This is a genomic window from Cyanobium sp. Tous-M-B4, assembly GCF_024345395.1.
Taxonomy (GTDB): Bacteria; Cyanobacteriota; Cyanobacteriia; order PCC-6307; family Cyanobiaceae; genus Cyanobium_A.
Map to the genome: position 1 here is coordinate 1 of NZ_JAGQBA010000003.1, position 51,245 is coordinate 51,245.

A 51,245-nucleotide genomic window follows, 5' to 3' on the forward strand; every position below is an offset into this window, starting at 1 on the left:
CTACTGCCACCCCCGTGGCACTGACCGCACCTGCAATCGGTTGATAGTCAACAGCCCAGCTACGGCTGGGAAATAACGGAATCCCAAAAGCTCCCTCTCACCAGGGGGCTTTTTTATTGGCTGGGTGCCCTACCTCGATCTATCACCAGCCACGATGGGACAAGCTCTTACTCTCGCCGTGCTTTTGAATCCCTTCTGCTTGTTCACTACAGCCCAGGTATGGGCTCTTAAAGGCACCGTGCTGTTGCTGCTCACCCTGCTGATCAAGGCCAGAATTCAAATAGTGGCTGGTTCGGCGCTCGGGATCTTCCTGCTGCTGCTCCAGACCCTGGTGTTTCTGGCAGTCGGCGGGGGGCTACTCCTGGCGGGCGGTGGCGCTGCGTTTGTCGCCACACAGCGACGTCGGTCCGCACAAGCCTGATCGCCATCCATAGCGGTTTAAGTCTCCCCGGCGACGGAGCCGGTGATGCAGCAGTTGCTCGCGGCTGAGGATGGCGTGGTGCGCACAGCCACGGCGGCCCTGGCCCAACTGAACGCGCCGGTAGGGTGACGCCATTAATGGTGTGTTTATGGGCTGGAGCCAACTCACGGTGATCAACACCGCCAAGGCGCTCACGATCGTGCTGCTGCTGGCGCTGGCGGCCGTGATCGGGGTGCAGGACATGCGCCAGGTGCTCTATCTCAGCCTGCACATCAGCTACTGCCTCTGGTGGCTGCTGGAGCAGTGGCTGTTTCCCGAGCGAGCCCGCCAACTGTTCAACGAGCGCGTAGGGGTGGTGAGCTTTGGCTTCGCCCTGCTTTTCATAGGCGTGCTCTACAGCCTGCCGGGGCTGCTGGCCTTTCTCAATCCCGTGCCTATATCCCAGGCCGCCGTGGCCCTGGCACTGGTGCTATTCAGCTTCGGCAGCCTGATCAACGCCAGCGCCGATGCCCAGAAAACCACCGCCAAGGCGATGGGGGCTGGCCTGGTGAGCGATGGCATCTGGCGGCGCGTGCGCCATGTGAACTACCTGGGCGATCTGCTGCGCTACCTGAGCTTCGCGGTGGTGGCTGGCAACATCTGGGCCTACCTGGTGCCGGCTCTGGTGCTGCTGATCTACCTGCAGCGCATCGGCCAGAAGGAAAAGCAGATGGCAGCGAAATACCCGGAATTCAGCGTCTGGCAGCAGCGCAGCTCCCGGCTGCTGCCAGGCATCTGGTGAGCTCAGGGACCAGCAGACCCCGGCTCTCAGCAGACCTGCCCTGCGTGCCCGTAATGCCCTTGTGCTGTGGACGCAGCAGAGTTTCAGGACTCGTCTAGCAGGCTCAGCGCTTCCATCACCTGAAGGCGGATGCCGCCCAGCCGGGTCCAGGCCCGTACAGCATCCTTTCTGCTCTGGTAGGGGCGCCAGTCGTCCTCAGCGATACGGCGCTGGAAATGGGCTGCCACACGCAGGGCAACGGCGACATCGCTTCGCCTTGCCAATCGCAGCGTTGTACTCCCGATCACCACATCAGCAGGCATGGCGTTGGGGAGTAATCAGGAACTGGCCAGGCTCATTCTCTGCCCTTCCCAGCCCCTCTCGGGCCAGGATCGAGAAGCAGCCTCTGGTCCGTTCACCAGAACCTGCATCGCCACCGCAGTGATCAATAGACCCATCAGGCGCTGCAACACCTGCCGGATCAACCGCCAAGGCACTTCCAGGCAGTTGATCACCGCTACACGACTGACACGCCTCAGTAGGGAAGCGCTTACGGCGTCGACTTGGCCTACAAAATTGAGCCATCCCACCTCCAAGGTGGACAGGCTTATGTCGATGGCGGGGTGATGCCCAGAGCTTGGGCGCCAAAGTGCCGCGTCATGTCGGTCTGCAGATGCCAAGCCGTCAGCAACGTTTTGGCGATGCGCCTGAGCTCGTCCACGTCGTTGCAGGCATCGATGGCTCTTGCCTGGGTCTCAACAACGAACTGGCGACTGAGGTCACAATCCAGCATGGCCTTGATGCAATGTTTCGAAACGTTAAGCAGTGGCAATGCCAGGCGCGGCCGGTTTCCCGCATGATTCCAATTCCTGTGTCGCAGGCTTCACCCATGCCACCGGGCTACCAGAGGGCAGCAGCCGCCTGAGCTGGCGCGCCTATTGGCAACGTGGACGCCGGCAGATCAGAAAACAAATCCTGCGACTTGAGGATGGCAGACAAATTGAGTTGAGTCTCCAAAAGGCAGGCATGCCCACTATCCGGAAGCTGAACGATTGTGGTGTCTGGAAGAAAGCGTGCCAATCGCTTCGCTTCGCGTTGAGAAGGCAGGAGTCGATCCGCTTCTGAGGCCAGGATTAAAACAGGCTGACGTACGCGATCCAGGGGCAGATCCTCCAGGTGGAACTGACTAAGCAATGCCAATCTCCAGGCAGCGCTTTGAGGCCTCACAGCCTGCATGGCGGCCAGCAGCTGATGCCGCCTGGGCCTGCTGACCCGATGGGATGCAATCAGCAGATTGCACAAACTGAAGGTGGAGAGCTGGTAAATCGGTTCCGGCAGCAGCTGAGTCAAAGAGCTGCAGGCACCGATCCAGGGTTGACGCTGAGCTGAGGAGGCGGGATTGATCAGAATCAGTTGGTCACACAGCTTCGGAAAGCGTGTGATCAATCTCAACGCCAAACAACCACCAAATGATTCACCACAAACTGTGGTCTTTCGCCCAGGATGCCGTTGCTGCTCCATCTGGATCAGTGCGGCGACATGCTCAGTCAATTCTTCCCATCCTCTGAGGTCGTCTGGAGGAATAGACAAGCAGCGAATGTCAAAGCCAGTGCTGAGTCCAGCAACCTGTGGTTGCAGCAGCGCACCACTGCCGTCCATGCCCGGCAAAAAGACAAACAGCGGTCGTGATGCCGTTACAGGTGTACAAGCAAGGAGCCGCAAAGACTTCGGGGTAGCGATCATGATCAAGGAGTACTAATAAGCATCAGCGGGCCAACAATTCAGCGATCTGACTCCAACAGGCTTGGGTGAGCTCTCGAGCTGTAGTAGCTCCGCCGCTACCTCGATACCGAGATTTCCAACTCTCGTCGATCAGCAGAGGATGGCCAAAGAGAACATCAACATGCCGATAGAGGATTGCAGAATGCCAGCCATCGCCTTGAAACAGTGCTTCTGATGGATCAAAGCGCCGAAACAAGGCAAGCGGAGCAAGCTTTCCCCGTTTTTCCTCCCTTGAAGCAATAGCAATCGGCAGGATCGCAAGGCCATCCACCGGCACCCTCAGGGCTAAATGGGCAAAACCCCTGTAGAACGGGCTGAGCTGCTGAGGGGCGTTGACCTTCACCATCGGGTCCGCACCCTCAGGAAACACGCCCACTACCTGATTGGCTTGCAGAAACCCGGCCGACTGCCGGAAGAACGATGCCTGCCTTCTCTGATCTGCCTCGAGCGGAAAGGCGCCCATCAAGGCAATTGCCTGCTGCAGTAGCGGCACTTGACTCATGTAATAGTGACAGGCGAATCGCACAGGGCGGCCAATCGCCTTCATCAGCACGGGAGCATCAAGCAGGCTGCGATGGTTGCTGACAATAAGAAGTTTGCTTTTGGCAGGTATTCTCTCAAGATTGTGCAACGAAACTGATACTCCAGCGGCATCCAGCAGGCTGCGAGACAGTTGCAAAGGGATGGGTTGATTCATACTTGCTGCTTGCCACTCACGAAAATGTTGACCGAGTGTCTATACTGCAACTCCCCTTTTCAAGAACAATTCATATATCTGTACTGCAAATAGTCTTTAAATAAAAGCGCCCAGTGCGAGCCTCGATCCTGGCGGTTAGCCGCACAATTGTGTCGCTTGGATTTAAGCGCTGATGGGCGGGCGATCCAGTCGGAGCAACTGGAAACGCCCCTCCCCTCGACTTGTCGTCAGGCAGCCAGGGCCAGGGAGGATCGGCGCCTTGGTCCGAACGGCTCGGTCAACTCGTTCAGCGCCTGGAGCTGCAGATGTGGCTGCGGTGCGACCCGGCAGCCCAGCTGGATCTGCCCTTGATCGAGCAGGCGGCCAAGCCGCTGCATGGCTGCCTGCTCGGTCCTGGCGAAGTGCTCTTGCTGGCTCAGCAGCCAGTCGATCTCAGATTGGGTGATCACCCCGGAGCTCAGGCTCTCAAGGAACAGTTCGCCAGTGGTCATCGTTTTGTAACGAACTAGTTACATACTGGCTGCCTGGCGGAGCATCCGTGAGCCCTGGCGCTCCGAGCCGCCGCCCGGAAGCTCCGCCATTACAGGGCTGGGCTGGATGTCCGCGGCGCTTCACGTTCCTTAATGAAGCTTGCCATGATTTTTGAAAACGACCTCCCACCCCGTGTCCACGTACACCCTGCTCGAACTGTTCGGCGGCTTCATGGCCGCCTGTGTCGCCCTTTGGTTCATCTCGATGAACAGGTTCGTCGCGATTGACTTTCCCGCCTCTAGGTCTGCACCTCTGGCTGGGCTAGTAGCAGCAGTGGCGCCTGCCGTCCGCGCCTACCTGCAGCGCCCAGGCTTGCTGGCTTCCGTCGGTCTGCTGCTGCTGCGCCTGAGCATCGGCGGACTGATGATTCACCACGGCCAAGAAAAGCTCGCCGATCCCCAGCAGTTCGCCAACACCTATGTGGCCTCGCTGCACCTGCCCTTCCCGCTGTTCTTCGCGTACGCCGCCGGCTTCTCGGAGCTGATTGGCAGCTGGCTGGTGATCCTGGGCCTGCTTACGCCCGTGGGTGCCCTGGCCCTCAGCGGCACGATGACGGTGGCGGCCTATCAGCACATCTCCACAGCCGGCTTCAACATCTATGTGCTGGAGCTGGTGGTCCTCTATCTAGGCGGCAGCCTCGCCCTGCTGTTCAACGGCCCCGGTCGCTTCTCCTTTGATGCCGGCATCGTGCCGGCTGTGCTCGACGACCTCAGCGCGACCAATGACCTTGAGCCTGCTTTCTCCTCACTGGACGCTGGCGAGCTGCGCGCCATACCGGTAACCGTCAACTCCAACGCCCGCGGATGAGCGGGCGTGTTGCTTTGGCCTTCTTCCTCTGGACTGACCTCCCTCGATCAACAGGGACCGAATCGGTAGGGGGAAATTGATGCAAGCATCCTTGGCTTTTGCTGCCTCCCTGCCACGTTTGTTGGATCGGCACCCCAGCTACTGCCCTGACTCACGGCTATCGCCATGAACCCACCGCTGATCTTTGTGGTGGCCCCGGCACTACAGCTGCCTGACGCCACCACTTCTCATGAGGTTCAGCAGCAAGCGCAGGCCGCAGGGCCCTCCACTGGTTTCGCTCTGCGGATCTTCAACCGGGGCGCTGAGCATCCCGATCTGGAGCTGCTTCCACTCGATGGTCGTCTTACCGGAGAGCAACGCCGCAGCAGTGATGGCACTCAGTTGCTCTGCGCCGCCCTGGTGGTTCGGATCGAACCCCGGCACCACTGGCTTGGTGTGTACCAGGGCGATCCGGAGGACCCAACCTGCCTGCGGTGCCTCGATCGCGTGGCGCTCAGCGAGCTGAGCAACGCCACCTGCTGGTTTTACCCCACCCACGACGGCACCTTCCTGAGCTGGGAGCGTGGCCTGCACCTCACCTTGAAGCCGGGCTCGATCGTCGATTGTCCTGAGGAGCTGAGTTCTGCGCCCTACGACCGCAGCCTGATCTCCGTGCTCTGGAGCCTGCTGGGCTCCGACCCGATGGCGACCTGGGGACGGTTCAGGGTCGACAACCAGGCCGAGCACAGCCTTGTCGTGGAGGACTGTCTAACGGTCTTCCCAGCTCCGCCGTTAGCGGGCTGATGCTTCCGGGCCGCCCAGTGATGACGCCGCTCCACTTTTGTGGCTGTAATGACCAGTTTGGCCGCATTCGTGATGCCCAGAACTGAAAAAAGTGGAAGCAGATTCAGTTAGGAAGTACGCCAATGACAAACAGATCGATCAGCTCAGGCTGCTGTGTCGCCCTCACTTGCCTGAAATGGAATACCGACGGCGAACTTTCGGCTTTTGATCTTCAATTAGTCCTAGGCCGATTGGCGCGGGTAGATCAGCATTTCGCCGCTATCTGGGGGAACAATCTGGATCTCGAACCAAGTCCTTCGATCAGCTGAACGCCATTGTCAGGTGCGGATCAGCCCAAGCCGCATCGTCAGCAGAGGCAGGCTGGCCCACGCTGCAGTGATGGCTTTCGTGAGCCGGGCCTCCGTGGCCGTGAAGGATTGCACCGAGACCAGGCCGGACTGGTTGCGAGCCTTAAGGATTGCTTTAGGTTTTGGCCGTGCTGGAGCTGCCGGTGGTTCAATCCTTTTCGCTTCTCGCCGCCACCGGTCTGGCAGGGCTGGCCCTGGTGAGCCTCTGCATCGCCTTCCTCTTCTGAGCATCCTGTTTTTCTGAACCGCTGCGTGTCTGTGGCGGCGCGGTGCCGGCTGTGATCCGACATCCTTGGCCCTATTCCAGCTGACGTTGGTGCCCCTCGATCCCGCCACCCTCCAGCCCCTGCCGAGCACGCCAGCGCTGAGCGGAGTGCTCGAGACCCTTGCCTTCTTTCGCGATCCTGATTTCGCCCGCTCTCGCTTCGAGCGCTACGGCGATGTGTACGAAACCAGCCTGCTGGGGCAACGGACCGTATTCATTCGCGGTGGCCAGGCGATCGGCGACTTGTTTGCCCAGGGCGATGCGGTTCAGGGCTGGTGGCCCGACAGTGTGCGAGAGCTGCTGGGGCCCCTGTCGTTGGCGAACCGCAACGGCGCCGACCACAAAGCCCGCCGCCGGGTGGTGGGCCAGCTGTTCGCCTCTGCTGCCCTCAAGCGCTATAGCCCGACGATCGTGGCGCTGGTCAACGAGCTCAGCCAGGAGCTGCTCGCTTCAGACGCGCCGGTGGCCCTGGTGCCAAAGCTGCGGCGTTTTGCCTTCAGCGTGATTGCGAGCACGGTGCTGGGGCTAGACCCCATCGATCGCGAGGCCCTGTTCGTAGATTTTGAAACCTGGTGCCAGGGTCTCTTCTCACTTCCCCTGGCGTTGCCCGGCAGCCCCTACGCCCGTGCCCGCCAAGCCCGCCAACGTCTGCTTAAGCGTCTAGGCGCTGTGCTCAAGAAGGCGCAGTCCGCCATGGCATCTGGAGCACCCATCGCCGCCGGCGGCCTTGATCTGCTAGCCGGTGGCCTCGATCAAGCCGGTCTCCCCCTGGGCGACGACGACGTGGCGGAGCAGCTTCTACTGCTGCTGTTTGCCGGCTACGAAACCACCGCCTCCGCCCTGAGCTGCTTGCTTCTGACCCTGCTGCAACACCCAGCCGAGCTGGACTGGCTAAGGGAGGAACTCGACGTCTTGCCGTGGCCGCCGGAGGAGGGGGAGGCTGGGAGCGCCACCGACGCCCTCCGTGCCCCGCGGCTCGATGCGGTCGTGAAGGAGGTGATGCGGCTGACCCCGCCAGTGGGTGGTTTCTTCCGCCGCACCCTGAAGCCCATTGCCCTAGCGGGTGTACTGGTGCCAGCCGATCGGGTGGTGCAGGTGAGCATCGCCGCCAGCCAGCGCCATGGGGCCGATACGGAGGATCTGGCAATCTTCCGCCCGCAGCGGCATTTGGACGGTGACACCACGGTCACCTTGCTGCCTTATGGAGGTGGTGAGCGGGTGTGCCTGGGCAAGGCGCTTGCGGAGCTGGAAATCCGGCTGCTGGCGGTGGGGCTGCTCAAACAGGTGACCTTGGCGCTGGAGGCGGATCAGGACCTGACGCTCAGGGTCATCCCTAGCCCCTCGCCGGCAGATGGCCTGCTAGTTCGCGCTCGTTCCACAGCCAGCTAAGCCTCCAACTTCATCAGCACGGGGGCCTCGGATGGGAACCGTGCTGCTTCTCAAGCCCCTCTGCCGATTTTCCGCAGCCACGTCGGCGAGGACTGCAGGCCAGGCACTGCTGCGGGTCTCCGCTGTTCAGGTCAAAACTTGAGGGGTTGGGCTCACGGGATTGAGGCAAAGTGGCCAGCGGTTAACAATTCTTTGCACTAGGTTTACGGAAAGAGATTTCCACCCTTTGAACGACCTCCTGGCTGCTGTCTACCTGATCTTCTTTGCGCTCATCGCAGGTGGAGCTTTTGCCTTGATGAGTCAGAACCTACGTGGCTCCGCTTCTCTTGCATCCCAAAGAAGTGGCGCCAAGCCAAGGCGCCATCCCGAGGCTCCCGAGCCCGGTGACGAGGTCCTCTACGTCGACTTCAGCCGGGAGCGGCTGGAGGAGCTCTATCAACAGGCGTCGTAAGCCATCAGCTCACCACACGACTTCTCCAGCCCAGCCGCCACTACTGCGGAAGGGCTTGAGGAAATCAACTCGCAGTACCTCGCTGTGGAGCTGGTGATGGTGAATCACATCCACCGGCGCACGGCTCTTGTGATTCCTGTTGAGCTGTTTATGCAGCTTGAGCAGTTGCAGCCACTGGAAGGTCAGGTCTTGAGCCTGGTCAGAGAACATGAACTGTTTGCTGGATCCATTTGGGGCACCCGTCTGGGCAGCCATAACCCCCTCGCAGATTGACTGCGGGACACGTTGCAGCTCTTGTTCACCAGATAGGGGTGAACACAACAAACCCCGAAACGTTCGGCCTGCATTGCCTGGTTAGGAGAGCCAGCCACGCCCAGTGGCCAGGCGAGAGCATTCCTGTACCGCCTCGATGCAGCGGTGGGCGCGGTGCTTGGCATCGTCCTGCCCCTGGGCTCGCAGTACATATGCCTCCATCGCCTCCGGCGTTTCGATCAGAGCCAGCAGCAAGCAGGCGGCTCACCAGGACGTGCTCCCACAGCTGCTCCCCAGTGGAGCTGGGTGCAAACAGCTCCTGGCGCAGCACCTCCAACAACTGCGGCTTAGGGGCATCAAGCTGACCGGGCCACAGCCGGCGGCTGTTGAGCAGCCCTTCTGCTCTCCCCGCTGGGATCACGGCTGGACGATCCGGCGCGTGCTCCACGCTCCAGCTCAGGCCCGTGCCCGGCCCTCCCACCGTGGTGCGCGCACCACCACTCCGGGCGACGGGGATGTTGAACGAGGCACCTAGCCCGCCCACTGAGATCGAGCTAAGCCCACCCTTGCTGTAGCCGCAGGCCCGCGAAGCGGTAGTTGAAGCGCAGCGGGCCCATGCGGGTGGAGCGTCGAAAGCGGAAGCCCATGGCAATCAGCGGCTCTTGACGCAGTAGTTGCCAGATGAGTAGAACCCCAGCGGGCAGCTGCTCCCCGCTTTCTCGATGGCGCCGAGGGTGTTGCCGCTGGCGCTCGGCACGCAGTAGCCGCCAGAGCTGTAGTTGCCGAGCGGGCAACCGCCCACTTTCGGGAGGGGCTGCACCGGCTGCTGAGCCAGGGCCGATGCGCTGGCCACGGGGAGTGCAAGCGGCAGCCAGCGCAAGGGCGTTTGCATCGACACTCCTGCGTGCAACTCAGGTTGCCCTGCCAGCGCGGTCAGCCGCAACTTCGTGCATCGAATGCATTGACCTGGCGGGCATGCACTGACGAGACCGGCTCAGTCCGCCAGTCCTACTGACGCTCGGCGTAGCTGGCTGCCCATACGGCTGCTGCCATGCCCTCGGGCACGATCCGCTGGAAAGGCGGACTAGCCAGGATCTCGGGCACCGCTTCCCCCAGAAGTTCGGTGGAGCGGCTGTGGGGCAGGCGATGGCTGAGCTGCTGATGCATCCGCAGCAGATACCAGGCTGAGCCCTCCAACCCGGCATTGAATTTCACCCACATCTCCTGATCGCGGCGGGCATCGAGAACCATGTCGCGGGCATTGTGTGCCTTATCGGCGGCGGTCACCAACAGGGAGTCCTCGGGCTTGTGCGCCAGGGCGCCGAGGTAACGGGTCTTGCGCAGCAGCCACGGCTCCTTCTCGCCTGCTGGTGCCTCCTCGCTGGTGTCGGTGCAGTCGCGCACGATGTCGGCCACCGCCACGCCAAAGCGTTCGGCGATTGAGATGTGGCTTTGGCCAGCGTCTTCGATGGCGTCGTGCAGCAGGCCAGCGATCGCCTGATCCTCCGTGCCGCCGTCCTCCCACACCAGGCCACTGACGGCGATCTGGTGGGAGATGTAGGGCACGGCTTTGCCCTTGCGCCGCTGGTCGCGATGCAGTTCATCCGCCCAGGCCAGAGCGTCGCCATAGCGGGGGGTGATCGGCATGGGTTCCCAGCTGGGGCTTCAACGTAATCAGCGCTGGTCAAACACGCGTTCGAGTCGTTCGCGCTGCACCTCGATGTTGATCCGCTCCACCTGCGCCAGCGCCTGGGCCCGCACCTGAGGATCCAGCACCGGGCCAGCTGGAGGTGGGCTGATGGCCGGTGCCTGAGGGGCGGTGGCCTGAGGCCTGGGCTTGGCGCCACCACGAGAGAGGACTGCAGCCAGCACCAGCAGGGCCAGTAGCGGCAGCACCAGGGGCCAGAGCGCTACGCCCAGCGCCACACCGATCCCCAGCAGCAGCAGCAGACGGGACAGGGTCAACAGGGCAGATCTAGACAGCTCGCTCAGCATGGCCCGGGCAGAAGCAATCTGCTGCTTTGTTGACAGCAGCACTGCAACCGTATACGTTTGAGGGATGGCCGACCTCCCCGTTGCTGCTCCTGTCCCTTCTCCGGTCTACGGGCTGGAGGAACTGCTGGCCCTTGCCAGCGAGCGCCTTGGCGAGAAGGTCACGCCGCGCACCGTGCGTCTGTATGCCACTGAGGGGCTGATCGATCGCCCGGGCAAGGACGGCCGCCGCGCGGTTTACGGGCAGCGTCAGCTGCTGCAGCTGCTGCTGGTTCGCTCCCTCGCCCGGCGCGGCCTGAGCCTCACGGCCATTGCGCCGCTGCTGGCCGCTGGCAACAGCGAACTGGAGCGCCAGCTCACCCAGCTGGAAGAGCCGCCGGCCACCAATGCCGCCCTCGACTATCTCCAGGAGCTGCAAAGCGCGCCCCCCCTCCAGAGCTCTCCGGATCTGGATCTGCTGGAGATGCTTGGCGCTCCGATCTGTCAGTCGGCACCGTTCGAGGAGCCCAGCCGTCGCCTGACGCCGCGCGGTGGTGGCCGCACTACCAGCCGCTGGCATCGCCTCGCCCTGGCACCCGGTGTGGAGCTGCACCTCAGTGACAGCGCCTCGCTGCCGCCACCTGGCAGCCGCCGTGAGGCCTGGCTGCAGCGCCTGCTCGATCGCCTCCGCGACCACCTCGACGACCTCTCCTGAATCTCTACCCCCCTGAATCGTTAACCCGTAATTCCCATGCAACCCACGATCACCATCCGCCCCCTGCGGCCCGCTGTTGCGGGCGATGCGTCCACGACCCTCGATCTGTTGATCAGCATCGAGCCACCACAGCGGCCCCCAGATCTGCAGACGCCCCAGCGGCCGCCGCTAAATCTGGCGCTGGTGATCGATCGCTCCGGCTCCATGGCCGGCGAGAAGCTCAGCCATGCCCGCAAGGCCGCACGCAGCCTCGCCGCTGAACTCACCGCCCGCGACCGGCTCGCCATCGTCACCTTCGATGACGAGGTGCAGATCGTCGTTCCCTCCAGACCGGTTGATTCGGCTTTGCCGTTCCTGCAGGCGATCAACACGATCGAGGCCGGCAGCACCACCGCGCTCTTCGATGGCTGGCTGGCCGGTGCCCTGCAGGTGGCGGAACACCTCGATGCTGCGGCCCTTAACCGGGTGCTGCTGCTCTCCGATGGCCAGGCCAACGAAGGCCTCACGAAAGAATCCGCCGTTGCCGAGAAGGTGGCTGGCCTGAACCAGCGCGGCATCAGCACCAGCGCCTTTGGCCTGGGGGCTGGTTTCGATGAAGACCTCATGGGCGCCATCGCCGCAGCCGGTGACGGCACCTTGGCCCAGATCGAAAGCCCCGCCCAGCTGGCCGACCTCTACGCCAGCGAGCTGCAGGGTCTGGCAACCACGAGCGGCCGCCGGGTGAGCATCGGCATTCGCCCCCAGCACGGCGCCGAGTTGGTTGACGTGATCAACGACCTCAGCGTCACCAGCGCCGGCAATCTGCAGCTGCCCAACCTGCGTCAGGGCCAGACACTGCAGGTGGGTCTGCGTCTGCAGCTGCCCGCCTGGACGCCCAACCAGCCGATCACCGGCATCCGCCTCGCCTGGGACAGCCCCGGCATCGAGCGCCGCCAGGAGCTGCGCCAGCAGCTGATCCTGCCCGTGCTGAGCGCTGCTGAACTCAGTGAGCTGGAGGTGGATCTCGATGTAGCCGAACAGCTGGCCCTGCTGCAGGCCAGCCGCGACCGGCGCAGCGTCATCGAGGCTCTCGATCGTGGTGATCAAGGCGCCGCCTTAGCCAGCCTGCAGTCGATCGATATCGAGCTGGCCGCCATGCCCCAGAGCAGCAGCATCAGCCACGAGCGCCAGCGCCTTGCCGAACAACGCCACTTGCTCAGCAGCGACCGCAACCTCAGCCGCAAACGCTTACGCCAAGACGTGCTGCGCAGCAGCTTGAACGTCTGGGACGGCACTAACACCCAGCAGGACTGAACCGATGCAAGAACTGACCAACCGTCAGCTAAAGCTCGATCGCATTCCCGATCCCGATGGCGACCTGCGCAAGTGGGAGATGTTCGCTCACACGATTAATGGTTACGAGGTGGCAGGGAGCTTTTAACACTGCGCGGCTCTCTATAACGACAACAGCGCCACCACCCTCACTGAATTGCGCTGTGCGCTGTTTTTTGCGGCCCGCAAAGAACGTCACAGCGCCGGTGGCCCCTGTGATGAATCCCATGGGGCGCGAGGTCTGCTGCGCCGCATCCGCGAGAAGGTGGCCGCAGGGGAGCTGGAGTGAACCGATGCCAGAAGATCACGAGCGGATCTCGATGCAGGAGCAGCGCCGCATTCACACCCGAGCGCTAAGCGAATCGGGACCGCCGGCAGCGGGTGAAACCAAGCCGCAAGAGGAGTTCCGGCTGGAATGTGAGGCCGTAGGAGCCAATTCCGAGCATTCCGGGTCGATCCTGAACTGAACCCTGATCATTAATGAGGCACTCAGAAATACCCCAATAGAATTGTCGCTCTATAGATAGTAAGCAATATGTCGGGGTTCCAGACGCGCACAAGACTGGAACCTCAGATAGCCTCCGCCTCTTGTGGGATGTTCCTTAACCAGATCTGGCCCTGGATATTTCACCTTAAATATTCAACTCGAAGTCGGCACTAACACATGCAAACAAAAGGGGAGCCGATTGCTCAATTAATCTCTTTCGCCTCTGCAAGCGCCGCTTTCATGGGTAAAACGTACTGCTTATTATCGAAATCAAGCAGGGTCGTTTGTCGATCACCAAATTCATCACGATAGACAATCGTGAATACGTGAATGTGCTCAACTTTGGTAAAAAGCAGGCCTATGATACCAATACGGCCAGCGAGGTCCCAGTCGCGCTTACGCAGACTAGAATCAGAGTAATTCCAATGAACAATATCTCCGTAGTTTATTTTGACCGATCGCCCAGTTCTAACGAAGTTGACCTTCATAAACTTACGGTAAAAGCTTACATTGCAAATATCCTTCGAATTAATATCGCTAAGGCATTGGAGGTCGGTGAACTCTTCAGCGGCTCGCGCGGGAGCCTGCATGAAGTAGATACCGCCCGATGCAACACTGATGGCAGTTATTCCGGCGCAAGTTGCTACAGAAAGCTTTTGCAGGCATGAATGCATAATACGAGGATGAGCTTTCACATGAATCGAGAATGATTTTTCGGATATAGGGGGCGAGGAGCCCCCTCCTCGACATTGGACAGCTTAATTATTAATTACTGAGTTTTATCTTGCATAAATTCTACTATCTTGTCTATAGTATCATAGAAGGCAATTTTCGTAGCATCCATTGTACTGCCACCACTGAATACCTGCATGCCAGTAATACCGTCTAGTCGGTTGGCGCGATCTTTCGTCACTTCCCTGGATCGGCCAGAAAAGGTTTTAGAAGCAATTATATCTTCTTCGGCGGTGCTTATGATATCAACTTTGACATCAACTTCTGCATCGCTGTTGACCTCAGTCTTAACACTCGGCCCGCCTAAGCCAAATAGCATGCCAAAAGAAGGGGCAAATTTAGTACGAGCCTCGCTATTAGCCGATTGCTTAAGAATTACTGGGCGAAGAATATAGCGTGAGCCCAACTTTTTACCCGCAACAATAAGCTCATTCATATTTGAATCACTTGGAACGCCCTTGATGGCTTTTTCTACCTTGAACCAAGCAACAGTTGTAATTCCACCGTTGCGAACAGACTGATTTATGACTTCTGTAGCAAATTCAGCAAGTGCGGAGCCTTGTCCAGATTTATCCGAGACCGGCATCAGGATGACCTTTCGAGCCGTTGTGGATTTAATTCCCCTTAGGGTCTCGCCGGAAGCCGGTTTTGCAGAGACTGGCTTAGCTTTGGTCTGCTGAGCAAGAGCGCTGCCGGTTACGCTCAGCGCAAAGACAGCAGAGGCAAGGGCCAGGGAAACTTGGCGAAAGCGAACCATAAGGGTTTTGTTTAAATTAAATTTAGAAAACAGTAGGTCAGATCCCTGTCACAGGAGTGACGCTTACAGGATTGTCCCTGTCGCCAGTGATACTAGGATCCATGGTGCGAAGAAAACCGCGAAAGTCTTTACCGAAAGAATCAGCAGCTTTCATATTCACGAAGCGTATGAATGCAGTACGCTTTTTCCCCCTATCATCACGAAATTCGATGCCGAAGTCCACCGTACCGGCCTTTTTGGTAGCAAGAAAACCGAGTAGACCAATAGGACCAAACAGAATCGTCGTGGCTGCACCAATTAGGTGATTCGACTCTCGACCTGTATCGTCGTAGATCTTGGTGTCGACGTAATTTGTCTTGTCTATGCTCAGAAAGTCAGTAGGCAAGTTGGCTTCCAGCTGTTCCGGGCCAATGACGACGGTGCAGGGCTCATAGCGGGTGTAATAAGAGCAGATCGCGCGATGGGAGGATGCCCTAGCTACGGGAGCCAAGGCAGTAATCATGCAAAACAGCAGAGCGGTTACGGAGGAAAACCGCCGTGATTGGAGATCCAAGCCTGTAGCAATCCCCCAAAAGATTTAATATCAAATGTTTAGCATCTCTTAAGCCTTCTTGTAAAGCCCTGCGGCGGCAGTCTCTTCTTGTATCAATTGTGTCCGCATGGCCAAGCCATGGCCAGCCTGATGGAAGTGCAGCGGCACCTCGGCGGCACCCCGATGATCAACCCGAGCGGATCTCGATGGAAGAGCAGCGCCGCATTCACAACCGAGCGCTGAGCAAGTCAGGCCCTCCTGCAGCGTGTGAAACCAAGGAGCAGGAGGCCTACCGGCTGGAATGTGAGGCCAACATCTCCCGCGACCGCGCCACCGCCGAGCGCCTTGGCATCACCCTTGTCTACGAATTTCCCTTCGACTGACAACGACTGGGGTTAGATAAAAAAAGCCGTTCTTCGCAACAGCTTAGAGACAGGCAAGCAACTGCTCAATAGGGTGAATCCAGCTGCTTCCAAGACGAGTGAAAATGCAGAGTTGGGCGCTGAGCAGCTGGAATTTTGTCAAGCGGACGCCAACCCTGGTATTTGCTATGGCAGTGCTTGGACTCGGGCTCACCAGCGCCAGTGGCGTATTGGTGAGGGGCATCCGCACTGCCAACGACACCATCACAGTTACTGGAGCAAGCACCGAGCGAATTACATCCGACTACGTCGACTGGTCGGTGGAGGTCTCCCAGAGCGGGGCCAGCCAGCAAGCTTCTTACCAAGGGCTCCAGCCTGCAGTGGAACAAACCGTGGCCTTCCTCAAGGCCCAGGGCATCGAGGCCGATGAGATGGAGCTCGACTCGGTCAAATCGCAAAAAGAGGAAGTGCGCGATCCCCGCACCGGGGAGCTGCGCTCCACCACCTGGACCACCACCCAAGCGGTGCTGATCGGCAGCTGGAACGTCGCCAAGATCTACAAGATCTCTGGTCAGATTGGGCAGTTGATCGGCAAGGGCGTGCCTCTGACGATCAACGAGCCGGCCTACACCTACACCAAGCTTGCGGAGAAGCGGGTCGACATGCTCGCCAAGGCCACTAAGGACGCCCGGGCACGGGCGCGGGCCATAGCCTGGCAGGCCGGTGCTGGCATCGGTGCGATCACCAACGCCGACACCGGCTCGTTCCAGATTACCTCCCCCAACTCAACGGAGACCAGTGACAGCGGCTCCTACGACACCCGCACAATTGAGAAGGACATCACTGCTGTGATGGCAGTGACCTTCAGGGTTGAATGAACCTGGTAAAACTCACTCGCTATCTATGCATTGGTCAGGCTCACTCTCGAGGCCGAATGGGCGCCCGCAGGAGCTACAAATCCCCTTTTCAGTCCTGCCACGCCGGGTTTCTTCTTCATAGCCAGCTGCAATAATGCCAGCCGGTAGCGCAAAGATAGCAATCCCTAGTAGCTGAATTATACCGCCCAGGAATTTGCCAAACGGTGTAACTGGAGCCATGTCACCGTAGCCAACAGTTGTAAGCGCTGAAATCCCCCACCACATCGCCGCAGGAATACTTGTAAATACCTCTGGCTGGCTATCAGACTCAACGTAGTAAATAGCACTCGAAGCAAGCACGAGGATGACCACAACAGCTGCGAGTGCCACGCCAAGATCACCACGCCGTGCACCGATCACACGCTTCATGCGACCGATGGAATCCGAATAGCGGCCCAACTTCAGCACCCGTGAGAATCTCAGTAGTCGGAGAACTCGGAGTATCCGCAGATCTAAAGCAGAGGCAGGTACGGCGAGCGTGATGTAGAAAGGCAAAATGGCTAAAAAATCGACCACGCCAATGAAGCTGCTCACATAGCGCAGCCGGCCAACAAGCGGCTGCCGGTAACGTGGATCAGCCGTACAAGACCAAATCCTCGCTGCGTATTCGACGCTAAATACCGCTACCGAAAAGGCCTCAAATGCCCAAAAAGCCGTGCTGAAACGCAGCTGCAGGCTGTTGACAGTCTCCAGTATCACCGCAAGCACATTTAGAAGGATCAGCGCGAGCAGGAAAACGTCGACCCAATCCCAATCGGCCACCCCGCTTTGCGGGTCCTCGCTGACATCCAGGAGCTCCCAAACTCGCTGGCGGAGCTCTGAGCCAGTCATTTCCCTAATGCGCTTGAAACAAGCTGAACCATAAGGAGAGAAGAATGTGCCTGCAGCGGCGCCGCTGCAGAGTGCTGATACCTATCGTTTGGGGGGCCTTTGTGGCCACTTCCATTCCCCCTTGTCCTGCGGCAGCTTCATTGACTCCACCTGTTTCCCTGCCGTCCCTCGCCACCGCGCAGGTCGCCACGCCAGCAGCCACCTATCCCAGCAAAGCTGAGCTGCTTGCCTGCCTGCCATCTGAGCTAACCCAGATCAACCCGGTTAAAGCCTGGGGAAGTCTGGCCATGTCCCTGGGCCTATCTGTTTTGGCCTATGGCGTGGGAACCCTGATCCCCTTGCAGCTCAGCGCTGCGCCCCTCTGGCTGCTGTACGCCCTGGTCACAGGAACAGTGGCGGGAGGTTGCTGGGTAATTGCCCATGAGTGCGGTCACCGTGCCTTCCATCCCAACCCACGCGTCGAAGCTGTGGTGGGATTTGTGCTGCACAGCTTGCTGCTTGTGCCCTACTTCAGCTGGCAGCGCAGCCATGCGGTGCACCACGCCAACTGCAACCACCTCGAGGCTGGTGAAACCCATGTGCCGCCCCGCTCCGATTCCAGCGCTGGACGCTTCGTGGCCGGAGCAAAACGCCAGCTTGGCCAGGGCTTCTACGGCGTGGCCTCCCTGTTTACCCACTTGGTGCTGGGCTGGCCCCTTTATCTGATGTTTGGTGTTGCCGGCGGCGAGGAGTACGGCAGCCCCACCTCCCATTTCACTACGGCTGCACCCTTCCGCAACGGTGGGCGCCAGCTATTTCCCGACTCCTGCCGTCGCCTGATGGTGATCTCCAACCTCGGCCTGCTGGCGATGGTGGCGGCCCTGGTATGGGCCTCTATCCACTTCTCTCTGACGAGAGTGCTGCTGGTGTACGGGCTGCCCTATCTGGTTATCAACGCTTGGTTGGTTGGGTACACCTGGCTGCAGCACACCGATACCGATATTCCCCACTTCTCAACAAGCGACTGGAATTGGGCAAAAGGTGCTCTACAGACGGTTGATCGACCCTATGGCCCCCTGCTGAACCTGCTGCATCACGGCATCGGCTCAACCCATGTGTGCCATCACATCAACCCGAAAATTCCTCACTACAACGCTTGGCGGGCCAGCGCCTTGCTCAAGCAGCGTTTTCCCGAGCTAGTTCGCTACGACCCGACTCCTATTCATCGCGCCTTGTGGCGGGTTGCAACTCGCTGCACCGTAGTCAGCCAAACCGGAGTCAATGGTGGTTTCTACTACCATTCCATGCCAGCTAACTAGCTAGCTAGCTAGCTATTCCATGAAAAAAGCCCGGAGCATAAGCTTCGGGCTTTTATTTTTGGAAGCTGAATTTCTGGAGAATTAGCCAGAGGTTACCAGGAGCCAGATTATCAAGAAGCAAAGACAATCAAGATTTAGAAGCCAAGTCGCTGGGGCGACTCAACACATAGGTGGTCATCCCCGTAAGCACGACAACTAATGCGATTACAACGGCAATAGCAGTGGTGTAATCAGTGCCCATCGCGATCAGCCCAGGCCCAGTTGTGCTGCGATGCTTTGGCCCGTAAGCAGCTCGGTGCCAAGGCCAATCACGAAACCCATCATGGCTAGGCGGCCATTCCAGGTTTCGGCGAAGGCAACAAATCCAAAGCGGGGAGTGGATTCAGTCATTTGTGTTGAGGATTGTTTCAACAACTATAACTGACTGTAAAGACGCCGGCCTGCCCAGATGTTGAAAGCAAGAGAAGAGCTGCTGGCCCTGTTGCGTCATGGCGCCAGGGGAGAAGCCCAACGCCAGGGGCCGCGGGTACGGGAGCTGATCCTCGAGCTCGAGCGCACCTCACCGGTAGATCTCGCCGCCCCAGGTGCCCTCGAACTGCTGGAGGGGGTTTGGGAATTGCGCTGGAGCAGCAGCAGCCAGCCCTATCTCCAGGCTGTGCCATGGCTGGAAAACCTGCAAATACTGGCTCCATCGCGGGGGCGAGCCCTGAATCTGTTGAGGCCGCCAGGGCAGCTGGCCAGCCTGGGTGGCATTGCTGTAGAGGCCAGCATCCAGCTCGAATCAAGCCCGGGCGATAACAGCCCAACACCCCAGCAGCGCGTACAGGTGCGCTTCCAGCGGGGTGGCTGGCGCGGTCCCCGGCTTGGCAACTCACGCTTGCAGCTGCAACGTGCGGTGCAGCAAAGCTTTTCAGCCTGGCTCGACATCACCGTGCTCAGCCAAGAGCTGAGGCTGTGCCGTGGCAACGCAGGCACAATTTTTGCCCTGCTGCGCCGCCCCGATCTTGCCGTTGCAGACTTTTTTGACAAGCAATAAAAACGGTGCAAGACACCCCAAACCTGAGCAGCTCTCTTGTGCTGGCTGCAGATAATCCCTCAGCGCTAGCAAGGTTTTACGCCGATTTGCTCGCGGTAGAGCCCCTGCAGGGGTTTGGTGCCAGCCATTGGCGGGTGCCCTGGCCCGCCGGTGGCTTCCTGGAGATCTATGCCCCATCCCAAAGCCGGCCCCAAGCGAAGCAACCAGGCCGGCTAGCAACGTGCCTGCAGCGCAGCGTGCCTGCCGGCAACGACCACGAAGCTGCCATGGAGCTGCTGCAGGTCTGGCTGGCGAGCGCCATTGGGCTGGGCGCCTCGCTACTGGACGGTCCGCGCCAGGAGGCCTTCGGAGTGGAGGCCTGGCTGCTGGATCCGGAGGCAAACAGGCTGCTGCTGCTGGTGCAGAACCAGGTCAATTAGGGCGGGCGTAGGGACCAAAAGCAACGGCGCACTCAGCGCCGCAGCGGGCGCCCAGGCCTATTGCTGCGGCTGCGCTCCAACCAGCCGCCAGTCCCGCCAGCACCCCGGCTGCAAAGCTGTCGCCGCAGCCATAACTGTCGACCGGCGGTGCCACCAGAGCCTGGGCAGCGAAGCGCCCGCCGGGTTCGCTCCAGCCACCAGCAGCCCCTTCGGTGGCGATTCGCAGTCGCGGGGGGCGCGATAGAGCGCCAGCAGGCACCTGCTCACCAGGATCAAGGGCGCTGCCGATCAAGGCATCGCAGCTCACCCCGCTGGCCTCCAAGAGCGGCAAGCCAACCCGTGGCGTGGCGCCGAGCAGCCCGGCCCGGCGGCAGTGCTGCAGGGCTGCCGCGTCGGCCGCGGTCACAAAGACGCCATCGCAGCCAGCCAGATCAGCCCAGGGGAGTGGATCCCTAGCCAACGGGGCCAGTCGCTCGCCGATCACGGTGATGCTGCGGTCACCGGCCCGATCAACAAAGCTCACGCCCCGGCGGGTTGGGGCATCCCGCCAGGCCACCTCCAGATCAAGCCCCAGCTCAGTGAGCCGCTCCGCTGAGCGCTCGCCGGTGGCGTCCCGGCCCAGGGAGGTGAAAAACCGCACGCGCTTGCCACTGAGACGGGCCAGCTGCACCGCCACCACCGCCCCACCACCGGCGGGTTCCTCCAGAAAGGCAGTGGCCCGGTCGATCGAGCCAGCGACTGGCAGCTGCTCCACGGCCACAAAGCTCACCCACTCCACATGACCCACCACCGCCAGGTTGAGCGCAGCGAGGGCGGAATCCGGGGCCATGGCAACAGGGCAACCCCACCAGCATGGGCCGGCGTAGCCTTGCGCCCATATTTCTGTATCTGCCATGCATGCCGTGCCGCTGCACCTCGAAGCCGGCAGTGATGTGCGCCGCAGCCTGGAGCAGCTGGCCCTTGAGCACAACGCCGGCGGATTTGTGCTGAGTGTGGTGGGCAACCTCTCCCAAGCCGCCTTTGCCTGCCCCGGCAAAAGCGCACCCACAGTTTTGGCTGGTGAGCTCGAGATCATCACCCTGCAGGGCACGATCAGCCCGGATGGGGTGCACCTGCACTTGAGCTTCTCCGATGCCAGCTGCCAGGTGTGGGGCGGCCACCTCGAGCACGGCACCCTGGTGCTGCGCGGCGCCGACCTGCTGGTGGGCCTACTCAGCTCCGGCACGAGCGCAGCGCAGAGTGCAGCGCCTATTGCATCAGCCAGCAGCGAACCGCGAGTTGAAATCGCCGGCCGGCCGGATTGCCCCTTTTCGCGCCGGGCCCTGCGCATGCTGCGGACCCTGGGCATTGCCTTCGTGGAAATCGAACCCGACGAGACGGGACCGGTGCCCCAGCTCTACATCGATGGCGTTCCAATTGGTGGCTACAATCAACTGGCCGAACTGCACAGCCGCGGCGAATTAGACGTGCTGCGCAGCCTGTGAGTCCTGAGTTAGGGGTTGCCAAGCTGCAGCTAGGCACCAGTAAGGGTTGTGGCCTGGCCATCGGCGCCTATCCCCACTTCAGCTACGACGCCAGCGGCGGCGGCGGAACCGGCGAGCTCGGCCCAGGCCCAGCTGACGGCCCGCGAACCGTGAGCTTCGAGCCCTCAACCCTGTTGATTCCGCCGCTCAACTGGCGCACCACTCGGGTGCTGGGGCTGCCCCTGCCCCCGGGACTGGAGATCGCCATCGCTCCTGAGCAGCTGGCGGGCAGCATCGATTCAGCAACTGGTGCTGTGCAACTGCACTTCCGGGCCCGCTTTCGTTTCCGCATTGCTGGGCTCTACCGCGCCCCCGACCTGCTGATCGACACCCTGCTGAGCACGGGCGCAGCGCAGGGGCAACGCCACCGGGCCATGGGCCAGCCCCTAAGCGCCGATGGCACGGCCCTGCTGGTGGGGGTGGCGAGTGTGCCGCCGTGCGGCGACCCCTGGCTGGACCGCCTGCTGGGCCTGCCGGATGAAGCCCTTGCCATGCTGCGCTGCAGCTTCAAGTGCGAGCCGTGAGCGAATCTCTACCCCAACGTCTGGATCGCTGGATCGCCCGAGCCGGTTTCAATCTGCTGATTCCGCCGCTGATCTTGCTGATCCCCTGGCTGCAGGAGCTGGTGGACCAGCTGGTTTTCGGTGGCAACTGGAACCTGCCGATGACGCCCGGAGGCTCCTTCCTCGGGGTACTGACAGCTCCCTTCAGCCATAGCGGTTTTGGCCATCTCCTGGCCAATTCGCTCACCTTTCTGCCCCTCTCCTGGCTGGTATTGCTGCGCGGCCGCCGCGACTATCTGGCCGTTTGGTTGGGGGTTTATGCCACAGCTATTCCCGTATGGCTGCTTTGGCCCAACGGCAGTCACGGACTCTCCGGGATCGTGTATGGGCTGCTGGGCTACCTGCTGCTGATCGGCTGGTTGGAGAAGCGGCCCCTCTCCTTGCTCCTGTCGGTGCTGGCCCTGGTCACCTATGCGGGGGTGCTGCCGAGCCTGCTGCCGATTTTTTCACCGCCAGGGGTGAGCTGGATCGGCCACCTCAGCGGTTTTGGCGGCGGCCTGCTGGCGGCCTTGGCCGTGGCTCGTGAGTCGCCATAGGTGACCAGGGCTAGCGATTTAGCTGACGCATCTGCCAGGTAACCCAGGTGCCCACCGGGCTCCAGAGCAGGTAAGGCAGCAGCAAAGCAGCCGCCAGCGTGCTCTCGCTAGCCACAGCCAGGGTGAGGGCAATGCCCCACACCAAGCCAGCAAAGCCAATGACCGTGCCCCTACCCAGGCTGCGGCTACGGCAGATCACAAGCGTGTAGCTCTGCACCAATACCAGCTGCACCAGGAAAGCCGCCATCCACAGGCCGCTCCAGCTGGCCTGCCAGGTGAGCCAAGCCGAGATGTAGAAGCAGGCGTAGATCAGCAACCAAATCACGGGAATCAAGCCCTCAAACACCAGCCAGCGGGGGCGGCGCAGCCGGATAAACCAGGCAAAATCCTGCCGGCTTGGATTAAGGCTCCACGCCACCACCACAATCACCAACAGAATCACCAGGGCGGCGAGCACTGCAAAAGGAATCAGCGGCACCCCAGCCTGCAGGTTCAACGCCCCTGATGCAGCAAACCAGGCCACGCAAAACATGACCCCAACCAGCAATCCAGATCAAGCCAGCCAAGAACCCAGCCAGAAAGTCAACCAAGAAGAAATCCTTGCCGCCTCCAGTGGCTGGGTGGCTGTAGTGCTCAACCTGGTGCCTGGTTTAGGTACGGGATACATCTATCAACGCCGCTGGCGGGCTTACTGGATCAGCTCAGGCCTGGCAACGGCCTGGTTTGTGGCGGGAGGCGTATTGGGCCAAAACGTAGACGGGGTGTTGATGCCCGATTTGGTGCAGCAAAATCAACTGATCGGGCTAGGCGGCCTGCTGCTGCTGGCTGTTGTGACTGCAACAGAGGCTGGCCTCGCCGCCCGCCGCGCTCAGCCCAGCTCCAGGCAGGCCAACCCGTAGACATCGCCCAGGGGAACCGCCGGCAGGCTGCCCCGATACATCCTCAGCGTCTCGGCGACCACCGCAAAGCCCAACTGCAGCAGCAGGGTCCCTGCCTCCGGATTGGCGGCAGGGGCATCGATTAACACCACGCCGGCATGGCGGGCCATCAGGGCGTTGAGAAGCTGGGCCGCCAGGGCAGGCGTGTCGGCCAGCAGCGGCCCGATCCGCCAACCCTCGCCTCGATGCAGCAGGCAGGGCCGGATCCGGCCAAAGCCGTGGCAGGAGCCATCCGGGCCGATCAGGGCCAGCACCGTGCCGGCGGGATGGTGCAGCCAATCGGCAAGGAAGTGGGGCCGGGGACTGAGCTCCCGCTGGGCGTCATAGGCCTGCACGGCCCTGTCGGGGATGGCACTTCCCTCAAGCAGGCTCAGGCCCTCTGGAGTGGCGGCGGGCGGGATGTTGCCGTCACTGATCCGCTGCCAGCGCTGGGTTGGCGACGCCGGCGCAAACCCAGCGCTGGCGTAGTCACCGATGCGATCGGGGGCGGCCTCAATGCCGATGCAAGTAAGGCCCTCCAGATGCTGCAGGGCACGCTGCCAAAGCTGACGGCCAAATCCCTGACCCCGGTGCTCTGGTTGCACCAGAAACATGCCGATGAAGCCGTATTCGGCGTTGTAACGGACCCCTGCGATACAGCCGATCGGACGACCGTTGAGGCAACCAACCCAAAGCCCCTGGCGGTCGGTATGGCGGTAGATGGCTACGTCTCCCTGGCCCGGCGCGAAGTGTTCAGCGCGGGCCCAGGCGATGACGTCGGCGAGATCGCCCTTCTCCAGGGCCCGAATCCGCAAAAGGGATGGGGCCACCCCGCTCAGTTAGAGCCGTAGGCGATGTGGCAGCTGGCATTGAGCACCTGGGCCTGGTCAGCCGTGGTAGGTGCCATGCCATTGATCAGCCCCTGCTTGCAATCGCTGGTTGCTGTCATCAGGGGCATACCGGCAACGCCGTAGGCAAACTGAACTCGATTAGGTGGCAGGGCTTGAACCGAGCCGTAGTCGAGCTGCAGGCTGGTTTGGGGCACCACGATCACGGTTGACTGCTGATACGTAGCTGCGTCGACAGCACTGGTGATTGCAGCAGCCGTGGCCAAGCTGCCCACTCCCCAGGCCACCGAACTGGCTCCCCACCAGGGCCAGGCCGCTGGATAGGGCCGGTACCAGCCGGTGCTCCAGGTGCGCGACGACCAGTAACCGCCTTGGCGGCCCCAGGCCGGATTCCAGGCAGAGGCCCCTGGCGCGCGGGTGAGACCAGCGCCAGGAGCACCCCAACCCACACCAGGGCGAGCTCCCGCTCCGGGTGCACCTACTCCGGGCGCCCCTACTCCGGGTGCTCCCACACCAGCGCCCGGTCTCACTCCGGCGCCAGGAGCACCCCAGCCAGCTCCTGGACGCACTCCCGCACCGGAGCCCGCACCGCCAAAGCCACCGCCGCCCATGGGGCGGGCCAGAGCGCTGAAGCTGCCCGCAGCTGCTACGACGAGCCCTAAGCCAATCGCCGTGATCAGTTCTGCCCGCTTGCCCATGGTGTTGCTACTGCATTCACTAGAGATGGTCTAACCGCGAACGAAGCCCACAGCACGGCAGCTAGTTGTATTCCCCGGGAAGGTCCTGCTTGGTAACCGTTACCCGACCTACTTTTTTGCCTGAAAGCCGCAGCAGCTCGTCGCCAGAAAATTCAAAGCCCAGGCCAGCCCCGATCTTGGCCACGTCATCAGCAGTAGCCGCGGCTTGCACGGCCTGCCGGAGCGACTGGTCATCCTGAACCTTGCCCAGGAAGGCCTTCAGCTGATCGAGGGACATGGGATCTCGTCGACAGTGCGATCCAGGATGGAGACCACATCTTCGTCGACCTGGGCCAGCCGCTCGAGCACTAGCTGCAGATCAAGGGCGGTGAGCTCGCCATCGGGCTGCCATTTGAGGCAGGTGCGTCCCAGGCAGCAAGTAGTCAAAACTTGGGTGGTGTGGACCATGGCCCACCTCCGTTCTGTGTTCAATTCATCATCATCTGGATGGCTGCCCTTGTATGCCCCCATCTGGGGGTGATTTCCGCTGAAACATGCCAAAGCCTGATCAAAATGGCGCAAAAGCCATCTCCTGCGCCATGACCCTTGAAACTGGGCCCCGTAGCTCGCAGCGAGACCGTCAGCTTGACCTACTCAGGGTGGTTTGCTGCGTGGCCTGGGCCGATGGCGATGTTTCCGCAGACGAAAAGCGGCTGCTCGAGAAACTCGTGGCCAAGTACTTCGCCTGTGGAGATGGCTCAGGGGCAAACCAGGAAGCTGCGCGTCAGCTAGCTGCCTGGACAGTCGACTCTTCCGTGCTCGCGGAAGTAGTTCCAAGGATTACTAGCGAGGAAGACCGGGCTCTAGCCCTGAAGCTCAGCTACATGATGGCCAAAGTGGGCCAACGTCCTCAGGACAGTTCGCCGATCAACCCGGCAGAAAAAGCCCTGTACCGGCAGCTGGTGGAAGCCCTTGGCCTGAGCGAATCTGAAGTGACTGAAGCCGAATGGGCCGCTGAACAGGAGCTGTCCAGCGGCAAAGGGGTATGGGCTGCCCTAGGGGCAGCCTTTGCCGGTCTCGGTGCCTGGCCCAGCCAAGAAATGCTGGAAACCCCGGGCATGCAGTGGCTATGAAGCCAGCTGCTCAGGCCCGATCGGGATTCAGCCCAGACCGAGCTGGCCCAGGATGCCCTGGCCAGTAAGCAGCTCGGTGCCCAAACCGATCACGAAACCGAGCATGGCCAGACGGCCATTCCAGGTTTCAGCGAAGGCAACGAAGCCAAAGCGGGAAGCGGAGTCAGCCATGAAAGGAATCCTTAAGGAAACGTGAATTGACTGTAACGCCTCATGAAGCTGGCGTTTGTATCCCCTATTGGAAAAAGCGCAGCATCCAAGCTCGCCAGCAGCGCCAAGCCATAGCGATCGAGCTTGGCTTGGCCCACACCGCCGATCCCGGCCAGTTCCTCCAAGGAGCGGGGCCGGCGGGTCACCACCTCCACCAGGGTGCGGTCGTGAAACACCACGTAGGGCGGCACTCCCTGCTGCCGCGCTTGCTCGCGGCGCCAATCCTTCAGCGCCTGCAACACGGGCGCCTCATCAGGGTTCAACTCTGCCGCAGCAGGAGCCGGGCTCACCCCAGGCTGGCTGCGGCGCTCTCGCTTCGCTGGCGGCAGCCGCAGCAGCAGTTGAGCCTCACCCCGCAGCAACGGCTTGAGCCGCCCGTCCTCGCCGAATCCCAGAGCCCCAAAGCGCTCGGAGTCGGACTGCAGCAACCCCTGGGCCACCAGCTGGCGAAACAGGCTGCGCCACTGGCCGCGATCAAGCTCCTTGCCAATGCCATACACACCCAGCTGCTGGTGGCCGAGCTCGCGAATTCGGGCCGTATCTGCCCCCAGCAGCACATCCACCAAATGGGAGGCACCAAAGCGGCTGCCGGTGCGGTATACAGCCGATAGGGCCTTGCGCACCGACTCGGTGGCATCGACTGCCGTATCTGGCTCAAGGCAGAGATCGCAATTGCCACAGGGCTCGGGCAGGGCCTCGCCAAAGTGGCTGAGCAACACCTGACGGCGGCAGCCGCTCGCCTCGGTGAAGCCAATCAGGGCATCGAGCTTGCCGTGCTCAACCCGTTTTTGCTGCTGCTCCGCGTCGGAGTCGTCGATGAAGCGGCGCAGCTGGGGCACATCGCCGCCGCCATGCACCATCCAGGCCAGGGCCGGCAGGCCATCCCGGCCGGCGCGGCCGGTTTCCTGGTAGTAGGCCTCCAGGCTTTTGGGCAAGTCCACGTGGGCCACAAAGCGCACATCCGGCTTGTCGATGCCCATGCCAAAAGCGATCGTGGCAACCACCACCACGCCGCTTTCGCGGCGGAAGCGCTCCAGAGCGGCGCTGCGCACCGCCCCATCCAATCCGGCGTGATAGGCAACCGCGTCATATCCCGCTGCCTGCAGGTCGCGGCAGAAGCCATCCACCCGGTTGCGGGAGCGGGCATACACAATTCCTGAGGCGCCGCGGTGATCGGCGAGCAGCTCAAGCAATTGGCGGCGGACGTCGTCCTTGTCGCGCAGCAAATAGCGGATGTTGGGGCGATCAAAGCTGGCCAGAAACACTCGCCCCTGCTCCAACTGCAACCGGGCGCGGATCTCGTCTCGGGTGCGGGGATCGGCCGTAGCGGTGAGTGCCAGCCGCGGCACGGCGGGAAATCGCTGGGCCAGCACCGAAAGCTGCAGGTATTCCGGGCGGAAGTCATGCCCCCACTGGGAAACGCAGTGGGCCTCATCAACGGCAAACAGGGCCAGGGGTAGGGAAGCAAGCCGCTCGAGGGTGTCCCCCGCTAGCAAGCGCTCGGGAGACAAATAGACCAAATCCAGTTGGCCCGCCCGCAGCAGGCGCCAGGTGTTGGCGGTTTCCTCAGCGCTACAGCCCGAGTGCAGCGCCGCAGCCCGCACCCCCGCCTGACGCAGCCCCTCAACCTGGTCTTGCATCAGGGCGATCAGGGGCGAAATCACCACCGCCGTTCCCGCTCGGCAGAGGGCCGGGATCTGGTAGCAAAGCGATTTGCCCCCACCGGTGGGCATCAGCACCAGGGCCGAGCCACCAGCCACCACATGCTCAACAATCTCCTGCTGGGGCCCGCGAAATGCGCCGTAGCCAAAAACCTCGCGCAGCACCTGCCCGGGAGAGGCAGGGCTCGCCGCAACGGGCTCTGGCATGGGGATTTCCCTGCTCAGACCTTGGCGAACTTCATCGCCGCCGGAGAACCCCAGTCACCAGTCACCTGATAGCCGCGGGGATTGGCGCAGAGGTGGCGCAGGATCCAGAACAGGCTCTCTGGGCTGTCCGTACCCAAGGCCAGCTGCAACTCCTGCAAACTGCGCTCCTGGCCATCGCTGAGGAGGGCTTCGAGCCGCTCCTGCAGAGCCAGGATCAGGGCTGCTGCCTTTTTGCCGGCCTCCACCCCCGGCTGGTCGTAGGCGTTGACATTTACCAGTTCGGCGTAGAGGCCGACGGCGCGCTCAAACAGGGCGATCAGGGCACCGAGAGCTGTGGCATCAAAGCGGCGCAGGGTGATCGAGAGGCTCTGGCGGCCACCTTCCATCAGGGCCGAACGGGTGCCCTGCAGGAAGCCATCGAGGAAGTCGCCAGGGATCTCATCACCGATGGGCGGGATATCGCTGGGCTCTTCCAGTGCCTCGATGAAGGTCACAAAGAAGTTGTCGATGCCATCGCGCAGCTGCTGCACGTAGGCGTGCTGGTCGGTCGAGCCCTTGTTGCCGTAAACGGCAATGCCCTGGTGCACCACCTCGCCGCCGCGGTCGTGCTTCTTACCGAGACTCTCCATCACCAACTGCTGGAGATAGCGGCTGAACACCTCCAGCCGATCGCGATAGGGGAGCACAACCATGTCGCGCTTGCCCTGGCCATGGCCAGCCACAAACCACGCTGCAGCCATCAAGGCAGCCGGGTTTTGGAGCAGATCTGACACCCGGGTCAGGGCGTCCATTCGGGCGGCGCCGGCCAGAAAGCCGCGCAGATCGGCACCCACCAAGGCCGCCGGCAGCAGGCCAACGGCACTGGTGATGCTGGTGCGGCCGCCCACCCAATCGAACATGTCAAAGCGGCGCAACCACTGACCGGCCACGGCCACCTGATCGAGCTTGCTATCGAGCATGGTGACCGCCACAGCTTGGGCGGCCCACTGCCCGCCCCGGGCCTCCAGCCGGGCCTGGGCTTGCTCCATGCCGATATGGGGCTCAGGGGTGCCGCCCGACTTGCTCACCACCACCACCAAGGTGGTGGCTAGGCGGCCGTCTAGGGCCGCCAAGGTGCGACTCATCCCGGCGGGGTCAACGTTGTCGAAGAAGTGGAAGGGGAGACCCTGACCCTCTTCCTGCAGGGCGCGCACCATCAGCAGCGGGCCGAGGCCGGAACCGCCAATACCGATCCAAAGCACGTCGGTGAACGGCTGACCGTTTGGAGCAGAGAGGCTGCCGTCGAGAACTTCGCGGCCAAAGGTCTCAATCCGCTCCACCTCGGCGTTGATGTGCGCGGTGGTGGCGGCGTCTGGTGCCAGCTCTGGGGTGCGCAGCCAGTAGTGGCCAACCTGGCGCTGTTCATCCTGGTTGGCAATCGCACCACCCTCTAGGGCCGCCATCGCCGCAAAGGCCAGGTCGAATCGGGGAGCCAAGGCATCGAGATCGGCCTGGCCGATCGCCATGCGACTCATATCGAGCCAAATACCAAGATCGCTTTCATACCAAAGCAAGTCGCAAAAGCGCTGCCATTGGATCTCGGCATTGGAGCCATCAAAGTTGGCAAGCATGGGCTTGCGGCTCAAGCCGCTCTCGTCGCCAGAACTTAGATCTGACCACGCCCCAGCACCAGCACTAGTACCAGCCCCAGCCCAAGGGACGGACGGAAGACCGTTCCGTCGTCAGGGGTCTAACCCAGAAAAATTCCGTAATATCAATCCATAATTAATGAGTGTTTGTGCCTAACCCCACCAGCTACCCGCGCTGGCTTGCCCTAGGCAAGCGGCTGGTAGGGGTCCGGCGTTTCACCGGCCTTGCAGCAGCCCTGTTGGCTGTTGCAAGCAGCCCGCTCCTTAACGGTCCAAAAACGCCCCTGCTGCTGCTTGATCCCGGTCTCAGCGGCAGCATCAGCTCCGCTGCTGGCTCGGGGCAACTTGCAGATCCGCTGCAATTTTCACCAGACGAACTTAAGGAGCTGCAGCGCCGCTTTGGTGTCCACGGACCCCAGCCCCGCCTGGCCCAGTTATTCACCAGTGGTATCGACCAATTAGAGCCGCTGCGCAGCCACACCCTGGGGCGCTTGGTCGAGCTTCGTCCCCTGATCCTGGCCGAATCCCGGCGCCAGAAGATCAATCCCGTTTTGGTGACAGCAGTGTTGTTCGACGAAATGCGGCACGCCAAACCGGGCGAAGATCTGCCCCTGGCGGCCCATTCCGGCTTATTCAGCACCCATGGCCCCGCCCAGCTAAGTCTCGGCGAAATGGTGCACCAGGGCCTGCTGCCGGCCAATGCCTCCGAAGCCGAAATCACCGAGGCCCGCAACCAGCTGCTCGATCCCGAACGCAACGTGGTGCTGCTGGTGGGCAAATTCGCTCGCCTCAGCCGCGCCCTCGAGCTGCCCCAACGCCCCCTGCAGGCCAGCGGCAACCCCCGTGACGCCAAGGCCCTAGCCACCCTGGCCTACCTCCACAACGGCAAGCTCGACTACCCCCGCCGCATCCTGCGCACCATGCAGGATCCCGAACTCCACGCCCTGCTGTACGCCACCCGTAAACAGGCCCCAGCACCACTAATTTGATCAGGTTCAGTGATTTGATCAACAGTTTACTGATTTAATCAAGAGTTCACTGATTTGATCAACGCTTGCAGAGCAGGCCGAGGTTTTGCAGTCGGGTCTGCAACTCAGACCAACGGAAGCTGCGGGGATCAGCTCGCTCCCCGCCCAGGTCCACTGCCCGGTGGGTGGTGATGTTTGACGGGGGGATGGGGAAACGCTGCATCCAGCCAGCTAGCAGGGCCGCCAGGGCGTCGTATTGGGCTGAGGTGTAACCGCTATGGGCTGGTCCGTCGTCCTCGCCATCGAGGGGCGTTTCCAAGCTGATGTGCAGGGCGAAGTTGTTGATCGAACCTCCCACCTTGGCGTTCGTTACAACCCAGCGGCCGTTGAAGGCCGAATTGCCAGCCCCGAAGGCCCGTTTGGAAGGATCGAGCACCTGCACCACCGAGCCATCGCCACCAATCAAGCTGTGGTAGCTCACCTGATCTTCATCGCGGGGATGGGGCGTCACGAAGGTGTTGATGGCTGAACCAATGCCGTAAACCGTTTCGTGCAGGACCACCAGCTGGGGTGTGGGATCAACCGGATTGCCGTAGGCATCACGATTGAAGCGCTCGCCAAAGTTGGTGGGGTGGATCTGCACCCGCGCCGGGGAGGTTTGGACCCTTTCTGCCAATTGCTGCAGCCTTAAACGCTGGGCCGGATCGCCGGGAGCGCAACTCGCCCGCAGGGGAGATTGCCAAGGCGGATGGTCAGGCGGCCCCGGTGCCGCCCTGCGGCCCGGCTCAGGCGCTGCCGGAGGGTGGCGCACCTCTTCGAGCAGCTCGAGCAGGCTGGGGCGCTTCTGGCCGCCGCTCGGTTGGGCTGAGAGGTCTCGAGCCAGCCAGCCAAGCCCGCCCAGGGCGAGCATGGCGCCGGCGCCTAGGGCGATCCAGAGGGGCTGGCGGCTGGAATTCATGCAGCCTCAAGACCCAGCCAGCGGCGGCGGCGCTCAGCACAGCCGGGATCAGTAGTGGCGGGATCGAGCTGGAGCTGCCAGCTCTCCACTGCTGGTGGCGTTGGCAGCAGCACGGTGCTGCGCACCAAACCGTCCCGGCAGAACAGCAGCTGGTGGGGAATCAGGGGAGCCTCCGGCCGCAGATGCACCATCAAATCGTCAATGCTGCGCAGGCGCAGGCCATCGAGGGCAATCCATTCATCGCCCACTACCAGCCCCGCCCGTTGGGCCGGTCCATCGCGGCCCACCCGCTGCACAACTAAACCGCCGCTGCCTGGCTCCAAGCGGCAGCCCAGCTCCTGGCTACCGGCCAGCCGGGGTTCAAGCCGCAGGCCCACATAGGCCAGATTGCCAAATAGGGGCGGATCCTCACAGGAGCTGAGCCAGCGGGGCAACAGCTCAGCTAAATCGGGCGCCTGGCTGGCAAAGGCAGCAATCAGGTCTGCCTCCTGATAACCCCGGCCTACGGCGCCATGACTGGCCCAAAGCTGCCGCAGCACCACGGGCAGCCCGCTGCCGGCACGGCGTAGGTGCAGGTCCAGCACCAGGGCCAGCACCGCGCCCTTGAGGTAGTAGCTCACCTGGCTGTTGGGGGAGTAAGCATCGGGGCGGTAAAGCTTTACCCAGGCCTCCTCACTGCTGGCGCGCAGGCTCTGCAAGCCCCGCCCAGCACTGAGCAGATAGCGGCTCAGATCCGCGCCCAGATCCTCGAGCAGCTCCGCCTCGCTGCTGCAGCCGGCGCAGTGGGGCAACAGCTGATCCACATAGCTGGTGATGCCCTCGGCAAACCAGAGGGTGGGCACCACCACCGCCTGGTCGTAGCGATAGGGGCTCAGCTCAGCGGGCCGCAGCCGGCGCACGTTCCACTGGTGCAGGTATTCATGGGCGGCTAGCTGCAGCAACTTGCGGCGCCCATCAGGCTTGGCCAGGACCCGGCGGCCAAACTGCAACACGGTGCTGAAGTCGTGCTCAAGGCCGCCATAACCGCTTTCGGTGAGGTGCAGCACAAATAGGTAGTGGTCGGCCGCAGGTCGCTCAACGCCCATCAACCGGCAGCAGGCCAGGCAAACCTTTTCGAGATCGCTGAGCAGCTGGGGATCACTGTCGAGCAGGTCGGCACCTTGCAGATCGCGGCCCCAACTCACCCAGCGATGGGGCACGCCGGCGACGCTGAAGTGATGGGATCGATGGGGACCGACCTCCACCGGCGTATCGATTAGTTGGTCGAAATCAGCGGCAAGCCAGCCCTGCGCCGGGCCCTGCAGCTCTGGCAGGGGCACGAAGGCATCCCAGCTGGGCGGAAGGCTGAGCTGCAGCCGGTGGGGCGACCAACGCTCCCCCTCCAGCTCCAGAACCACGGCTGCCAAGGCCAGAAAGCCGTGGTCGCCATCGAGATGGCAGGTGCGCACCGTGAGCTCGGCGGCCAGCACCGAGTAGCTGATTTCAACTGGTTCGAGGCTGGGCAGCTCCAGCTGCCAACTGCTCGGGCTGGTGCGGCGCGGCTCCAGCTGGTGTCCAGCCTGAGTAATTTCCAGACTCTCAAGCTGCCGCACATAGTCGCGGATCAGGTATGAGCCGGGAGTCCAGGCCGGCAGGGCCAGGCGCAGGCTCTGCTGACGGGGAGTGTGAAGCAGGCGAACCCGCACCAGGTGTTGGTAGCAGGCGGTGAGGTCGAGATGCAGCTCAGGCACGGCGTCAGGACGCCACGCTCACCTGGGCCCCAGGAAAGGCGCTAGCGGCCTGGCGCAGGGCCAGCTCAGCGGCGTAGCGGCGGGTGATGGCGCCAAGCAGGCGCTGCAGGCTCTGGGAGCGGCTAAGGCGCTGCAGGTCGCCGACCAGGGCAAGGGAGCCGTCGCGGTGGCGCTGCCAGCCCAGCCGTTCCCCTCCCGGCAAAACAACTTGCAAAAGAACGGGCTGGCTCTCGGCGGCAAAACCCTTAAGCACCCCGCCATAAATGGGGGTGTGGCCCAGGGCCACCAAGCTGGCGGCGAGCCCCTCGGCATCGCGCAGCACTGTGGGCAGGATGGTGAGGTGGGACACGGCACAATGCCCGCTTTTTCAGACCCTAGCGATCAACAGACATGCGTCCAGTGGCCATTGCCACCGGAATTGCCACCGGATTGGGCCAGCGCCCAGCCAATCCTGCGGCTGGGGGTGATGGCTTCGGGAGCCGGCAGCAACTTTGAAGCCCTGGTGCAAGCCTGCACTTACGGCCGGCTCCAGGCAGAGGTGGCCCTGCTGGTGGTCAACAACCCCGGCTGCGGTGCCCAGCAACGGGCCGAGCGCCTCGCCATACCTTGCCAAGTGCATGACCACCGCAGCGTGGCCAGCCGCGCAGCCCTCGACCAGGCCCTGGTGGCGGCTTTTCAGGCAGCTGGCGTTGATGTGGTGGTGATGGCGGGCTGGATGCGCGTCGTCACAAGCACCTTGATCGGCGCCTTCCCCGAGCGTCTGATCAATATTCATCCCTCGCTGCTGCCCAGCTTCCGCGGCCTTGATGCGGTGGGTCAGGCCCTGGCGGCGGGAGTCACCCTGGCCGGCTGCACTGCCCACCTGGTGTGCGAGGAGGTTGATGCAGGGCGCATCCTGGTGCAGGCGGCGGTGCCGGTGTTAGCAACGGACGACCACGCCAGCCTCAGCGCCCGCATCCAGCGCCAGGAGCACCGCATCCTGCCCCTGGCGGTAGCCCTCACCTCCCAGCACCTCACCGCCCAGCAGCTCGCAGCTCAGGGATAAAAGGGCAGCAACGGCAGGCCGGCGGTGGGCTCAAGCCCGGCCATCAGGTTGAGACATTGCACTCCCTGACCCGCCTGGCCCTTGACCAGGTTGTCGATAGCAGCCATCACGATCAGCTGGCCGGTGCGACGATCCACCTGCACCGAGAGCAGGGCCCGGTTTGTCTGGCGCACCCATTTGGTGGAGGGATAGGTGCCCACCGGCAGCACCTCAATGCAGGGGGCCTGGCGGTAGGCCGAGGCCAGCAGGGTGGCGCAGTCTTCAGCGGTCAGGCCTGGGTCGCGCAGACGGCAGTAGACGGTGGCCAGCAGGCCCCGCACCATCGGCATCAGGTGCGGGGTGAACTGCAGCTGGATCTCATGGCCCGCCACCCGGCTAGCCAGCTGCTCAATCTCACTGGTGTGGCGGTGGCCCACCACCCCGTAGGGAGCAACCGCCTCGGAGCACTCCGCCAGCAGCAGGTGCTCCTTGGCAGCCCGACCACCACCGGAGGTGCCGGTTTTGGCGTCGATGACGATGCCGGTGGTGTCGATCAGACCTTGCTTCAAGAACGGCAGCAGCCCCAGCAGTGAGGCCGTGGGGAAACAGCCAGGAGCCGCTATTAAGCGGGCGGTGCGAATTGCCTCCGCCTCCCATTCGGGCAAGCCATAGACGGCCTCAGCGCAGAGGTCGTCATCGCTGCGGGCCACCTCCCGGGCCTCGCTGGCATACACCTCCTGCCAGCGGCCCAGGCTGCTGAAGCGGTAGTCGGCGGAAAGATCAACCACCCGCACACCCCGCTGCAGCAGGGGCGGCACCAGCTGTGCCGCCAGGCCATTGGGCAGGCTGAGCACCGCGAAATCAGCCGCCGCGGCTATGGCATCGGGATCTGGGGTTTGCACCACCGGGTCGCCGGCCAGGGGCAAAAAGGGCACCAGCTCACTCCAGCGCTTGCCGCTGCTGCGCTCGCCGCCCAAGAAGCTGACATCCAGGGCAGGGTGCTGGTGGAGCAGGCGCAGGGTCTGCAGGCCGCCGTAGCCACTGGCCCCGATCACCGCAACACGCTTGTTGGCCATGGCAAGGCCCGGGGGCAGGACGAAGGGGCTTTATAAAGGATGATTGCGCCAGGGCCTAGTCCCCGCCCGCACTCCGTTGACCCTCCTGCGCGACTCGAGTTTCTCACCCTTGCCATCCGGTTCCAGCCCGGAGGTCTCTTTGAACGGGGAAGAGCGAATCGCTTTTGACTCAGTTGCCGATGGTCTCGCCGCGATCCGCAACGGCGAATCAATCGTGGTGGTAGACGATGAAAATCGGGAAAATGAAGGCGATCTGATCTGCGCCGCGCAGTTTGCAACGCCCGAGCAGATCAATTTCATGGCCACCGAAGCCCGGGGCCTGATCTGCCTGGCCATGGAGGGTGAACGGCTCGATGCCCTTGATCTGCCGCTGATGGTGGATCGCAACACCGACAGCAACCAGACGGCCTTCACGGTGAGCGTCGATGCGGGCCCAGAAAACGGCGTCAGCACTGGAATTTCCGCCGATGATCGCGCCCGCACCATCCAGGTGGCGATCCACCCCCACACCCGTCCGGCCGACCTGCGCCGGCCAGGCCACATTTTTCCGCTGCGGGCCAAGCAAGGCGGCGTACTGAAGCGCGCTGGACACACCGAGGCCGCCGTTGATCTCGCCAGGCTTTCGGGCCTCTATCCCGCTGGGGTGATCTGCGAAATTCAAAACAGCGACGGCTCCATGGCCCGGCTACCCCAGCTGGCTGCCTACGCCAAACGCCACGGATTACGCCTGATCAGCATTGCCGAACTGATCAGCTACCGCCTCGATACCGAGCGCTTCGTGCAGCGCCAGGCGGAAGCGGCCATGCCCAGCGCCTTCGGCGACTTCCGCGCCATCGGCTACCGCAACGAACTCGATGGCAGCGAGCACGTTGCCATCATCAAGGGCCAACCGCAGCTGGCTAAAGAGCCAGTGCTGGTGCGGGTGCACAGCGAGTGCCTCACCGGTGATGCCTTTGGTTCGCTGCGCTGCGACTGCCGGCCCCAGCTGGAGGCTGCCCTGCGCATGATCGAAGCGGCTGGCGTTGGGGTGGTGGTGTATCTGCGCCAGGAGGGCCGCGGCATTGGCCTGATCAACAAGCTCAAGGCCTACTCCCTGCAGGACACCGGCCTCGACACAGTGGAAGCGAATGAACGCCTTGGCTTTGCTGCCGACCTGCGCAACTACGGAGTGGGGGCTCAAATCCTCAGCGACCTGGGCATCCAGCGCCTGCGCCTGATCACCAACAACCCGCGCAAGATCGCTGGCCTCGGTGGTTATGGCCTGCAGGTCGAAGACCGGGTGCCGCTGGTGATGGATGCCGGCAGCCACAACGCCGCCTACTTGCAAACCAAGCGCATCAAACTTGGCCATCTGATGGGTGATGGTCCCTCCTGCCCGATCGGCGGACCCACGGCAGTGCTGGCCTGGCACGGCCAGGTTGCGGCCAGCGGTCAGCAGGAGCAGCTGGAGCAGCTGCAGCTTTGGGCCTTGGAGCAGGGGCTGCAGGTGGAGCGCGAGGAGCATCCAAGGCTGCTGGCCCTTCTCGACCAGCCCCAGCTGGCGGTGCTACTTAGCGGACTCGACCATGCCGGCAGCGGTGTGGGGGCCGTTGCTGCGGCGCTGGTGCTGATGGGCGGCTGGCCCAAATCCGAACGACTAAGCCTGCTACTAGCCCCTGATGGCCAACGCAGCAGTCATCCCAGTGCGGATCTGGAGTCGGAACAGCGGCCCCTTAAAGATTTGGGCACCGACCTGATAGTTCAGCCCGGTGCCTTTCTGGTCTGGCGCTGAGCCAATCCTGAATTGTCGCTATCAGTCCTGGATTGTCAGCTTTCAGTCCTGGATTGTCACTTTGGTGATTCGGCTGCCGTTCTTGAGGGCCGTGACCACATTCATGTTGCCGGTGTGGCCAAACACGGTGTGCACACCGTCAAGGTGGGGCTGGGCTCCGTGGCAGATATAAAACTGCGAGCCGCCAGTGTTCTTGCCGGCATGGGCCATGGCCAGGGTGCCCGCCTGATGCTTCTGGCTATTGATCTCGCAGTCGATCTGGTAGCCAGGGCCGCCGGTGCCGGCGGTGCCACGGGCGCCTTCACGGCTATTGGGGCAACCGCCCTGGGCCATGAAGCCGGGAATCACGCGGTGGAAGGCCAGGCCGTCGTAGAAGCCCTCCTTGGCGAGCTTGGTGAAGTTGGCCACGGTGTTAGGTGCATCGGCCTCGAACAGTTCGAGTTCGATGGTGCCGGCGTCGGTCTCCATCAAGGCTTTGGTCACGGCGGCAGGGGATAAAGGCCGACTTTATGGGGTGGCACGGGCCAACCGGCTGAAACGCCGTGCTGAGAATGGGGCAAGCTCTAGCCGGATAAACCCTTTCAACGCCCCGTCGCCAGACCCCGCCGCCGATGAGCAGCCCCACCCCCAACTCCCCTAACGGCATCGATCTCAGCCGCGCCCGCCTGGGGGTCCTGGGGGGCAGTGGTCTCTACGCCATGGAGGGCCTCGAAGACATTCAAGAGCTCACGCTCGAAACGCCCTACGGAGCCCCCTCTGATGCCCTACGCCTCGGCCGTATAGGCGACCTGGAGGTGGTGTTCCTGGCCCGTCACGGCCGCCACCACAGCCACACCCCCACCGAGGTGCCCTACCAGGCCAACCTCTGGGCCCTGCGCTCCCTCGGCGTGCGCTGGATCCTGTCCCTATCGGCGGTGGGCTCCCTGCAGGAGCAGGTTCGGCCCCTCGACATGCTGGTGCCGGATCAATTCATCGATCGCACCCAGCAGCGGCCGCTGACGCTGTTTGGGGAGGGGCTGGTGGCCCATGTGGCTTTTGCCGAGCCCTTCTGCCCGGTGCTCAGCCGCCTGCTGGCCGATGTGGCCGAAAGTCTGATGCCCGAAGGCCGCAAGCTGCACCGCGGCGGCACCTACCTCTGCATGGAGGGGCCGGCCTTCTCCACCCGGGCCGAATCGAAGCTCTACCGCTCCTGGGACTGCGAAGTGATCGGCATGACCAATCACACCGAAGCGCGGCTGGCCCGGGAAGCGGAGATCGCCTACGCCACCTTGGCAATGGTGACCGACTACGACTGCTGGCACCAGGAACACGCCTCGGTGACAGTGGAAATGGTGATCGCCAACCTGCACGCCAACGCCAGCCTGGCCCAGCAGATCGTGCGGCTAGCGGCCCAGCGGGTTGAGGCCCAGCGACCCACCAGCAGCGCCCACCAGGCCCTGCGCCATGCCCTGATGACTCCCAAGGAGCACGTGCCTGCCGCCACCCGCCGCAAGCTCGACCTGTTTACGGCTCCCTACTGGGGCCCGTTCAGCTGAGCGCCGCAGGCCGCCAGCGCCTGGCGCAGGCTGGGTCCATGGTTGGCCAGGTGGGCGGCGGCTGAGGCCGCATCCAGCCCAGTGGCCGCGATCAGCAAGGCCAGCTTCACCGAGCCGCCGCTCTGCTGCAGCAGTTCCCGGCCGCGCTGCCGCTCCAGCCCAGCCAGATCGCGCAGGATGCGCAGGGCCCGATCCTCCAGCTTGCTGTTGGTGACGGCCACATCCACCATGCGGTTGCCGTGCACCTTGCCCAGGCGCACCATCACGCCGGTGGAGAGCAAATTCAGGGCCATCTTGGTGGCGGTGCCGGCCTTGAGCCGGGTGGAGCCCGCCAGCAGTTCAGGGCCCGTGAGCAGGCGAATATCGATGGAGCAGGGCATCGGCACCTGCTCGGCTGGCACGCAGGCCATGGCGATTGCCAGGGCTCCGATCGCCTGGGCGTGCTCCAGGGCCCCGAGCACGTAGGGAGTGGTGCCGCCAGCAGCAATGCCCACCAAACAATCGGCCGGGCCAAAGCCGCGCTCCTCCAGGTCACTGCGGCCAGCAGCTGCCAGATCCTCCAGGCCCTCGGAGCTGCGCAGCAGGGCTGGGGCGCCGCCAGCAAGCACGCCCTGCACCAGCTCAGGCGCCGTGCAGAAAGTTGGCGGACACTCGGCGGCGTCGAGCACACCGAGCCGGCCGGAGGTGCCCGCCCCTAGGTAAAAAAGTCGCCCGCCGGCCTGCAAACGGGCAGCGATGGCATCAACGGCGGCAGCCAGGGCCGGGGCCGCCGCTTCTAGGGCCCGCTGGGGCTCCCGTTCGTTGGCACAAAAAAGGCCCACCAGCTCGTCGGTGGGCAGCTGGTCGAGCCGCTCGCTGAGGGGATTGGCCTGCTCGGTGAGCAGGTGGCCGCGATCAGTGCCGCTTACGGGAGAGAAACTCACAGAAGGGATGGTCACAGCAAGCCCTCCAGTTGACGGCGGAAGGCTTCGAGGCTGGGGTCACCGCTGCTCTCGCTTGCCTGCTCCCGCTGCTCCTGCCAGTTGGTTACGTCCATGTTGCGCTCAGGCGGCGCAATCAGCAGCCGGTCTTCAGCGCTCTGGGGCAGGAAGCCCGCCGGCACAAAGCGAGCCTCATAGCCGGCCTCGCCGCAGAAAAGCTCCATCTCCTCGCGGTCGAGCGGCTCCACGGTGGGCACGGGGAAGTCCTGGGCTTCGAGCAGACCGGCGTAGCGCTCCGCATCGTCGCTGTCTTCAAACAGCAGCACCACCGTGCGGCCGTTTAGCTCCAACGAATGGATGCCTTCCTGATCGGTTCCAGCATCAAAGAGCAGCACATGCACCGGCATGGATCGCGGCATGGGGCAATGGCCCTCCAGTGTGTCACCGGTGCTGGTCGTCGGGATCGTCGGCGAGCTCCTGCAGCCGCTTGTAGAGGGCTGCCTCCGCCTCACCCAGCTGCTCCGGCACCAGGATCCGCACCTCCACCAGCTGGTCGCCGCGCTGCTCAGCCCACTCCTGGCCCCGCCCCCGCAGGCGCAGCAGGCGGCCGCTGGAGGAGCCGGCCGGCACCCGCAACTTCACCGGTCCTCGCAAGGTGGGCACCACCACCTGGCAACCCAGGGCCGCTTCCGCTGGGGTCAGTTCGAGGGGGTAGAGCACCCGCAGGCCGTCGATGCGCAGTCCTTCCTCGGTGCGCACCCGCAACTGCAGGAAGTGGTCTCCGCCGCCAGGGGTCACCCCCGCCAGCCGCAGTCGCCAGCCATCGCCGGCAAAAGGAGGGGTCCACACCTCCACCGCCGTGCCGTCAGCCAGCTCCAGCTCCAGCCGCTCCCCCTGCAACGCCTGCTCCGGCGTGAGGTCCACCAGGCTCTCCTGGTCGCTGGAGGCCCGCACCGGTGGCGGCGGCGGCGGTGCAGCAGTTACCGATCCAGAAGCCTGCCGGGGGGTTTCCGCGGGAGGCTCGGGCTCGGGTTCCTGCCACTCGGGTTCGGCAGCCCGGCGGGGTCGGCGGCGCTCACCGAAAAGCACCTCGAGGTATGCCTCAAAGTCCGGGAAACCGGAAGCAAAGGGATCCTGGGACTCCCGGCCCTGGCCGTCAGCGGGTACACCGGCCTCCCAGGCCTGGCGGCGGCGCGGATCTGAGAGCACCGCATAGGCCTCGTTGACCAGCTTGAAGCGCTCCTCCGCCAGCGGGTCGTTGCCGTTGAGATCGGGGTGCCAGCGGCGGGCCTGGGCCCGGAAAGCCCGCTTGAGATTGCTGGCATCGGCGCCAGGCTCGAGGCCCAGCACCGACCAGTAGTCGGCTGAGGCGGCGGGGCTAGAGGTCACCGGTAGGAACCATCTCCCCAGGGATCTGAGTCGCTGCGGGGCCGGCGCTCGCGGGCTACCGGTTCCGGTTCGCGATAGGGATCCCGGTAGGGCTCTTTATAGGGATCCCTGTAGGGCTCGCGATAGGGATCCCGGTCGTAGCGACTGGGGGGGGCAGCCCAGGGATCGCTGCCAGGGCGATTCCAGTCATCCCAGTCGTCATCGGCAAACAACTCATCTTTGAGTGAGCCCAGGGTGTTCTTGAGCCCCTGCAGCGGCCCCTGCTCTGCTTTGCGTTCACTCAGCAGGCGGCGGTTGAGACCAAACAGAGCTTCCTGCAGCTGGCTCACGGCCAGCTCAAGCTCCACCAGGTCGTCGGCAGCCAGCAGATCTTGCACATCGCGCAGGGCCATCTCCACGGAGCGCTGCTGGCGCTCGGCGCCGTAGGGGCCCAGTTCAAGGAATGCGTCGCGCAACCGGCGCTCCGCCTGGGCCACCAGGGTTTGGGCGCGGTTGCGGCGATCAATCTCGGCTCGCTTGCGCCGATCCTCGCTGGCCTTAAGATCGGCCTCCTCAATCAACTTGGTGATCTCCTCCTCGCTGAGGTTGGAGCCCCCCTGGATGCTGACGCTCTGCTGGCGACCGGTGGTGCGGTCGGTAGCCGACACCTGCAGCAGGCCGTTGGCATCGATGTCGAAGGAGACCTGCACCTGGGGCACACCCCGAGGCGCCGGCGGTATGCCAGAGAGACGAAAACGCCCCAGGCTCTTGTTATCGGCGGCCATCTGCCGCTCCCCCTGCAGCACGTGGATCTCCACCGAGCTTTGGTTGGCCTCGGAAGTGCTGAACAAGTCGCTCTTGCGCACCGGGATCGAGGTGTTGCGAGGAATCAGCACCTTCATCACGCCGCCAATGGTTTCCAGGCCAAGCGATAGGGGCGTGACGTCGTTGAGCATCAGATCGCGCAGCTCACCGGTGAGGATCCCGGCCTGCACCGCAGCACCAATCGCCACCACCTCATCGGGGTTCACCGACTGGCAGGGCTCCAGCGGAATAAGGGTGCGCACCATCTGCTGCACCATCGGCATGCGGGTGCAGCCGCCCACCAGCACGACGTCGTCGATGTCTTCGGCCGCGAAGGCCGAATCCCGCAGGGCCCGCTGCACGGGGCGCAGCAACCGATCCAGCAGATCGGGGCAGAGGCCCTCAAACACCCGCCGCTCCAGGGTGGTTTCGATATGCAGCGGCCCGTCGGGGCCAGTGGCAATAAAAGGCAAAGAAATCGGCGTGCTCTGCACCCCGCTGAGCTCGATCTTGGCTTTCTCCGCTGCTTCGGTGAGCCGCTGCAGGGCCTGGCGGTCACGGCGCAGATCAATGCTGTGCTCCGCCAGGAAGGCATCGGCCAACCAATCAACAATGCGCCGGTCCCAGTCGTTGCCGCCCAGCTGGGTGTCGCCGCTGGTGGCCTTCACATCGAACACCCCTTGGGCGATGCGCAGCACGGATACATCAAAGGTGCCGCCGCCCAGGTCAAACACCAGCACCCGCTTGACAGTGCTGCGATCGAAGCCGTAGGCCAGGGCTGCCGAGGTGGGCTCATTGAGGATCCGCTCAACGCTGATCCCGGCCAGGCGGCCGGCATCGCGGGTGGCCTGGCGCTGGGCGTCGTTGAAGTAGGCCGGCACGGTGATCACCGCCGCTTCCACGGGCTCGCCCAGGTAGGTGGCGGCGTCATCACAGAGCTTGCGCAGCACGCTGGCAACGAGCTCTTCAGGGGCGTATTCGCGTTCAGTGGCTGGGCACACCACCCGCACATTGCCCTGGTCGTTGGCCCGCACGCTGTAGGGCACCGACAGACTGCTTTCCTCGAGCTCGTCCCACTGACGGCCAACGAAACGCTTGAGGTTGGCGAAGGTATTGCGTGGATTGAGCACGAGCTGACGCCGGGCCAGCTGGCCGACGAGCAACTCTTGGTCGCGGCTGAAGCCCACCACCGAAGGGGTCGTGCGGCCGCCCTCAGCGCTGGCGATCACCTGGGGACGGCCGCCCTCCAGTACCGCCACCACAGAATTTGTGGTGCCAAGGTCGATGCCAACTATCCGGGACATGGCACCCCTTTACTTAGATGCATGCGCCTAGAACCCCGTCGACCCATGAAAACGGCGGCTCAGCCCCGCGCTGTGGAAGCCCAAAACTAACGGGCTCCCAGACGTTAATCACTGCTTAAACGGCGGCAAGGGCAGCGCTTCGTAGATTTCTATCGGATCGGCCGCTCAGCGCTGACCGATGCAAAGCCATCCCTACCCATGCTGACGGACTCCAGCCAAGCGGGCACAGGCCCAGTGAATCCCAATCGCAATCTGGATGCTGACGCCTTCACGCTGCGTCGCCGCCCACCCTCGGAAAAGCTGGTCGACCTCGGCTTTCGGCAGCTAACACTGGTGCTTGCCTCAGCCGTAGCAATTGTGCTGCTGGGCATCTTCCTCACGGTGTTTCAAGGGGCCCGGGAGGCGATTTCAAGCTTTGGGCTCAGCTTCCTCACCACCTCCAGCTGGGATCCCGTCAACGAGCAATACGGGGCCTTCATTGCCATCTACGGCACGTTGGTGACCTCGATCCTGTCGCTAGCAATCGCCATTCCCTTGGGTGTGGGCACGGCGATCTTCATCACCGAAGACCTGATCCCCAGCTCCCTGCGGGAGGCGATTGGCTTGATGGTGGAACTACTTGCGGCCATCCCTTCGGTGGTGCTCGGGCTTTGGGCCATCTTTGTGATGGAGCCGGCTATCCGCCCAGCCCTCAACCTGCTCCACAGCCTTTTGGGTTGGACTCCTTTCTTCAACACCGTGCCCCAGGGACCAGGCATGGCCCCAGCCATCTTGATCCTGGTGGTGATGGTGCTGCCGATCATCACCGCCATCTCAAGAGATGCCCTCAACCAGGTGCCGCTGGAGCTGCGCCAGGGGGCTTACGGGGTGGGTACAACCCGCTGGGGGGCCATCTTCAGCGTGATTTTGCCGGCCGCAGTTTCGGCAATAATTGGCGGCGTGATGCTCGCCCTGGGTAGGGCGATGGGGGAAACAATGGCGGTCACGATGATTATTGGCAACGCCCTCAACTTCGATCTTTCATTACTTGCTCCAGGCAACACGATCGCCTCGATGCTCGCCAACCAATTCGGCGAAGCCGATGGCATCCAGGTATCGGCGCTGATGTATGCCGCATTAATCCTGATGCTGCTCACATTTGCGGTGAATGTGGCGGCCCAATGGCTCGTCCGTCGTCTCAGCCTGCGTTACTGATCACCACCATGGCTAACCCTTCTCCGATCACCTACGACAACACCGCCCTGTTTGACCGGCGGCCGTTGCACTTCGACCCAGGCTTGCGCCGCAATCGACTCAATCTGCTGTTTACCAGCATTGCTGGCATATTTGCTGCCATAGCGGTGCTGCCGCTGGTGCTGGTCCTATTCCACGTGTTGATGCAAGGCGGTCGCCTGATCAGCGTCAGCTTGTTTACCCAACTGCCACCACCTCCCGGCCTGGAGGGAGGCGGCATTGGCAACGCCATCCTCGGCACAATTTTGGTGACCCTGATTGCCTCCTTGATCGCCATCCCCGTGGGAGTGGGGGGGGGCATCTACCTCAGCGAATACTCCAGTCGGGGCTGGTTTGCCCAGTTCGTCAGCTTCGGCACCGATGTTTTAGCCGGTGTGCCATCGATCATCAGCGGCGTTTTCGTTTACGGAATCGTCGTAGCCACCCGGATATTTTTCGACCAGAGCTACAGCGCCATGGCTGGCGGCATCGCTCTTTCGGTATTGATGCTGCCCACAGTGATTAAGACCACCGATGAGGGTCTCAAGCTGGTGCCCCAGGAGCTGCGCTGGGGTGCCTACGGAGTTGGTGCTTCGAAGTTTGTGACCGTAATGCGGATCACCTTGCCATCGGCCTTCACCCCGATAGCAACTGGCATCGTGCTTTCGATCGCCCGAGCCGCCGGCGAAACGGCTCCCTTGATATTCACGGCACTTTTCTCACCCTTCTGGCCTGAGGGGGTGTTTAATCCGATCGCCACCATGTCGGTGCTGATCTTCAATTTCGCGATCATGCCCTATGAGGCCCAAAACGAACTTGCCTGGGCCGCTTCATTTGTGCTGGTGATGATGATCCTGGGCGCCAACCTGCTGGCCCGCTGGATCAGCCGAATGGCCAAAGTCTGAAGCCAAAACCTCCAGTCCTTCCCTTTTCCCATTCTTTTCAGAGCCATGACCAGCAGCCTCCACTCCAGCCAAACCGCCGGCTCTAGCAAAGGTGACGCCTGCATGTCCCTGCAGAACGTCACCATCTCCTACGGCAAGTTTGAGGCGGTGAAAAATGTCTTCATGGACATCCCTCGCGGCCGAGTGACAGCCTTTATTGGCCCTTCTGGGTGCGGCAAGTCGACAGTGTTGCGCGGCCTCAATCGGATGAACGATCTGATCCCAGGCTGCAAGCTCAAGGGCAGGGTTGTGTTTGACGGCCACGATCTCTACGACCCCAAGGTGGATCCAGTGGAGGTGCGCAGGCGCATTGGCATGGTGTTCCAGAAGCCCAATCCCTTCCCCAAAACAATTTACGAAAACATCGCCTTCGGCGCCCGGATCAACGGCTTCAAGGGCGATATGGATGAGCTGGTGGAGCGCTCCCTGCGGAAGGCTGCGGTGTGGGATGAATGCAAGGACAAACTGCGGGAGAGCGGTTTTGCCCTGTCTGGCGGCCAGCAGCAACGCCTCTGCATCGCCCGAGCCATCGCCACCGAACCGGAGGTGATCTTGATGGACGAGCCCTGCTCAGCACTTGATCCGATCTCCACACTGAAGATCGAAGAAACAATGCATGAGCTGAAGCGCAGCTACACAATCATCATCGTGACCCACAACATGCAGCAAGCCGTGCGCGTGGCTGATCAAACGGCCTTCTTTAATGCCGAAGCCGTGGAAGGTGGCACCGGCAAGGTGGGTTACCTGGTGGAGTTCAACGACACCGAACGGATCTTCAATGCCCCCGGCCAGCAGGCCACCCAGGACTACGTGAGCGGCCGATTCGGCTGACAAGCAACGATAAGGGTTTGAATTAGATATTTAAATCAAAAAATAGCTTCTTATTAATGAATAAACTTAGTAGATCAGGGATTGATTCATTCAATCTCTGGAGTCCATGAAAAAGCCGGCCGCAAGGCCGGCTTTATAACGGAGAGGGAGGGATTCGAACCCTCGATAGAGTTGCCCCTATACAGCATTTCCAGTGCTGCGCCTTCGACCACTCGGCCACCTCTCCAGGGGCAAAATGGGGCAACCAGATGGCAATGTAGCAGCATGACTCGCACCCATCCGATCACGGTTCACTGGCTCCAAACCGGCCAGGTGATTCGCCACGAGGTTCCCGAAGGGGAGTACATCCTGCGCAGCTTTGAGCAGCAAGGAGATCCCCTGCCTTTTAGTTGCCGCAACGGCTGCTGCACCGCCTGCGCCGTGCGCGTGATCAGCGGTGAAATCGACCAGCGCGAGTCCCTGGGGCTCTCGCGGGAGCTGCGCGGGCGTGGCTACGGACTGCTTTGCGTGGCCCGGGCCACCGGCCCCTTGGAGGTGGAGACCCAGGAAGAGGACGAGGTCTACGAACTGCAGTTTGGCCGGCACTTTGGCCGCGGCAAGGTGCGCAGCGCCATGCCCTTGGAAGAGGAATGAAAGCAACCAGCACCGCGGCCTACGAGCAATCGGGCCTGAGCAGCGGCGAGCTCGAACAGCTAACGGCGGTGGCGCGCCGGGCGGCGGAAGCCGGAGGCGAGCAACTGCGCCAGCACTTTGGCCGCCTGCAGCAGGTGCGTGAGAAGGGGCGCTCCGGCGATCTGGTCACCGAGGCAGACCATGCCGCTGAAGCCGCGGTGCTGGCGCTGCTCGAGGCCGAAACACCGCAGATTGGCGTTCTGGCCGAGGAAAGCGGACGCCGCCCCAGGCCCGGCGATCTGGAGTGGTGCGTCGATCCCCTCGATGGCACCACCAACTACGCCCACAGCTACCCACTGTTTGGCACCTCGGTGGGCTTGTGCTGGCGCGGCCAGCCCCTACTCGGCGCCCTAGCTGCTCCGGGCCTGGAGCAGCTCTACTGGGCCGCCCCCGGCCTGGGCTCTTGGTGCAATGGCAGCAGGTTGGCGGTTAGTAATTGCCCCAGCCTCGGGCAGGCCCTGCTGGTGACCGGCTTTGCCTACGACCGCTGCAGCCGACTCGACAACAACTACGCCGAATTCGCCTGGTTTACCCACCGCAGCCAGGGCGTACGCCGCGGCGGCTCGGTGGCCCTGGATCTCGCCTTCGTGGCCGCCGGCAAGCTCGATGGCATTTGGGAGCGGGGCCTATCGCCCTGGGATCTGGCCGCCGGAGTGGTGCTTGTGGAGCAAGCCGGCGGAGTGGTGAGCGCCTACGACGGCTCGGCATTTGCGATCGATTCGGGGCGGATCCTGGCCTCTGGAGCGACCCTGCAACCAGCCCTGATAGAGGGCCTGGCCTCTTGCCGCCCCCTGGCCGGCGCCAGCTATGGCGCCCCCGAACTCGACTCCCCCTGATTCGATCCATAGGATCAGCCCACCCCATCCCACCTTCAACGCCGCAATGGCCCTGCAACCTGCCGCTGGCGTTCGGGATCTCAACCCCCGTGAAGTTGAGGGCAACCGGCGCATCGCCGATCAACTAGCAGCTGTGTATCGGCTCTGGGGCTATCAGGAGGTGGCGCCGCCCAGCTTTGAGCGGCTCGACACCCTGGAGGCTGGTGGTGGCATCGACGGCCGTGAGCTGGTGCGGCTGGCAAGTGATGAGCCCCTGGGGTTGCGACCGGAACTGACCGCCTCAATCGCCCGCGCCGCCAGCACCCGCCTGGCCGAGCGGCCCCGCCCCCTGCGGCTCTGGGCCATGGGCAGCACCTTCCGCAGCTCCACGGCTGACGGCGGCTCCCAGCGGCTGCATGAACAGTTGCAGAGCGGCGTGGAGCTGCTCGGGGCCCAAACCGCCGCCGCCGATGTGGAGCTGATGCGGCTGCTGCTTGCCGCCGCCGGAGCTCTTGGACTGCAGGCCCATCACCAGCCGCGGCTGCTGGTGGGGCACCACGGGGTGCTCAGCGCCCTGCTGCGCCAGCTGCCCGACCAGCAGCAGGGAGCGGCCCGCGCCGCCCTCACCAACTTCGATCCCCTAGCGCTGGCCCAACTGGCCCTCCCCGATTCTGATCGGCAGCGACTGGGCAACCTGATGCGCCTGCGCGGCGAGCCAGCCAAGGTGCTGTATCAACTGGAGCAATGGCTCGGCCCCATACCCCTGCTAACGGAGCTGGGCGAGACCCTGGCAGCGGTGGCCCCGGCCGCCGAGCGCCTGGGGGTGCAACTACAGCTCGACCCGAGCTTCCAGCCACACTTCGCCCTCTATGACGGCCTGGTGATGAAGCTGGTCTGCCAGGGACAGGATGTGCCGGTGGAGATCGCCAGCGGCGGTCGTTACGACGCCCTGGTGGGTCGCTTTTGCCCAGAGCCAAGCGAGGCTGCGGGAGTGGGCTTTGGCTTCGATGTGGGAGCGGTGCGGGAGCTGGTGGCACCGGCCATAGAGAGCCCTGCGCCGGTACTGGTGGCCTACGGCAACCCCCAACACCTGGCCGCAGCCCTCGATCAGCTGGAGGCCCTGCACCAGATGGGCACCTGCGCTGAACTGCTCAGCGGCGCCTGCGCCAACCAGGCGGAAGCTGAAACCCTCAGCCAGGCTCGCGGCTGCGGCCGTACCCTCTGGATCGATTCCTAAAATTCGAAGATGGCTCACACGATCGTCACCAACGTCTGCGAGGGCGTAGCCGATTGCGTCGATGCCTGCCCCGTGGCTTGCATCAACCCCGGCCAAGGCGCCAACAGCAAGGGCACAAACTTTTATTGGATCGACTTCGACACCTGCATCGATTGCGGCATCTGCCTGCAGGTGTGTCCCGTGCAGGGGGCCATCCTTCCCGAAGAAAAGCCCGAGCTGCAGCAGGCGGGCTGAGCGCCATAGGAGGCAGGTTGTGCGCTCCGCCGCTTAGTCAACTCAAGGCTTAGCTAAGTCTTGGCTTAGCCAAGCCAGAAGTTCGGAGACCCCTCCCTCAGAGCCATTGAGCCGAAAGGCCCAAGCTCCGTAAGGTTTGGCCCAACGACGAAACGCCTGCCATGACGGTGCTGGAACAGGGCCAGATTCAGATCCACACCGAAAACATCTTTCCAATCATCAAAAAGGCCGTCTACAGCGGCCATGAGGTGTTTCTGAGGGAGCTGGTGAGCAATGGCGTGGATGCCATTAGCAAGCGGCGCATGGCGGCTATGGCTGGCGACTGCAGCGAAGGGCCTGAAGCCAAGATTTCGATCCGTATCGACCGCGAGGCCAAAACCCTCACCATCTCCGACAACGGCATCGGCATGAATGTCGATGAGGTGAAGCGCTACATCAACCAGGTGGCCTTTTCCAGCGCCGAAGACTTCCTCGAGAAATACAAGCAAGAAAACGACGCGATCATCGGCCACTTCGGCCTGGGCTTCTATTCCAGCTTCATGGTGGCTAAGCAGGTGGAGCTGGTGAGCCTCTCGGCCAGCGCTGGCGCTGAGGCGGTGCGCTGGAGCTGTGATGGCTCCCCCAACTTCAGCCTGGAGCAGGCCGAGCGCAGCGAGCCCGGCACCGACGTGATCCTGCACCTGATGGAGGAAGAGCTCGAATACATCGAGCCGGCCCGCATCCGCACCTTAATAACCACCTACTGCGACTTCCTGCCGGTGGAAGTGCAGCTGGAAGGCGAAACCGTTAATAAGCGCGAAGCCCCTTGGCGCAAGAGCCCAAGGGATCTCAGCGACAACGACTACATCGAGCTCTACCGCTACCTCTACCCCTTCCAGGGCGATCCCCTGCTGTGGGTGCACCTCAACACCGACTACCCCTACAACCTGCAGGGCATCCTGTTTTTCCCTAAATCCACTGGCCGGGCCGACTGGGAGAAGGGCGAGATCAAGCTCTACTGCAACAACGTGTTCGTGAGCGATTCGATCAAGGAGGTAGTGCCCCGCTACCTGCTGCCCCTGCGCGGCGTGATCGATTCGCCCGACATCCCCCTGAACGTGAGCCGCTCCGCTCTGCAAACCGACCGGCGAGTGCGCTCGATCGGCGGCTTCGTGGCCAAGAAGGTGGGCGACCGGCTCAAGGAGCTACATCGCGACGACCCCAAGCGCTACGCCGAAAGCTGGGAGTCGCTGGCCCCCTTCATCAAGATCGGCGCCATGGAGGATGAAAAGTTCGCCGACCAGGTGGCCGATCTGGTGCTGTTTGGCACTAGTGCGTTGCCCACGGAGCAGGAGCCTGGCGAAGGCGAGAGCATTGACCCCATCCCCGGCGAAGGCGGCAAGGCCTACACCACCCTGGCTGGCTACCGCACCCGCCTGGATGCCGCCAACGACAAGCGCATCCTCTACTGCACCGATGAGGCCGGCCAGGCTGGGGCCCTTGCTTTATGGAAGAGCCAGGGGGCCGAAGTGCTGCTGGCCGACACCTTCATCGACACGCAGTTCATCCCCTGGCTGGAATACCGCCACGAGGAGCTCAAGTTCCAGCGGGTGGACAGCGAGCTGGATGAATCGCTGCAGGAGAAAGAAAGCGAGATCAGCGACGCAGACGGCAAGGACAATTCCGAAAAGCTGCGCGATTTATTCAAAGCAGCTCTGGCCAACGACAAGGTGACCATCCAGGTGCAGGCCCTCAAGGGTGACAACGCCCCCGCCGCCCTGATCCTGCTGCCGGAGCAGATGCGCCGCATCAACGACATGGGCGCCCTGATGGAGCAGCGCCTGCCGGGCCTGCCCGATCACCACGTGCTGCTGGTGAACCGCAAGCACCCCCTGGTGGAGGGCCTGCTCAAGCTCTCGGCCGGTTCGGTGATCACAACCGGTGGCAGTGGCGGCAGCTCCCCCAGCCAGCAGCTGGCCGATGATCTTGGCCGCCATGTGTATGAATTGGCCCGCCTGGCGGTGGGCGGTCTTGAGCCCAACGAGCTGGCCGGCTTCCAGCAGCGCAGCTCCACCCTGATGGGGCAGTTGATGCAGAGGGGGCTCTG

Annotated in this window: 67 protein-coding genes and 1 tRNA gene (1 of these 68 running past the window's edge); 33 read left to right on the forward strand and 35 right to left on the reverse strand. The window is 62.8% G+C overall.

What is annotated here, in order from left to right:
• The first annotated feature begins 154 nt into the window (after positions 1 to 154).
• Both KBY73_RS06205 and KBY73_RS06210 read left to right on the forward strand, forming a co-directional pair.
• Positions 155 to 421, forward strand: a complete 267-nt coding sequence (locus KBY73_RS06205) for a hypothetical protein (RefSeq protein WP_254936243.1) — start codon at positions 155 to 157, stop codon at positions 419 to 421.
• A 148-nt stretch (positions 422 to 569) separates the two neighbouring features.
• The gene (locus KBY73_RS06210; RefSeq protein ID WP_254936244.1) at positions 570 to 1,202 is read left to right on the forward strand and encodes an isoprenylcysteine carboxylmethyltransferase family protein; all 633 of its coding nucleotides are present in this window, start codon (positions 570 to 572) and stop codon (positions 1,200 to 1,202) included.
• 83 nt (positions 1,203 to 1,285) lie between these two features.
• Here KBY73_RS06210 and KBY73_RS06215 read toward each other — a convergent pair whose 3' ends face one another.
• The 6 genes from KBY73_RS06215 to KBY73_RS06240 all read right to left on the reverse strand — a co-directional run bounded on the left by KBY73_RS06215 (position 1,286) and on the right by KBY73_RS06240 (position 4,151).
• Entirely contained in the window at positions 1,286 to 1,504 is a 219-nt protein-coding gene (locus tag KBY73_RS06215) for a hypothetical protein (protein ID WP_254936245.1), read from the reverse strand.
• A 15-nt stretch (positions 1,505 to 1,519) separates the two neighbouring features.
• Complete coding sequence (locus tag KBY73_RS06220; protein ID WP_254936246.1) at positions 1,520 to 1,771, reverse strand: hypothetical protein; 252 nt, start codon at positions 1,769 to 1,771, stop codon at positions 1,520 to 1,522.
• A 17-nt stretch (positions 1,772 to 1,788) separates the two neighbouring features.
• Positions 1,789 to 1,974: a hypothetical protein gene (locus KBY73_RS06225; protein WP_254936247.1), complete on the reverse strand. Its 186-nt coding sequence runs from the start codon at positions 1,972 to 1,974 to the stop codon at positions 1,789 to 1,791.
• 107 nt (positions 1,975 to 2,081) lie between these two features.
• Positions 2,082 to 2,924: an alpha/beta fold hydrolase gene (locus KBY73_RS06230; RefSeq protein WP_254936248.1), complete on the reverse strand. Its 843-nt coding sequence runs from the start codon at positions 2,922 to 2,924 to the stop codon at positions 2,082 to 2,084.
• A 22-nt stretch (positions 2,925 to 2,946) separates the two neighbouring features.
• A complete protein-coding gene (locus KBY73_RS06235) occupies positions 2,947 to 3,660 on the reverse strand; it encodes a lysophospholipid acyltransferase family protein (RefSeq protein ID WP_254936249.1) in 714 nt (237 codons plus the stop codon).
• A gap of 227 nt (positions 3,661 to 3,887) precedes the next feature.
• The gene (locus tag KBY73_RS06240; RefSeq protein WP_254936250.1) at positions 3,888 to 4,151 is read right to left on the reverse strand and encodes a hypothetical protein; all 264 of its coding nucleotides are present in this window, start codon (positions 4,149 to 4,151) and stop codon (positions 3,888 to 3,890) included.
• A 172-nt stretch (positions 4,152 to 4,323) separates the two neighbouring features.
• Here KBY73_RS06240 and KBY73_RS06245 point away from each other — a divergent pair, with 172 nt between their 5' ends.
• From KBY73_RS06245 to KBY73_RS06260, 4 genes are all read left to right on the forward strand, one after another.
• Positions 4,324 to 4,998, forward strand: coding sequence for a DoxX family protein (locus tag KBY73_RS06245; protein ID WP_254936251.1), 675 nt, complete (start codon positions 4,324 to 4,326; stop codon positions 4,996 to 4,998).
• Between the two features lie 165 nt (positions 4,999 to 5,163).
• Positions 5,164 to 5,781, forward strand: coding sequence for a hypothetical protein (locus tag KBY73_RS06250; RefSeq protein ID WP_254936252.1), 618 nt, complete (start codon positions 5,164 to 5,166; stop codon positions 5,779 to 5,781).
• Between the two features lie 711 nt (positions 5,782 to 6,492).
• Positions 6,493 to 7,782, forward strand: a complete 1,290-nt coding sequence (locus tag KBY73_RS06255) for a cytochrome P450 (RefSeq protein WP_396096831.1) — start codon at positions 6,493 to 6,495, stop codon at positions 7,780 to 7,782.
• A gap of 295 nt (positions 7,783 to 8,077) precedes the next feature.
• Positions 8,078 to 8,233, forward strand: a complete 156-nt coding sequence (locus KBY73_RS06260; RefSeq protein ID WP_254936253.1) for a hypothetical protein — start codon at positions 8,078 to 8,080, stop codon at positions 8,231 to 8,233.
• Positions 8,234 to 8,242: 9 nt separating this feature from the next.
• Here the strand turns inward: KBY73_RS06260 and KBY73_RS06265 are convergent, their stop codons facing one another.
• The 5 genes from KBY73_RS06265 to KBY73_RS06285 all read right to left on the reverse strand — a co-directional run bounded on the left by KBY73_RS06265 (position 8,243) and on the right by KBY73_RS06285 (position 10,450).
• Positions 8,243 to 8,443: a hypothetical protein gene (locus tag KBY73_RS06265; protein ID WP_254936254.1), complete on the reverse strand. Its 201-nt coding sequence runs from the start codon at positions 8,441 to 8,443 to the stop codon at positions 8,243 to 8,245.
• A 144-nt stretch (positions 8,444 to 8,587) separates the two neighbouring features.
• The gene (locus KBY73_RS06270; RefSeq protein WP_254936668.1) at positions 8,588 to 8,740 is read right to left on the reverse strand and encodes a hypothetical protein; all 153 of its coding nucleotides are present in this window, start codon (positions 8,738 to 8,740) and stop codon (positions 8,588 to 8,590) included.
• Positions 8,741 to 9,137: 397 nt separating this feature from the next.
• On the reverse strand, positions 9,138 to 9,338 hold the full coding sequence (locus KBY73_RS06275; RefSeq protein ID WP_254936255.1) for a hypothetical protein: 201 nt from the start codon (positions 9,336 to 9,338) through the stop codon (positions 9,138 to 9,140).
• 155 nt (positions 9,339 to 9,493) lie between these two features.
• Positions 9,494 to 10,132: an HD domain-containing protein gene (locus KBY73_RS06280; protein WP_254936256.1), complete on the reverse strand. Its 639-nt coding sequence runs from the start codon at positions 10,130 to 10,132 to the stop codon at positions 9,494 to 9,496.
• A 27-nt stretch (positions 10,133 to 10,159) separates the two neighbouring features.
• Entirely contained in the window at positions 10,160 to 10,450 is a 291-nt protein-coding gene (locus tag KBY73_RS06285) for a hypothetical protein (protein WP_254936257.1), read from the reverse strand.
• A gap of 94 nt (positions 10,451 to 10,544) precedes the next feature.
• Here KBY73_RS06285 and KBY73_RS06290 point away from each other — a divergent pair, with 94 nt between their 5' ends.
• The 5 genes from KBY73_RS06290 to KBY73_RS06310 are packed head-to-tail and all read left to right on the forward strand — an operon-like array spanning position 10,545 to position 12,949.
• On the forward strand, positions 10,545 to 11,171 hold the full coding sequence (locus KBY73_RS06290) for a MerR family transcriptional regulator (RefSeq protein ID WP_254936258.1): 627 nt from the start codon (positions 10,545 to 10,547) through the stop codon (positions 11,169 to 11,171).
• A gap of 36 nt (positions 11,172 to 11,207) precedes the next feature.
• Entirely contained in the window at positions 11,208 to 12,464 is a 1,257-nt protein-coding gene (locus tag KBY73_RS06295; RefSeq protein ID WP_254936259.1) for a VWA domain-containing protein, read from the forward strand.
• 4 nt (positions 12,465 to 12,468) lie between these two features.
• Positions 12,469 to 12,591 carry a hypothetical protein gene (locus KBY73_RS06300; RefSeq protein WP_254936260.1) on the forward strand — a complete coding sequence of 41 codons (123 nt, stop codon included), beginning with the start codon at positions 12,469 to 12,471 and terminating at the stop codon, positions 12,589 to 12,591.
• A 48-nt stretch (positions 12,592 to 12,639) separates the two neighbouring features.
• Positions 12,640 to 12,771, forward strand: a complete 132-nt coding sequence (locus tag KBY73_RS06305; protein ID WP_254936261.1) for a hypothetical protein — start codon at positions 12,640 to 12,642, stop codon at positions 12,769 to 12,771.
• Between the two features lie 4 nt (positions 12,772 to 12,775).
• Entirely contained in the window at positions 12,776 to 12,949 is a 174-nt protein-coding gene (locus KBY73_RS06310; protein WP_254936262.1) for a hypothetical protein, read from the forward strand.
• A gap of 223 nt (positions 12,950 to 13,172) precedes the next feature.
• Here the strand turns inward: KBY73_RS06310 and KBY73_RS06315 are convergent, their stop codons facing one another.
• The 3 genes from KBY73_RS06315 to KBY73_RS06325 all read right to left on the reverse strand — a co-directional run bounded on the left by KBY73_RS06315 (position 13,173) and on the right by KBY73_RS06325 (position 14,948).
• Positions 13,173 to 13,643, reverse strand: a complete 471-nt coding sequence (locus KBY73_RS06315; RefSeq protein WP_254936263.1) for a hypothetical protein — start codon at positions 13,641 to 13,643, stop codon at positions 13,173 to 13,175.
• 95 nt (positions 13,644 to 13,738) lie between these two features.
• The gene (locus tag KBY73_RS06320) at positions 13,739 to 14,458 is read right to left on the reverse strand and encodes a hypothetical protein (protein ID WP_254936264.1); all 720 of its coding nucleotides are present in this window, start codon (positions 14,456 to 14,458) and stop codon (positions 13,739 to 13,741) included.
• Between the two features lie 37 nt (positions 14,459 to 14,495).
• Complete coding sequence (locus KBY73_RS06325; RefSeq protein ID WP_254936265.1) at positions 14,496 to 14,948, reverse strand: hypothetical protein; 453 nt, start codon at positions 14,946 to 14,948, stop codon at positions 14,496 to 14,498.
• A gap of 161 nt (positions 14,949 to 15,109) precedes the next feature.
• On the opposite strand from KBY73_RS06325, the gene KBY73_RS06330 reads away from it, so the two are divergent.
• Together KBY73_RS06330 and KBY73_RS06335 are read left to right on the forward strand one after the other, a co-directional pair.
• Positions 15,110 to 15,373 carry a hypothetical protein gene (locus KBY73_RS06330; RefSeq protein ID WP_254936266.1) on the forward strand — a complete coding sequence of 88 codons (264 nt, stop codon included), beginning with the start codon at positions 15,110 to 15,112 and terminating at the stop codon, positions 15,371 to 15,373.
• 167 nt (positions 15,374 to 15,540) lie between these two features.
• Positions 15,541 to 16,230 (forward strand): SIMPL domain-containing protein, encoded by a 690-nt coding sequence (locus KBY73_RS06335; protein WP_254936267.1) that lies wholly within the window; start codon positions 15,541 to 15,543, stop codon positions 16,228 to 16,230.
• A gap of 12 nt (positions 16,231 to 16,242) precedes the next feature.
• Here the strand turns inward: KBY73_RS06335 and KBY73_RS06340 are convergent, their stop codons facing one another.
• On the reverse strand, positions 16,243 to 17,100 hold the full coding sequence (locus KBY73_RS06340; protein WP_254936268.1) for an ion transporter: 858 nt from the start codon (positions 17,098 to 17,100) through the stop codon (positions 16,243 to 16,245).
• A 140-nt stretch (positions 17,101 to 17,240) separates the two neighbouring features.
• Here KBY73_RS06340 and KBY73_RS06345 point away from each other — a divergent pair, with 140 nt between their 5' ends.
• A complete protein-coding gene (locus KBY73_RS06345; protein ID WP_254936269.1) occupies positions 17,241 to 18,398 on the forward strand; it encodes a fatty acid desaturase in 1,158 nt (385 codons plus the stop codon).
• Between the two features lie 246 nt (positions 18,399 to 18,644).
• Here KBY73_RS06345 and KBY73_RS06350 read toward each other — a convergent pair whose 3' ends face one another.
• Complete coding sequence (locus KBY73_RS06350) at positions 18,645 to 18,788, reverse strand: high light inducible protein (RefSeq protein WP_106501671.1); 144 nt, start codon at positions 18,786 to 18,788, stop codon at positions 18,645 to 18,647.
• Positions 18,789 to 18,846: 58 nt separating this feature from the next.
• Between KBY73_RS06350 and KBY73_RS06355 the strand changes: the two genes are divergently transcribed.
• Both KBY73_RS06355 and KBY73_RS06360 read left to right on the forward strand, forming a co-directional pair.
• A complete protein-coding gene (locus KBY73_RS06355; RefSeq protein ID WP_254936270.1) occupies positions 18,847 to 19,434 on the forward strand; it encodes a PAP/fibrillin family protein in 588 nt (195 codons plus the stop codon).
• A gap of 5 nt (positions 19,435 to 19,439) precedes the next feature.
• On the forward strand, positions 19,440 to 19,853 hold the full coding sequence (locus KBY73_RS06360) for a VOC family protein (protein WP_254936271.1): 414 nt from the start codon (positions 19,440 to 19,442) through the stop codon (positions 19,851 to 19,853).
• On the opposite strand, the gene KBY73_RS06365 is transcribed toward KBY73_RS06360, so the two are convergent.
• Positions 19,846 to 20,682, reverse strand: coding sequence for a PfkB family carbohydrate kinase (locus KBY73_RS06365; RefSeq protein WP_254936272.1), 837 nt, complete (start codon positions 20,680 to 20,682; stop codon positions 19,846 to 19,848). The genes KBY73_RS06360 and KBY73_RS06365 overlap by 8 nt on opposite strands.
• A 64-nt stretch (positions 20,683 to 20,746) precedes the next feature.
• On the opposite strand from KBY73_RS06365, the gene KBY73_RS06370 reads away from it, so the two are divergent.
• From KBY73_RS06370 to KBY73_RS06380, 3 genes are read left to right on the forward strand one after another with little or no spacing between them, the layout of a single operon-like run.
• On the forward strand, positions 20,747 to 21,337 hold the full coding sequence (locus KBY73_RS06370) for a PCC domain-containing protein (protein WP_254936273.1): 591 nt from the start codon (positions 20,747 to 20,749) through the stop codon (positions 21,335 to 21,337).
• Positions 21,334 to 21,900: a hypothetical protein gene (locus KBY73_RS06375; protein WP_254936274.1), complete on the forward strand. Its 567-nt coding sequence runs from the start codon at positions 21,334 to 21,336 to the stop codon at positions 21,898 to 21,900. The genes KBY73_RS06370 and KBY73_RS06375 overlap by 4 nt, the downstream gene beginning before the upstream one ends.
• Positions 21,897 to 22,475 (forward strand): rhomboid family intramembrane serine protease, encoded by a 579-nt coding sequence (locus KBY73_RS06380; RefSeq protein WP_254936275.1) that lies wholly within the window; start codon positions 21,897 to 21,899, stop codon positions 22,473 to 22,475. The genes KBY73_RS06375 and KBY73_RS06380 overlap by 4 nt, the downstream gene beginning before the upstream one ends.
• Positions 22,476 to 22,485: 10 nt before the next feature.
• Here the strand turns inward: KBY73_RS06380 and KBY73_RS06385 are convergent, their stop codons facing one another.
• Positions 22,486 to 22,998, reverse strand: a complete 513-nt coding sequence (locus KBY73_RS06385; RefSeq protein WP_254936276.1) for a tryptophan-rich sensory protein — start codon at positions 22,996 to 22,998, stop codon at positions 22,486 to 22,488.
• A gap of 7 nt (positions 22,999 to 23,005) precedes the next feature.
• On the opposite strand from KBY73_RS06385, the gene KBY73_RS06390 reads away from it, so the two are divergent.
• Complete coding sequence (locus tag KBY73_RS06390) at positions 23,006 to 23,374, forward strand: hypothetical protein (protein WP_254936277.1); 369 nt, start codon at positions 23,006 to 23,008, stop codon at positions 23,372 to 23,374.
• Here KBY73_RS06390 and KBY73_RS06395 read toward each other — a convergent pair.
• From KBY73_RS06395 to KBY73_RS06410, 4 genes are all read right to left on the reverse strand, one after another.
• Positions 23,344 to 24,222: a GNAT family N-acetyltransferase gene (locus tag KBY73_RS06395; RefSeq protein ID WP_254936278.1), complete on the reverse strand. Its 879-nt coding sequence runs from the start codon at positions 24,220 to 24,222 to the stop codon at positions 23,344 to 23,346. The two genes, KBY73_RS06390 and KBY73_RS06395, sit on opposite strands and share 31 nt — an antisense overlap.
• A 5-nt stretch (positions 24,223 to 24,227) precedes the next feature.
• A complete protein-coding gene (locus KBY73_RS06400; protein ID WP_254936279.1) occupies positions 24,228 to 24,938 on the reverse strand; it encodes a hypothetical protein in 711 nt (236 codons plus the stop codon).
• Positions 24,939 to 24,999: 61 nt separating this feature from the next.
• Entirely contained in the window at positions 25,000 to 25,215 is a 216-nt protein-coding gene (locus tag KBY73_RS06405) for a Nif11-like leader peptide family natural product precursor (protein WP_106501664.1), read from the reverse strand.
• The gene (locus tag KBY73_RS06410; RefSeq protein ID WP_254936280.1) at positions 25,197 to 25,385 is read right to left on the reverse strand and encodes a hypothetical protein; all 189 of its coding nucleotides are present in this window, start codon (positions 25,383 to 25,385) and stop codon (positions 25,197 to 25,199) included. The genes KBY73_RS06405 and KBY73_RS06410 overlap by 19 nt, the downstream gene beginning before the upstream one ends.
• 131 nt (positions 25,386 to 25,516) lie before the next feature.
• Between KBY73_RS06410 and KBY73_RS06415 the strand changes: the two genes are divergently transcribed.
• The gene (locus KBY73_RS06415; protein WP_254936281.1) at positions 25,517 to 26,050 is read left to right on the forward strand and encodes a TerB family tellurite resistance protein; all 534 of its coding nucleotides are present in this window, start codon (positions 25,517 to 25,519) and stop codon (positions 26,048 to 26,050) included.
• Positions 26,051 to 26,077: 27 nt separating this feature from the next.
• Here KBY73_RS06415 and KBY73_RS06420 read toward each other — a convergent pair whose 3' ends face one another.
• From KBY73_RS06420 to KBY73_RS06430, 3 genes are read right to left on the reverse strand one after another with little or no spacing between them, the layout of a single operon-like run.
• Positions 26,078 to 26,221, reverse strand: coding sequence for a chlorophyll a/b-binding protein (locus KBY73_RS06420; RefSeq protein WP_254936282.1), 144 nt, complete (start codon positions 26,219 to 26,221; stop codon positions 26,078 to 26,080).
• Between the two features lie 11 nt (positions 26,222 to 26,232).
• Positions 26,233 to 28,128, reverse strand: coding sequence for a DNA helicase RecQ (gene recQ, locus KBY73_RS06425; protein ID WP_254936283.1), 1,896 nt, complete (start codon positions 28,126 to 28,128; stop codon positions 26,233 to 26,235).
• A gap of 14 nt (positions 28,129 to 28,142) precedes the next feature.
• Positions 28,143 to 29,738, reverse strand: a complete 1,596-nt coding sequence (locus KBY73_RS06430; RefSeq protein WP_254936284.1) for a glucose-6-phosphate isomerase — start codon at positions 29,736 to 29,738, stop codon at positions 28,143 to 28,145.
• Between the two features lie 308 nt (positions 29,739 to 30,046).
• Between KBY73_RS06430 and KBY73_RS06435 the strand changes: the two genes are divergently transcribed.
• Complete coding sequence (locus KBY73_RS06435; RefSeq protein ID WP_254936637.1) at positions 30,047 to 30,745, forward strand: helicase DnaB; 699 nt, start codon at positions 30,047 to 30,049, stop codon at positions 30,743 to 30,745.
• A gap of 58 nt (positions 30,746 to 30,803) precedes the next feature.
• Here the strand turns inward: KBY73_RS06435 and KBY73_RS06440 are convergent, their stop codons facing one another.
• Genes KBY73_RS06440 through KBY73_RS06450 form a run of 3 tightly spaced genes read right to left on the reverse strand, consistent with a single transcriptional unit; the run spans position 30,804 to position 33,761 of the window.
• A complete protein-coding gene (locus KBY73_RS06440) occupies positions 30,804 to 31,682 on the reverse strand; it encodes an N-acetylmuramoyl-L-alanine amidase (protein WP_254936285.1) in 879 nt (292 codons plus the stop codon).
• Positions 31,679 to 33,412 (reverse strand): M61 family metallopeptidase, encoded by a 1,734-nt coding sequence (locus KBY73_RS06445; RefSeq protein ID WP_254936286.1) that lies wholly within the window; start codon positions 33,410 to 33,412, stop codon positions 31,679 to 31,681. Before KBY73_RS06445 ends, KBY73_RS06440 begins: the two co-directional genes overlap by 4 nt.
• 4 nt (positions 33,413 to 33,416) lie before the next feature.
• A complete protein-coding gene (locus tag KBY73_RS06450) occupies positions 33,417 to 33,761 on the reverse strand; it encodes a DUF1257 domain-containing protein (RefSeq protein WP_254936287.1) in 345 nt (114 codons plus the stop codon).
• Between the two features lie 6 nt (positions 33,762 to 33,767).
• On the opposite strand from KBY73_RS06450, the gene purN reads away from it, so the two are divergent.
• Positions 33,768 to 34,457, forward strand: coding sequence for a phosphoribosylglycinamide formyltransferase (purN, locus tag KBY73_RS06455; protein WP_254936288.1), 690 nt, complete (start codon positions 33,768 to 33,770; stop codon positions 34,455 to 34,457).
• On the opposite strand, the gene argC is transcribed toward purN, so the two are convergent.
• Entirely contained in the window at positions 34,448 to 35,512 is a 1,065-nt protein-coding gene (gene argC, locus KBY73_RS06460) for an N-acetyl-gamma-glutamyl-phosphate reductase (protein WP_254936289.1), read from the reverse strand. The two genes, purN and argC, sit on opposite strands and share 10 nt — an antisense overlap.
• A 157-nt stretch (positions 35,513 to 35,669) precedes the next feature.
• On the opposite strand from argC, the gene ribBA reads away from it, so the two are divergent.
• The gene (gene ribBA / locus KBY73_RS06465; RefSeq protein ID WP_254936638.1) at positions 35,670 to 37,283 is read left to right on the forward strand and encodes a bifunctional 3,4-dihydroxy-2-butanone-4-phosphate synthase/GTP cyclohydrolase II; all 1,614 of its coding nucleotides are present in this window, start codon (positions 35,670 to 35,672) and stop codon (positions 37,281 to 37,283) included.
• Positions 37,284 to 37,325: 42 nt separating this feature from the next.
• Here the strand turns inward: ribBA and KBY73_RS06470 are convergent, their stop codons facing one another.
• On the reverse strand, positions 37,326 to 37,766 hold the full coding sequence (locus tag KBY73_RS06470) for a peptidylprolyl isomerase (RefSeq protein ID WP_254936290.1): 441 nt from the start codon (positions 37,764 to 37,766) through the stop codon (positions 37,326 to 37,328).
• A gap of 128 nt (positions 37,767 to 37,894) precedes the next feature.
• On the opposite strand from KBY73_RS06470, the gene mtnP reads away from it, so the two are divergent.
• Positions 37,895 to 38,818 carry an S-methyl-5'-thioadenosine phosphorylase gene (gene mtnP / locus KBY73_RS06475; protein ID WP_254936291.1) on the forward strand — a complete coding sequence of 308 codons (924 nt, stop codon included), beginning with the start codon at positions 37,895 to 37,897 and terminating at the stop codon, positions 38,816 to 38,818.
• On the opposite strand, the gene murQ is transcribed toward mtnP, so the two are convergent.
• From murQ to dnaK, 4 genes are read right to left on the reverse strand one after another with little or no spacing between them, the layout of a single operon-like run.
• Positions 38,797 to 39,750 (reverse strand): N-acetylmuramic acid 6-phosphate etherase, encoded by a 954-nt coding sequence (gene murQ / locus KBY73_RS06480; protein WP_254936639.1) that lies wholly within the window; start codon positions 39,748 to 39,750, stop codon positions 38,797 to 38,799. The two genes, mtnP and murQ, sit on opposite strands and share 22 nt — an antisense overlap.
• 2 nt (positions 39,751 to 39,752) lie before the next feature.
• Positions 39,753 to 40,145, reverse strand: a complete 393-nt coding sequence (locus KBY73_RS06485; protein ID WP_254936640.1) for a DUF3110 domain-containing protein — start codon at positions 40,143 to 40,145, stop codon at positions 39,753 to 39,755.
• Between the two features lie 34 nt (positions 40,146 to 40,179).
• Positions 40,180 to 41,127: a DnaJ domain-containing protein gene (locus KBY73_RS06490; RefSeq protein WP_254936292.1), complete on the reverse strand. Its 948-nt coding sequence runs from the start codon at positions 41,125 to 41,127 to the stop codon at positions 40,180 to 40,182.
• Complete coding sequence (gene dnaK / locus KBY73_RS06495) at positions 41,124 to 43,214, reverse strand: molecular chaperone DnaK (RefSeq protein WP_254936293.1); 2,091 nt, start codon at positions 43,212 to 43,214, stop codon at positions 41,124 to 41,126. Before dnaK ends, KBY73_RS06490 begins: the two co-directional genes overlap by 4 nt.
• A gap of 198 nt (positions 43,215 to 43,412) precedes the next feature.
• On the opposite strand from dnaK, the gene pstC reads away from it, so the two are divergent.
• The 3 genes from pstC to pstB are packed head-to-tail and all read left to right on the forward strand — an operon-like array spanning position 43,413 to position 46,201.
• Positions 43,413 to 44,408, forward strand: coding sequence for a phosphate ABC transporter permease subunit PstC (gene pstC / locus KBY73_RS06500; RefSeq protein WP_254936294.1), 996 nt, complete (start codon positions 43,413 to 43,415; stop codon positions 44,406 to 44,408).
• An 8-nt stretch (positions 44,409 to 44,416) separates the two neighbouring features.
• Positions 44,417 to 45,331: a phosphate ABC transporter permease PstA gene (pstA, locus tag KBY73_RS06505; protein WP_254936295.1), complete on the forward strand. Its 915-nt coding sequence runs from the start codon at positions 44,417 to 44,419 to the stop codon at positions 45,329 to 45,331.
• A gap of 45 nt (positions 45,332 to 45,376) precedes the next feature.
• The gene (gene pstB / locus KBY73_RS06510; protein WP_254936296.1) at positions 45,377 to 46,201 is read left to right on the forward strand and encodes a phosphate ABC transporter ATP-binding protein PstB; all 825 of its coding nucleotides are present in this window, start codon (positions 45,377 to 45,379) and stop codon (positions 46,199 to 46,201) included.
• A 139-nt stretch (positions 46,202 to 46,340) separates the two neighbouring features.
• Here pstB and KBY73_RS06515 read toward each other — a convergent pair.
• Positions 46,341 to 46,427: transfer RNA gene (locus KBY73_RS06515), tRNA-Ser, on the reverse strand.
• Between the two features lie 38 nt (positions 46,428 to 46,465).
• On the opposite strand from KBY73_RS06515, the gene KBY73_RS06520 reads away from it, so the two are divergent.
• From KBY73_RS06520 to htpG, 5 genes are all read left to right on the forward strand, one after another.
• On the forward strand, positions 46,466 to 46,834 hold the full coding sequence (locus tag KBY73_RS06520; RefSeq protein WP_254936297.1) for a 2Fe-2S iron-sulfur cluster-binding protein: 369 nt from the start codon (positions 46,466 to 46,468) through the stop codon (positions 46,832 to 46,834).
• Entirely contained in the window at positions 46,831 to 47,709 is an 879-nt protein-coding gene (locus KBY73_RS06525; protein WP_254936298.1) for an inositol monophosphatase family protein, read from the forward strand. Before KBY73_RS06520 ends, KBY73_RS06525 begins: the two co-directional genes overlap by 4 nt.
• Entirely contained in the window at positions 47,681 to 48,925 is a 1,245-nt protein-coding gene (locus tag KBY73_RS06530) for an ATP phosphoribosyltransferase regulatory subunit (RefSeq protein WP_315858407.1), read from the forward strand. The genes KBY73_RS06525 and KBY73_RS06530 overlap by 29 nt, the downstream gene beginning before the upstream one ends.
• Positions 48,926 to 48,934: 9 nt before the next feature.
• Positions 48,935 to 49,159, forward strand: coding sequence for a ferredoxin family protein (locus tag KBY73_RS06535; protein ID WP_106501642.1), 225 nt, complete (start codon positions 48,935 to 48,937; stop codon positions 49,157 to 49,159).
• A 161-nt stretch (positions 49,160 to 49,320) separates the two neighbouring features.
• On the forward strand, positions 49,321 to 51,245 hold the 5' portion of the coding sequence (htpG, locus tag KBY73_RS06540) for a molecular chaperone HtpG (protein ID WP_254936299.1). 1 nt of this gene lie beyond the right edge of the window; the window shows 1,925 of its 1,926 coding nt (coding positions 1-1,925); the start codon lies at positions 49,321 to 49,323; only part of the stop codon is in view: it crosses the right edge, with 2 bases visible at positions 51,244 to 51,245.

Excerpts from the sequence above, each read along its gene's own strand:
- pstA (WP_254936295.1), top strand. The coding sequence starts at position 44,417 with ATGGCTAACCCTTCTCCGATCACCTACGACAACACCGCCCTGTTTGAC.
- KBY73_RS06300 (WP_254936260.1), top strand. The coding sequence starts at position 12,469 with ATGCAAGAACTGACCAACCGTCAGCTAAAGCTCGATCGCATTCCCGAT.
- KBY73_RS06525 (WP_254936298.1), top strand. The coding sequence starts at position 46,831 with ATGAAAGCAACCAGCACCGCGGCCTACGAGCAATCGGGCCTGAGCAGC.
- KBY73_RS06280 (WP_254936256.1), bottom strand. The coding sequence starts at position 10,132 with ATGCCGATCACCCCCCGCTATGGCGACGCTCTGGCCTGGGCGGATGAA.
- pstC (WP_254936294.1), top strand. The coding sequence starts at position 43,413 with ATGCTGACGGACTCCAGCCAAGCGGGCACAGGCCCAGTGAATCCCAAT.
- KBY73_RS06210 (WP_254936244.1), top strand. The coding sequence starts at position 570 with ATGGGCTGGAGCCAACTCACGGTGATCAACACCGCCAAGGCGCTCACG.
- KBY73_RS06335 (WP_254936267.1), top strand. The coding sequence starts at position 15,541 with ATGGCAGTGCTTGGACTCGGGCTCACCAGCGCCAGTGGCGTATTGGTG.
- KBY73_RS06215 (WP_254936245.1), bottom strand. The coding sequence starts at position 1,504 with ATGCCTGCTGATGTGGTGATCGGGAGTACAACGCTGCGATTGGCAAGG.
- KBY73_RS06310 (WP_254936262.1), top strand. The coding sequence starts at position 12,776 with ATGCCAGAAGATCACGAGCGGATCTCGATGCAGGAGCAGCGCCGCATT.
- KBY73_RS06520 (WP_254936297.1), top strand. The coding sequence starts at position 46,466 with ATGACTCGCACCCATCCGATCACGGTTCACTGGCTCCAAACCGGCCAG.
- KBY73_RS06365 (WP_254936272.1), bottom strand. The coding sequence starts at position 20,682 with ATGGCCCCGGATTCCGCCCTCGCTGCGCTCAACCTGGCGGTGGTGGGT.
- KBY73_RS06415 (WP_254936281.1), top strand. The coding sequence starts at position 25,517 with ATGACCCTTGAAACTGGGCCCCGTAGCTCGCAGCGAGACCGTCAGCTT.
- KBY73_RS06350 (WP_106501671.1), bottom strand. The coding sequence starts at position 18,788 with ATGACTGAATCCACTCCCCGCTTTGGATTTGTTGCCTTCGCCGAAACC.
- KBY73_RS06400 (WP_254936279.1), bottom strand. The coding sequence starts at position 24,938 with ATGGGCAAGCGGGCAGAACTGATCACGGCGATTGGCTTAGGGCTCGTC.
- KBY73_RS06205 (WP_254936243.1), top strand. The coding sequence starts at position 155 with ATGGGACAAGCTCTTACTCTCGCCGTGCTTTTGAATCCCTTCTGCTTG.
- purN (WP_254936288.1), top strand. The coding sequence starts at position 33,768 with ATGCCCGCTTTTTCAGACCCTAGCGATCAACAGACATGCGTCCAGTGG.
- KBY73_RS06405 (WP_106501664.1), bottom strand. The coding sequence starts at position 25,215 with ATGTCCCTCGATCAGCTGAAGGCCTTCCTGGGCAAGGTTCAGGATGAC.
- KBY73_RS06535 (WP_106501642.1), top strand. The coding sequence starts at position 48,935 with ATGGCTCACACGATCGTCACCAACGTCTGCGAGGGCGTAGCCGATTGC.
- KBY73_RS06240 (WP_254936250.1), bottom strand. The coding sequence starts at position 4,151 with ATGACCACTGGCGAACTGTTCCTTGAGAGCCTGAGCTCCGGGGTGATC.
- KBY73_RS06420 (WP_254936282.1), bottom strand. The coding sequence starts at position 26,221 with ATGGCTGACTCCGCTTCCCGCTTTGGCTTCGTTGCCTTCGCTGAAACC.
- KBY73_RS06370 (WP_254936273.1), top strand. The coding sequence starts at position 20,747 with ATGCATGCCGTGCCGCTGCACCTCGAAGCCGGCAGTGATGTGCGCCGC.
- KBY73_RS06485 (WP_254936640.1), bottom strand. The coding sequence starts at position 40,145 with ATGCCGGTGCATGTGCTGCTCTTTGATGCTGGAACCGATCAGGAAGGC.
- KBY73_RS06355 (WP_254936270.1), top strand. The coding sequence starts at position 18,847 with ATGTTGAAAGCAAGAGAAGAGCTGCTGGCCCTGTTGCGTCATGGCGCC.
- KBY73_RS06235 (WP_254936249.1), bottom strand. The coding sequence starts at position 3,660 with ATGAATCAACCCATCCCTTTGCAACTGTCTCGCAGCCTGCTGGATGCC.
- pstB (WP_254936296.1), top strand. The coding sequence starts at position 45,377 with ATGACCAGCAGCCTCCACTCCAGCCAAACCGCCGGCTCTAGCAAAGGT.
- KBY73_RS06315 (WP_254936263.1), bottom strand. The coding sequence starts at position 13,643 with ATGCATTCATGCCTGCAAAAGCTTTCTGTAGCAACTTGCGCCGGAATA.
- KBY73_RS06440 (WP_254936285.1), bottom strand. The coding sequence starts at position 31,682 with ATGAATTCCAGCCGCCAGCCCCTCTGGATCGCCCTAGGCGCCGGCGCC.
- KBY73_RS06430 (WP_254936284.1), bottom strand. The coding sequence starts at position 29,738 with ATGCTTGCCAACTTTGATGGCTCCAATGCCGAGATCCAATGGCAGCGC.
- KBY73_RS06320 (WP_254936264.1), bottom strand. The coding sequence starts at position 14,458 with ATGGTTCGCTTTCGCCAAGTTTCCCTGGCCCTTGCCTCTGCTGTCTTT.
- KBY73_RS06295 (WP_254936259.1), top strand. The coding sequence starts at position 11,208 with ATGCAACCCACGATCACCATCCGCCCCCTGCGGCCCGCTGTTGCGGGC.
- mtnP (WP_254936291.1), top strand. The coding sequence starts at position 37,895 with ATGAGCAGCCCCACCCCCAACTCCCCTAACGGCATCGATCTCAGCCGC.
- KBY73_RS06260 (WP_254936253.1), top strand. The coding sequence starts at position 8,078 with ATGAGTCAGAACCTACGTGGCTCCGCTTCTCTTGCATCCCAAAGAAGT.
- KBY73_RS06230 (WP_254936248.1), bottom strand. The coding sequence starts at position 2,924 with ATGATCGCTACCCCGAAGTCTTTGCGGCTCCTTGCTTGTACACCTGTA.
- recQ (WP_254936283.1), bottom strand. The coding sequence starts at position 28,128 with ATGCCAGAGCCCGTTGCGGCGAGCCCTGCCTCTCCCGGGCAGGTGCTG.
- argC (WP_254936289.1), bottom strand. The coding sequence starts at position 35,512 with ATGGCCAACAAGCGTGTTGCGGTGATCGGGGCCAGTGGCTACGGCGGC.
- KBY73_RS06250 (WP_254936252.1), top strand. The coding sequence starts at position 5,164 with ATGAACCCACCGCTGATCTTTGTGGTGGCCCCGGCACTACAGCTGCCT.
- KBY73_RS06265 (WP_254936254.1), bottom strand. The coding sequence starts at position 8,443 with ATGTTCTCTGACCAGGCTCAAGACCTGACCTTCCAGTGGCTGCAACTG.
- dnaK (WP_254936293.1), bottom strand. The coding sequence starts at position 43,214 with ATGTCCCGGATAGTTGGCATCGACCTTGGCACCACAAATTCTGTGGTG.
- KBY73_RS06410 (WP_254936280.1), bottom strand. The coding sequence starts at position 25,385 with ATGGTCCACACCACCCAAGTTTTGACTACTTGCTGCCTGGGACGCACC.
- KBY73_RS06390 (WP_254936277.1), top strand. The coding sequence starts at position 23,006 with ATGACCCCAACCAGCAATCCAGATCAAGCCAGCCAAGAACCCAGCCAG.
- KBY73_RS06340 (WP_254936268.1), bottom strand. The coding sequence starts at position 17,100 with ATGACTGGCTCAGAGCTCCGCCAGCGAGTTTGGGAGCTCCTGGATGTC.
- KBY73_RS06225 (WP_254936247.1), bottom strand. The coding sequence starts at position 1,974 with ATGCTGGATTGTGACCTCAGTCGCCAGTTCGTTGTTGAGACCCAGGCA.
- KBY73_RS06530 (WP_315858407.1), top strand. The coding sequence starts at position 47,681 with ATGGCGCCCCCGAACTCGACTCCCCCTGATTCGATCCATAGGATCAGC.
- KBY73_RS06290 (WP_254936258.1), top strand. The coding sequence starts at position 10,545 with ATGGCCGACCTCCCCGTTGCTGCTCCTGTCCCTTCTCCGGTCTACGGG.